This is a genomic window from Variovorax sp. YR752, from assembly GCF_943372545.1.
On record NZ_CALRZC010000015.1, the window covers coordinates 1 to 54,985 of the forward strand.

54 protein-coding genes (1 of these 54 cut by a window edge) are annotated in these 54,985 nt (G+C 70.1%); 29 read left to right on the forward strand and 25 right to left on the reverse strand.

The genetic code is table 11. The features are described 5' to 3' along the window. From AAG801_RS05485 to AAG801_RS05505, 5 genes are all read right to left on the reverse strand, one after another. On the reverse strand, window positions 1–657 hold a 657-nt coding region (locus AAG801_RS05485; protein ID WP_341887500.1), incomplete at its 3' end, for a penicillin-binding protein activator. 20 nt (window positions 658–677) lie between these two features. Beyond that, window positions 678–1,481 carry an alpha/beta hydrolase gene (locus AAG801_RS05490; protein WP_341887501.1) on the reverse strand — a complete coding sequence of 268 codons (804 nt, stop codon included), beginning with the start codon at window positions 1,479–1,481 and terminating at the stop codon, window positions 678–680. Next, entirely contained in the window at window positions 1,478–3,067 is a 1,590-nt protein-coding gene (locus tag AAG801_RS05495) for a benzoate-CoA ligase family protein (protein WP_341887502.1), read from the reverse strand. Before AAG801_RS05495 ends, AAG801_RS05490 begins: the two co-directional genes overlap by 4 nt. 10 nt (window positions 3,068–3,077) lie before the next feature. After that, entirely contained in the window at window positions 3,078–4,634 is a 1,557-nt protein-coding gene (locus AAG801_RS05500) for a 3,4-dehydroadipyl-CoA semialdehyde dehydrogenase (protein WP_341887503.1), read from the reverse strand. 8 nt (window positions 4,635–4,642) lie between these two features. Beyond that, window positions 4,643–5,107 (reverse strand): DUF4863 family protein, encoded by a 465-nt coding sequence (locus AAG801_RS05505; RefSeq protein WP_341887504.1) that lies wholly within the window; start codon window positions 5,105–5,107, stop codon window positions 4,643–4,645. 89 nt (window positions 5,108–5,196) lie between these two features. Between AAG801_RS05505 and AAG801_RS05510 the strand changes: the two genes are divergently transcribed. The 11 genes from AAG801_RS05510 to AAG801_RS05560 all read left to right on the forward strand — a co-directional run bounded on the left by AAG801_RS05510 (window position 5,197) and on the right by AAG801_RS05560 (window position 19,615). After that, window positions 5,197–6,147, forward strand: a complete 951-nt coding sequence (locus AAG801_RS05510) for a helix-turn-helix transcriptional regulator (protein WP_341887505.1) — start codon at window positions 5,197–5,199, stop codon at window positions 6,145–6,147. A 140-nt stretch (window positions 6,148–6,287) separates the two neighbouring features. Then, on the forward strand, window positions 6,288–7,946 hold the full coding sequence (gene boxC, locus AAG801_RS05515; RefSeq protein WP_341887506.1) for a 2,3-epoxybenzoyl-CoA dihydrolase: 1,659 nt from the start codon (window positions 6,288–6,290) through the stop codon (window positions 7,944–7,946). 28 nt (window positions 7,947–7,974) lie between these two features. Next, complete coding sequence (gene boxB / locus AAG801_RS05520; RefSeq protein WP_341887507.1) at window positions 7,975–9,402, forward strand: benzoyl-CoA 2,3-epoxidase subunit BoxB; 1,428 nt, start codon at window positions 7,975–7,977, stop codon at window positions 9,400–9,402. Between the two features lie 66 nt (window positions 9,403–9,468). Next, window positions 9,469–10,764 carry a benzoyl-CoA 2,3-epoxidase subunit BoxA gene (gene boxA, locus AAG801_RS05525; RefSeq protein ID WP_341887508.1) on the forward strand — a complete coding sequence of 432 codons (1,296 nt, stop codon included), beginning with the start codon at window positions 9,469–9,471 and terminating at the stop codon, window positions 10,762–10,764. 14 nt (window positions 10,765–10,778) lie between these two features. Continuing rightward, a complete protein-coding gene (locus AAG801_RS05530; RefSeq protein ID WP_341887509.1) occupies window positions 10,779–12,308 on the forward strand; it encodes a 3-hydroxyacyl-CoA dehydrogenase in 1,530 nt (509 codons plus the stop codon). Beyond that, a complete protein-coding gene (locus AAG801_RS05535; protein WP_341887510.1) occupies window positions 12,305–12,754 on the forward strand; it encodes a MaoC family dehydratase in 450 nt (149 codons plus the stop codon). The genes AAG801_RS05530 and AAG801_RS05535 overlap by 4 nt, the downstream gene beginning before the upstream one ends. 117 nt (window positions 12,755–12,871) lie before the next feature. Next, window positions 12,872–14,098, forward strand: coding sequence for a hypothetical protein (locus AAG801_RS05540; protein ID WP_341887511.1), 1,227 nt, complete (start codon window positions 12,872–12,874; stop codon window positions 14,096–14,098). 74 nt (window positions 14,099–14,172) lie between these two features. Next, on the forward strand, window positions 14,173–14,763 hold the full coding sequence (locus tag AAG801_RS05545; RefSeq protein WP_341887512.1) for a sigma-70 family RNA polymerase sigma factor: 591 nt from the start codon (window positions 14,173–14,175) through the stop codon (window positions 14,761–14,763). A 64-nt stretch (window positions 14,764–14,827) separates the two neighbouring features. Then, window positions 14,828–15,340, forward strand: a complete 513-nt coding sequence (locus tag AAG801_RS05550) for a hypothetical protein (RefSeq protein ID WP_341887513.1) — start codon at window positions 14,828–14,830, stop codon at window positions 15,338–15,340. A 4-nt stretch (window positions 15,341–15,344) separates the two neighbouring features. Continuing rightward, window positions 15,345–18,140: a CHAT domain-containing protein gene (locus AAG801_RS05555; protein ID WP_341887514.1), complete on the forward strand. Its 2,796-nt coding sequence runs from the start codon at window positions 15,345–15,347 to the stop codon at window positions 18,138–18,140. 92 nt (window positions 18,141–18,232) lie between these two features. Then, window positions 18,233–19,615 (forward strand): S8 family serine peptidase, encoded by a 1,383-nt coding sequence (locus AAG801_RS05560; protein WP_341887515.1) that lies wholly within the window; start codon window positions 18,233–18,235, stop codon window positions 19,613–19,615. 9 nt (window positions 19,616–19,624) lie between these two features. On the opposite strand, the gene AAG801_RS05565 is transcribed toward AAG801_RS05560, so the two are convergent. Beyond that, complete coding sequence (locus AAG801_RS05565) at window positions 19,625–20,929, reverse strand: Hsp70 family protein (RefSeq protein WP_341887516.1); 1,305 nt, start codon at window positions 20,927–20,929, stop codon at window positions 19,625–19,627. Between the two features lie 67 nt (window positions 20,930–20,996). Between AAG801_RS05565 and AAG801_RS05570 the strand changes: the two genes are divergently transcribed. Together AAG801_RS05570 and AAG801_RS05575 are read left to right on the forward strand one after the other, a co-directional pair. After that, a complete protein-coding gene (locus AAG801_RS05570) occupies window positions 20,997–22,571 on the forward strand; it encodes an alkaline phosphatase D family protein (RefSeq protein ID WP_341887517.1) in 1,575 nt (524 codons plus the stop codon). Between the two features lie 153 nt (window positions 22,572–22,724). Then, the gene (locus AAG801_RS05575; protein ID WP_341887518.1) at window positions 22,725–22,940 is read left to right on the forward strand and encodes a hypothetical protein; all 216 of its coding nucleotides are present in this window, start codon (window positions 22,725–22,727) and stop codon (window positions 22,938–22,940) included. A 16-nt stretch (window positions 22,941–22,956) separates the two neighbouring features. On the opposite strand, the gene AAG801_RS05580 is transcribed toward AAG801_RS05575, so the two are convergent. Next, window positions 22,957–23,409, reverse strand: a complete 453-nt coding sequence (locus tag AAG801_RS05580; protein ID WP_341887519.1) for a fasciclin domain-containing protein — start codon at window positions 23,407–23,409, stop codon at window positions 22,957–22,959. Window positions 23,410–23,477: 68 nt separating this feature from the next. Continuing rightward, window positions 23,478–24,407 carry a fasciclin domain-containing protein gene (locus tag AAG801_RS05585; RefSeq protein WP_341887520.1) on the reverse strand — a complete coding sequence of 310 codons (930 nt, stop codon included), beginning with the start codon at window positions 24,405–24,407 and terminating at the stop codon, window positions 23,478–23,480. A 201-nt stretch (window positions 24,408–24,608) separates the two neighbouring features. Between AAG801_RS05585 and AAG801_RS05590 the strand changes: the two genes are divergently transcribed. After that, a complete protein-coding gene (locus AAG801_RS05590; RefSeq protein ID WP_341887521.1) occupies window positions 24,609–25,217 on the forward strand; it encodes a TetR/AcrR family transcriptional regulator in 609 nt (202 codons plus the stop codon). A gap of 91 nt (window positions 25,218–25,308) precedes the next feature. Here AAG801_RS05590 and AAG801_RS05595 read toward each other — a convergent pair whose 3' ends face one another. After that, complete coding sequence (locus AAG801_RS05595) at window positions 25,309–25,734, reverse strand: universal stress protein (protein ID WP_341887522.1); 426 nt, start codon at window positions 25,732–25,734, stop codon at window positions 25,309–25,311. Between the two features lie 106 nt (window positions 25,735–25,840). Between AAG801_RS05595 and AAG801_RS05600 the strand changes: the two genes are divergently transcribed. Beyond that, window positions 25,841–26,986 carry a c-type cytochrome biogenesis protein CcmI gene (locus AAG801_RS05600; RefSeq protein ID WP_341887523.1) on the forward strand — a complete coding sequence of 382 codons (1,146 nt, stop codon included), beginning with the start codon at window positions 25,841–25,843 and terminating at the stop codon, window positions 26,984–26,986. 1 nt (window position 26,987) lies between these two features. Here AAG801_RS05600 and AAG801_RS05605 read toward each other — a convergent pair whose 3' ends face one another. The 3 genes from AAG801_RS05605 to hutC form a co-directional block, all read right to left on the reverse strand. Beyond that, window positions 26,988–27,755, reverse strand: coding sequence for a metallophosphoesterase (locus tag AAG801_RS05605; RefSeq protein WP_341887524.1), 768 nt, complete (start codon window positions 27,753–27,755; stop codon window positions 26,988–26,990). A 19-nt stretch (window positions 27,756–27,774) separates the two neighbouring features. Continuing rightward, complete coding sequence (locus AAG801_RS05610; protein WP_341887525.1) at window positions 27,775–28,497, reverse strand: UPF0149 family protein; 723 nt, start codon at window positions 28,495–28,497, stop codon at window positions 27,775–27,777. A gap of 83 nt (window positions 28,498–28,580) precedes the next feature. Then, complete coding sequence (gene hutC / locus AAG801_RS05615) at window positions 28,581–29,309, reverse strand: histidine utilization repressor (RefSeq protein ID WP_341887526.1); 729 nt, start codon at window positions 29,307–29,309, stop codon at window positions 28,581–28,583. Between the two features lie 59 nt (window positions 29,310–29,368). Here hutC and hutH point away from each other — a divergent pair, with 59 nt between their 5' ends. Then, window positions 29,369–30,883 carry a histidine ammonia-lyase gene (gene hutH, locus AAG801_RS05620; RefSeq protein WP_341887527.1) on the forward strand — a complete coding sequence of 505 codons (1,515 nt, stop codon included), beginning with the start codon at window positions 29,369–29,371 and terminating at the stop codon, window positions 30,881–30,883. Between the two features lie 3 nt (window positions 30,884–30,886). Here the strand turns inward: hutH and AAG801_RS05625 are convergent, their stop codons facing one another. From AAG801_RS05625 to AAG801_RS05635, 3 genes are read right to left on the reverse strand one after another with little or no spacing between them, the layout of a single operon-like run. Continuing rightward, window positions 30,887–31,675 (reverse strand): ABC transporter ATP-binding protein, encoded by a 789-nt coding sequence (locus AAG801_RS05625; RefSeq protein ID WP_341887528.1) that lies wholly within the window; start codon window positions 31,673–31,675, stop codon window positions 30,887–30,889. Beyond that, window positions 31,672–32,445 carry an ABC transporter permease gene (locus tag AAG801_RS05630; protein WP_341887529.1) on the reverse strand — a complete coding sequence of 258 codons (774 nt, stop codon included), beginning with the start codon at window positions 32,443–32,445 and terminating at the stop codon, window positions 31,672–31,674. Before AAG801_RS05630 ends, AAG801_RS05625 begins: the two co-directional genes overlap by 4 nt. A 4-nt stretch (window positions 32,446–32,449) precedes the next feature. Beyond that, complete coding sequence (locus tag AAG801_RS05635; protein WP_341887530.1) at window positions 32,450–33,412, reverse strand: ABC transporter substrate-binding protein; 963 nt, start codon at window positions 33,410–33,412, stop codon at window positions 32,450–32,452. Window positions 33,413–33,516: 104 nt separating this feature from the next. Here AAG801_RS05635 and hutG point away from each other — a divergent pair, with 104 nt between their 5' ends. Then, window positions 33,517–34,311, forward strand: a complete 795-nt coding sequence (hutG, locus tag AAG801_RS05640) for an N-formylglutamate deformylase (protein ID WP_341887531.1) — start codon at window positions 33,517–33,519, stop codon at window positions 34,309–34,311. Here the strand turns inward: hutG and hutI are convergent. From hutI to AAG801_RS05665, 5 genes are all read right to left on the reverse strand, one after another. After that, window positions 34,267–35,490, reverse strand: a complete 1,224-nt coding sequence (gene hutI, locus AAG801_RS05645; RefSeq protein WP_341887532.1) for an imidazolonepropionase — start codon at window positions 35,488–35,490, stop codon at window positions 34,267–34,269. The genes hutG and hutI overlap by 45 nt on opposite strands. Further along, window positions 35,487–36,845, reverse strand: coding sequence for a formimidoylglutamate deiminase (locus AAG801_RS05650; protein WP_341887533.1), 1,359 nt, complete (start codon window positions 36,843–36,845; stop codon window positions 35,487–35,489). Before AAG801_RS05650 ends, hutI begins: the two co-directional genes overlap by 4 nt. After that, entirely contained in the window at window positions 36,842–37,441 is a 600-nt protein-coding gene (locus tag AAG801_RS05655) for a HutD family protein (RefSeq protein WP_341887534.1), read from the reverse strand. The genes AAG801_RS05650 and AAG801_RS05655 overlap by 4 nt, the downstream gene beginning before the upstream one ends. Then, entirely contained in the window at window positions 37,438–39,171 is a 1,734-nt protein-coding gene (hutU, locus tag AAG801_RS05660) for a urocanate hydratase (RefSeq protein ID WP_341887535.1), read from the reverse strand. The genes AAG801_RS05655 and hutU overlap by 4 nt, the downstream gene beginning before the upstream one ends. Before the next feature lie 78 nt (window positions 39,172–39,249). Further along, window positions 39,250–40,200 carry a LysR family transcriptional regulator gene (locus tag AAG801_RS05665; protein ID WP_341887536.1) on the reverse strand — a complete coding sequence of 317 codons (951 nt, stop codon included), beginning with the start codon at window positions 40,198–40,200 and terminating at the stop codon, window positions 39,250–39,252. 116 nt (window positions 40,201–40,316) lie between these two features. On the opposite strand from AAG801_RS05665, the gene AAG801_RS05670 reads away from it, so the two are divergent. Together AAG801_RS05670 and AAG801_RS05675 are read left to right on the forward strand one after the other, a co-directional pair. Continuing rightward, window positions 40,317–40,595: a hypothetical protein gene (locus AAG801_RS05670; RefSeq protein WP_341887537.1), complete on the forward strand. Its 279-nt coding sequence runs from the start codon at window positions 40,317–40,319 to the stop codon at window positions 40,593–40,595. A 29-nt stretch (window positions 40,596–40,624) separates the two neighbouring features. Next, window positions 40,625–40,891, forward strand: a complete 267-nt coding sequence (locus tag AAG801_RS05675; RefSeq protein WP_341887538.1) for a hypothetical protein — start codon at window positions 40,625–40,627, stop codon at window positions 40,889–40,891. Window positions 40,892–40,957: 66 nt separating this feature from the next. Here AAG801_RS05675 and AAG801_RS05680 read toward each other — a convergent pair whose 3' ends face one another. Further along, window positions 40,958–42,823 (reverse strand): phosphoenolpyruvate carboxykinase (GTP), encoded by a 1,866-nt coding sequence (locus AAG801_RS05680; protein WP_341887539.1) that lies wholly within the window; start codon window positions 42,821–42,823, stop codon window positions 40,958–40,960. 274 nt (window positions 42,824–43,097) lie between these two features. Between AAG801_RS05680 and AAG801_RS05685 the strand changes: the two genes are divergently transcribed. Genes AAG801_RS05685 through lysM form a run of 3 tightly spaced genes read left to right on the forward strand, consistent with a single transcriptional unit; the run spans window position 43,098 to window position 45,047 of the window. After that, window positions 43,098–43,910: a substrate-binding domain-containing protein gene (locus tag AAG801_RS05685; protein ID WP_341887540.1), complete on the forward strand. Its 813-nt coding sequence runs from the start codon at window positions 43,098–43,100 to the stop codon at window positions 43,908–43,910. Between the two features lie 11 nt (window positions 43,911–43,921). Then, complete coding sequence (locus AAG801_RS05690; RefSeq protein WP_341887541.1) at window positions 43,922–44,503, forward strand: MOSC domain-containing protein; 582 nt, start codon at window positions 43,922–43,924, stop codon at window positions 44,501–44,503. A gap of 31 nt (window positions 44,504–44,534) precedes the next feature. After that, a complete protein-coding gene (gene lysM, locus AAG801_RS05695; RefSeq protein WP_341887542.1) occupies window positions 44,535–45,047 on the forward strand; it encodes a peptidoglycan-binding protein LysM in 513 nt (170 codons plus the stop codon). Between the two features lie 10 nt (window positions 45,048–45,057). On the opposite strand, the gene AAG801_RS05700 is transcribed toward lysM, so the two are convergent. Continuing rightward, window positions 45,058–46,161, reverse strand: a complete 1,104-nt coding sequence (locus AAG801_RS05700; RefSeq protein ID WP_341887543.1) for an alkene reductase — start codon at window positions 46,159–46,161, stop codon at window positions 45,058–45,060. Between the two features lie 130 nt (window positions 46,162–46,291). On the opposite strand from AAG801_RS05700, the gene rlmJ reads away from it, so the two are divergent. Then, window positions 46,292–47,134, forward strand: coding sequence for a 23S rRNA (adenine(2030)-N(6))-methyltransferase RlmJ (rlmJ, locus tag AAG801_RS05705; RefSeq protein ID WP_341887544.1), 843 nt, complete (start codon window positions 46,292–46,294; stop codon window positions 47,132–47,134). On the opposite strand, the gene AAG801_RS05710 is transcribed toward rlmJ, so the two are convergent. Then, entirely contained in the window at window positions 47,119–47,676 is a 558-nt protein-coding gene (locus AAG801_RS05710; RefSeq protein ID WP_341887545.1) for an SRPBCC domain-containing protein, read from the reverse strand. The genes rlmJ and AAG801_RS05710 overlap by 16 nt on opposite strands. Window positions 47,677–47,863: 187 nt before the next feature. On the opposite strand from AAG801_RS05710, the gene AAG801_RS05715 reads away from it, so the two are divergent. Next, window positions 47,864–48,907: a hypothetical protein gene (locus tag AAG801_RS05715; RefSeq protein ID WP_341887546.1), complete on the forward strand. Its 1,044-nt coding sequence runs from the start codon at window positions 47,864–47,866 to the stop codon at window positions 48,905–48,907. A gap of 19 nt (window positions 48,908–48,926) precedes the next feature. On the opposite strand, the gene AAG801_RS05720 is transcribed toward AAG801_RS05715, so the two are convergent. Beyond that, window positions 48,927–49,667: a helix-turn-helix transcriptional regulator gene (locus tag AAG801_RS05720; protein ID WP_341887547.1), complete on the reverse strand. Its 741-nt coding sequence runs from the start codon at window positions 49,665–49,667 to the stop codon at window positions 48,927–48,929. Window positions 49,668–49,802: 135 nt separating this feature from the next. Between AAG801_RS05720 and AAG801_RS05725 the strand changes: the two genes are divergently transcribed. From AAG801_RS05725 to AAG801_RS05745, 5 genes are read left to right on the forward strand one after another with little or no spacing between them, the layout of a single operon-like run. After that, window positions 49,803–50,249 (forward strand): YiaA/YiaB family inner membrane protein, encoded by a 447-nt coding sequence (locus AAG801_RS05725; protein WP_341887548.1) that lies wholly within the window; start codon window positions 49,803–49,805, stop codon window positions 50,247–50,249. Between the two features lie 8 nt (window positions 50,250–50,257). Further along, complete coding sequence (locus AAG801_RS05730) at window positions 50,258–50,677, forward strand: hypothetical protein (protein WP_341887549.1); 420 nt, start codon at window positions 50,258–50,260, stop codon at window positions 50,675–50,677. Next, the gene (locus AAG801_RS05735) at window positions 50,674–51,453 is read left to right on the forward strand and encodes a DUF2145 domain-containing protein (RefSeq protein WP_341887550.1); all 780 of its coding nucleotides are present in this window, start codon (window positions 50,674–50,676) and stop codon (window positions 51,451–51,453) included. The genes AAG801_RS05730 and AAG801_RS05735 overlap by 4 nt, the downstream gene beginning before the upstream one ends. Before the next feature lie 35 nt (window positions 51,454–51,488). Further along, a complete protein-coding gene (locus AAG801_RS05740; RefSeq protein WP_341887551.1) occupies window positions 51,489–53,387 on the forward strand; it encodes an MFS transporter in 1,899 nt (632 codons plus the stop codon). Next, window positions 53,384–54,061: a CAAX prenyl protease-related protein gene (locus tag AAG801_RS05745; RefSeq protein ID WP_341887552.1), complete on the forward strand. Its 678-nt coding sequence runs from the start codon at window positions 53,384–53,386 to the stop codon at window positions 54,059–54,061. Before AAG801_RS05740 ends, AAG801_RS05745 begins: the two co-directional genes overlap by 4 nt. 4 nt (window positions 54,062–54,065) lie before the next feature. Here the strand turns inward: AAG801_RS05745 and ubiM are convergent, their stop codons facing one another. Continuing rightward, on the reverse strand, window positions 54,066–54,985 hold the 3' portion of the coding sequence (gene ubiM / locus AAG801_RS05750) for a 5-demethoxyubiquinol-8 5-hydroxylase UbiM (protein WP_341887553.1). 370 nt of this gene lie beyond the right edge of the window; only the last 920 of its 1,290 coding nucleotides appear in the window; the start codon falls outside the window, past its right edge; its stop codon occupies window positions 54,066–54,068.

Sequence of the window (54,985 nt, forward strand, 5' to 3'; positions counted from 1 at the left end):
GTAGACCGCATCGGGCTTGCTCGCCGCGATCTCGGTCAGTAGCGCCTGGAACTCGACGTTGGGGAAGGGCAGCGACAGCTCCTTGACCACCTTGCCGCCGGACTTCTCGAAGGCCTCCTTGAAGCCCTTGACCGACTCGTCGCCGGCGGCGTACTTCCAGGTGATGGTGACGACGTTCTTGTGGCCCTTCTTGGCCACCACCTCGCCCATCGCGTAGCCCGGCTGCCAGTTGCTGAAGCTGGAGCGGAAGATGTTCGGCGCGCACATCGGGCCGGTCACCGCGTCGGCGCCGGCGTTGGGCACCAGCAGCAGCGTGCCGGTGTCCTTGGCGACCTTGGCCATCGCCATCGCCACGCCCGAGTGCACCGTGCCGACCAGCACGTCGACGTTGTCGCGCTTGATCAGCTTGTTGACGTTGTCGGTGGCCTTGGCCGGATCGCTCTCGTCGTCGATCTTGACGAACTCGATCTCGCGGCCGCCGAGCTTGCCGCCCTGTTCCGCCACGTGCAGGCGGAAGCCGTTCTCGATGGCGGTGCCGAGTGCGGCGAAGGTGCCGGTGGCCGGCAGCATCAGGCCGACCTTGAGCTTGGCCTGTTGCGCCTGGGCAGCGGAAGCGGCAACGAGTGCGGCGGCGAGGGTGATGAGCTTGAGCTTCATGGGTGTTTGTCTCCGGTGAGTCACGAACGTACTTGCGAACGAATGAATCGGGTGGCGGCGGCGATCACTGCCTGGGGCTGGTCCTTGTGTGGCGAGTGGCCGCAATCCGGCAGTTCCAGCAGTTCGGTCTGCGGCACACGCCGTGCGATGCCGCGGATCTGCTCCAGCGTGCCGTACTCGTCGTCCAGTCCTTGAACGGCGAGCAGCGGGCAGGTGATGGCGGCGATCTCCTGCTCGATCGACCACTGGCGGAACGGCGGATGCAGCCAGATGCGGTTCCATCCGTAGAAGGCCGAGTCGGGGTCGTCGTGGTACTTCGCCAGGCGCTGCTTCAGGTCGGTGGTCTCGTAGGCGGTCTTCGCCTTGGCGATGCTCGCCACCGACAAGTCCTCGACCAGGATGTGCGGCGCCAGCACGATGGCGCCCGCTACGCTTTCGCGCAGCTTCGCGGCGTAGAGCAGCGTGATCGAGGCGCCATCGCTATGGCCGAACAGCCAGGGCTTGTCGTGCGTCGCGTCGATGTCGAGTGCGGTCAGCAACGCCGGCAGCACCTCGTGTGCCTGGCGGTGCATGAAGTCCAGGTCCCAGGCCTCCTCGGGTGCACGCGGCGTCGAGCGGCCGTAGCCGGGGCGCGAGTAGACGAGGCCGCGCACGCCGGCGGCGTCGCAGAAAGCTGTCGGGAAGTCGCGCCACATCGCCAGCGAGCCCAGGCCTTCGTGCAGGAAGACGACCAGCGGCGCCGCCTTGCGCTCCGGCGCAATGAAGGCGTGCTCGATGCGGACCCTGCGGCCGCGCCAGTCGATCTCGACGAACGACGAGCTCACTGCGCACCCTTCTCCATGTCACGCAGCTTGAAGCGCTGGATCTTGCCGGTGGCCGTCTTCGGCAGGTCGCTGACGAAGACGATCTGGCGCGGGTACTTGTAGGGTGCGAGCTTGTCCTTGACGAAGGCCTTCAGTTCGGCGTCGGTCGCGCTGGCGCCTTGCTTGAGCACGACGAAGGCCTTGGTCTTGGTCAGGCCCTCCGCATCGGGCACACCGATCACCGCCGCTTCCAGCACCGCCGGGTGCTGCACCAGCGTCGCCTCGACCTCGAAGGGCGAGACGTAGATGCCGCTGACCTTGAGCATGTCGTCGCTGCGCCCGCCGTAGGTGTAGCTGCCGTCGGCGTTGCGGATGGACTTGTCGCCGCTCTTGGTCCAGCCACCCTGGAAGGTGTCGCGCGTCTTCTGGCGGTTGCCCCAGTACATCATCGCCGCCGAGGGGCCGTGGATGTAGAGGTCGCCCGGCTCGCCGTCGGGCACGGCACCGCCGTCGTCGCCGCGCAGTTCGATCTGGTAGCCCGGCACCGGCCAGCCGGTGGTGCCGTAGCGCACCTTGTCGGGCCGGTTGGAGATGAAGATATGCAGCATCTCGGTGGAGCCGATGCCGTCGACGATGTCGGTTCCGAAATGCGCCTTGAAGCGCTCGCCGAGTTCGGCGGGAAGTGCCTCGCCGGCCGAGGAAACGAGGCGCAGCGCCACGTCGCCCTTCTTCGGCAGGTTCGGAGACGCCAGCATGCCGGCGAAGCCGGTCGGCGCGCCGTAGAACACGGTCGGCTTGGTGTTCGCGATGCCGCCGGTCCAGCGCTTGAAGGTGGCGTCGGGTGTCGGCCGTTCGGCCATCAGGATCGTCGTCGCGCCGACGCTCATCGGGAAGCTCAGCGCGTTGCCCAGGCCATAGGCGAAGAACAGCTTGGCGGCGGAGAAGCAGACGTCGCGCTCGGTCAAGCCGAGCACGCCCTTGCCGTACAGCTCGCAGGTCCAGTAGGGGTTGGCGTGGGAGTGCACCGTTCCCTTGGGGCGGCCGGTGGAGCCCGACGAGTAGAGCCAGAAGCCCGGGTCGTCCGGGCCGGTGCCGGCCGGCTTGGCCTGCGGCGACTGCGCGGCGAGGAAGGCCTCGAACTCCACCTCGGCCGGGTGCAAGGGTGCGACGGGCCGCGAGACGATGACCTTCTGCACCTCGTGGTCCGACTTGATCAGCGCGCTGGTCAGCGCCGGCAGCAGCGCGCCCGACACCAGCACCGCCTGCGCGCGGCTGTGCTCGAGCATGTAGGCGTAGTCGTCGGCGGTCAGCAGGGTGTTGACGGCCACCGGCACCACGCCGGCATACATCGCGCCGAGGAAGCTGACCGGCCAGTCGTTGCCGTCCTGCATCAGCAGCAGCACGCGTTCTTCTCGCTTGAGGCCGAGCCCGCGCAGGCCAGCGGCGAGGCGCTTCACACGTTCGGCGAGATCGCCGTAGCTGAGCGTGCCGGCGTCGTCGATGAAGGCGGCCTTGGCCGCTCGCTCGGCGTTGACCGCCAGCAGGTGCTGCGCGAAGTTGAAGCGCTCAGGGGGGGCGGCAACGTCGGCGATGTCGGTCTGGGTCATCTTTGTCTCCTCAGGCCAGATGGGCCAGGGTGTCGGTGCTCGCCTGGACGGCGGCGCGCCGGTGATAGAAGCTCAACGCACGCAGTCCGCCGAGCTCTTCGCCGCCGCCCGCGCGGCCGGGGCCGCCGTGCAGCGACTGCGGCATCACGTTGCCGTGGCCGGTGTGCAGTGCAGCGACGTCCGGGCTGATCACGTGCACTCGGCCGTGCAGCGGTGCGAGCTCGATTGCGGCGTCAGCCAGTGCCTTGGAATCGCTGCCGTACAGCGACGCGACCAGCGAACCCTGACCGCGTGCGATCAGCTGCAGCGCATGGTTGCGGTCGCGATAGGGCACGAGCGTGGCCACGGGGCCGAACACCTCGGTGTCGTGGATGCGGTCGCTGGCATCGCTGCCGGCGGCGTGGCGGGTGCCCAGCAGCGTCGGGCCGACGCAGCAGGCCACGGCCGGGTCGACATCGACCAGCGCGTGCTTGGCTCCGTCGTGCAGCGTCTCGGCCTGGGCCTGCAGATGGACCAGGCCCTCGCGCACCGCGTTCAGCTGCGCGTGGCTCACCAGCGCGCCCATGCGCACGCTCTCGTTGCGCGGGTTGCCGACCGTGGTCTTGGCCAGGCGCGCCGAGATCGCCTCGGCAGCTTGCGCGTACAGCACTTCGGGCACGAAGACACGCCGGATCGCGGTGCACTTCTGGCCCGACTTCTGCGTCATCTCGCGCGCCACTTCCTTGGCCAGCAGCTCGAAGGCCTCGCTGCCCGGCGCCTCGCCTTCGAGCAGCAGCGCGCTGTTGACGCTGTCGGCCTCGATGTTCACGCGCACCGAGCGCTGCGTGACCGCGGTATGCGAGCGGATCAGCGCGGCCGTCTCGGCCGAGCCGGTGAAGGAGACCACGTCGAAGGGCTCGAGCGCATCCATCAGCCCGGCCGAGCTGCCGCAGACCACCGACAGCGCGCCCGCCGGCAGCACACCGGCATTGACCACGTCCTGCACCATGCGCTGCGTCAGCCAGGCGGTGGCGGTGGCCGGCTTGATGACCACCGGCACACCCGACAGCAGGGCCGGCGCGGCCTTCTCCCACAGGCCCCAGCTCGGGAAGTTGAAGGCGTTGATGAAGAGGGCCAGGCCGCGCGAGGGCACCAGCACATGCTGGCTCTGGAACAGCGGGTCCTTGGCCAGGCGCGCAGGTTCGCCGTCGAGCAGGAAGCGGCGGTCGCCCAGGCCGTCGCCCAGCTTGGCGTAGGTCGAGAGTGTGTAGATGCCGCCGTCGATGTCCACCGCCGAGTCGTTCTTCACCGTGCCGCTGTTGGCGGTGGCGATGGCGTAGTAGTCATCGCGCTTCGCTTGCAGCACCTTCACTGCAGCAGCCAGCATCGCGGCGCGTTCGCGGTAAGTCATCGCGCGCAGCGCGGCCCCGCCGGTCTGGCGCGCGAAGGCGAAGCCGGCGCGCAGATCCATGCCAGTGGCATCCACACGCGCGACCTCGGTGCCGAGCACCGGATCGAACAGCGCCGTGCCGGCGCCGCTGCCGGAAGTCCAGCGGCCGCCGAGGTAGTTCTGCAGAAGTTCGCTCATGGGGAGGGTCACTTGGTGAATTCGATCGCGCCTTGCGGCAGCAGATAGAGCACCAGGGCGCGGCCCTGGCGCACGGTCGGGCGATGCGCGCTGCCCGGCGGCATGACCACCCAGCCGGCGGGGCGGCCGTCGAAGGTGGCGTCGCCCTCCAGCGGCATGTGCAGGTCGATCTCGCCGTTCGGATGAACATGGTGCGGGCCGGCGATGTCGGTCATGTCGACCACGTCGACCGAGAAGCCGTGCAAGTCCTCGGCCGGCTTGAAGATGCGGCCGTACTTGATGCCGCCGCCTTCACGGTTGCATAGCCAGCCTTCGGCCGCGCCAGCTTCACAACTGGCTTTGAGCGACTGGAACGTGGCGCTGCCGGCGCCGTGCTCGCGGTTCAGCCAGGCGTCGAGATCGGCGTCGATGGCGCGGCCGGCGAGTTGCGCGGTCAACGCGGCGATCTGTGCGCGGAACTTGTCGGGGGTCATGGTCCAGTCTCCAGGGGCCGCATCCGCCTTGCCTTGGCGAAGGGGATGCAGTATTGTGCTTGCAGGCACTCTAGAGCGCGAAGAACACCATGTCAAGCACTATATTGCAGGCCCCGGGGAATCCCCAGGGCGAGATCGCGCCCGGCGAGGAGGGCGAGGAGGCGAAGAACCCGTTCCTGGTGGCACTCGGTGAGCGCACCCGGGCCCTGCGCTCCCGCCGCGGGATGACGCGCAAGGCGCTGGCCGTGGCGGCGGACGTCTCCGAACGCCACCTGGCCAACCTGGAGTACGGTGTCGGCAACGCCTCCATCCTCGTGCTGCTCGACGTCGCCCGTGCGCTGCAATGCTCATTGGCAGAGCTTCTTGGCGATGTGAGCACAAGCACACCTGAGTGGCTGATGCTGCGCGAACTGCTCGAGGGCCGTGACGAGGAGACGCTGCACCGGGTGCGCGTGGCCGTCGGCGAAATGCTCGGCACCGGTGGCGCCAACGCCAGCCACGGGCGCAAGCGCAGTCCGCAGGTGGCGTTGATCGGCCTGCGCGGCGCCGGCAAGTCGACGCTCGGCGCCATGCTGGCCGAAGACCTGGGCTTCCCGTTCGTCGAACTCAGCCGCGAGATCGAGAAGTTCGCCGGCTGCAGCATCAGCGAGATCCAGGCGCTCTACGGCCAGAACGCCTACCGGCGCTACGAGCGCCGCGCGCTGGAGGAATCGATCCAGATCTATCCCGAAGCGGTGATCGCCACACCCGGCGGCATCGTCTCCGATCCGGCCAACTTCAATCTGCTGCTGCAGCACTGCACCACGGTCTGGCTGCAGGCCGATGCTGAAGACCACATGAAGCGGGTACTCGCTCAAGGCGACACACGCCCGATGGCCGCCAGCCGCGAGGCGATGGAGGACCTGAAGTCCATCCTGGCCGGCCGCGCCGCCTTCTATTCGAAGGCGGAGTTCCAGCTCGACACCAGCACGCAAGCGCTGGAACCGACCTTCGTGGCGCTGCGCGCCCTGGTGCGGGAGGCACTCGAACTGCCGGCCTGACGCGGTGCAGATCGGGTCAAACCCGAGACATGCATAAAAATGCATTCAAGTGCTTGATCTTCGAAAGCTGATGCACTATGCTGCTCATCATTCGCTGACCAAACACCTGCAGCCCTTTGCATCCTGACCGGGAGACACCCATGACCCAAGACCTGCGCGTCGACTACCAGACCTCGCCCGAGCAATACCGCCACTGGAAGCTCAAGTTCGAAGGCCCGGTGGCCACGCTGGCCGCCGACTTCGACGAGAACGGCGGCCTGCGCCCTGGCTACAAGCTCAAGCTGAACAGCTACGACCTCGGCGTCGACATCGAGCTGAACGATGCGATGAACCGCATCCGCTTCGAGCACCCCGAGGTGCGCACGGTGGTGCTGACCAGCGCCAAGGAGAAGGTGTTCTGCTCCGGCGCCAACATCTTCATGCTCGGCGTCAGCAGCCATGCCTGGAAGGTGAACTTCTGCAAGTTCACCAACGAGACGCGCAACGGCCTGGAAGACACCTCCAGGCACAGCGGCCTGAAGTTCCTGGCAGCGGTCAATGGCGCCTGCGCCGGCGGCGGCTACGAGCTGGCCCTGGCCTGCGACGAGATCATCCTGGTCGACGACCGCAGCAGCGCGGTCAGCCTGCCGGAAGTGCCGCTGCTCGGCGTGCTGCCCGGCACCGGCGGCCTGACCCGCGTGACCGACAAGCGCAAGGTGCGCCACGACCTGGCCGACATCTTCTGCACCACCACCGAAGGCGTGCGCGGCCAGAAGGCGAAGGACTGGCGCCTGGTCGACGACATCGCCAAGCCGGCGGTGTTCGCCGCCAAGGTGCAGGAGCGTGCGCTCGAACTGGCGAAGCAGAGCGACCGCCCGGCGAATGGCAAGGGCGTCAAGCTCGCCCCGCTGACCCGCACGATCGAGCCGAACGCGCTGCGCTACCCGAACGTGACGGTCGAGATCGACCGTGCGAAGCGCACCGCCGTCTTCACCGTCAAGGCCCCGACCGGCGCGCAGCCGAACGACGCGGCCGGCATCGAGGCCGCCGGCGCGAACTGGTACCCGCTGGCGATGGCCCGCGAGTTGGAAGACGCCATCCTGAACATGCGCACCAACGAGCTCGACATCGGCCTGTGGCTGATCAAGACCGAAGGCGACGCCGCCGCCGTGCTGGCGATGGACGCCACGCTGCTGGCCAACCAGAACCACTGGCTGGTGCGCGAGACCATCGGCCTGCTGCGCCGCACCTTCAGCCGCATCGACGTGTCCTCGCGCAGCCTCTTCGCGCTGATCGAGCCGGGCTCCTGCTTCGCCGGCAGCTTCCTCGAGCTGGCGCTGGCCTGCGACCGCAGCTACCACCTGGCGCTGCCCGACGACGAGGCCAAGGCGCCGAAGATCACCGTCGCCGACGCCAACTTCGGCCTCTTCCCGATGGTCACCGGCCAGAGCCGCCTGGAGCGCCGCTTCTATGCGGAACAGGCCGCGCTCGACGCGGTGCGCGCCCAGGCCGGCAAGCCGCTGGACGCCGACGCCGCCTTCGCGCTGGGCCTGGTGACCAGCAACCCGGACGACATCGACTGGCCGGACGAGACGCGCATCGCCATCGAGGAGCGTGTGGCCATGAGCCCCGACGCGCTGACCGGCATGGAAGCCAACCTGCGCTTCAACGGCCCGGAGAACATGTTCACCCGCGTCTTCGGCCGGCTGACCGCCTGGCAGAACTGGATCTTCCAGCGCCCCAACGCCGTCGGCGAGAAGGGTGCGCTGAAGGTCTACGGCAAGGGCGACAAGGCCGCCTTCGACTGGAATCGCGTCTAAGCAGCAATCGGAACACGGAGCAGACAGCATGAGCACGATCAACTACAGCGACAAGATCCCCAACAACGTCAACCTCAGCGAGGACCGCACGCTGCAGCGCGCGCTCGAGCAGTGGCAGCCGAACTACCTGCAGTGGTGGGGCGACATGGGCCCGGACGGCTCGCAGGACTTCGACGTCTATCTGCGCACCGCCGTCAGCGTCGACCCGCAGGGCTGGGCGCAGTTCGGCCACGTGAAGATGCCCGACTACCGCTGGGGCATCTTCCTGAATCCGGCCGAGAAGGATCGCAAGATCCATTTCGGCGACCACAAGGGCGAGGACGCCTGGCAGGACATCCCCGGCGAGTACCGCGCCAACCTGCGCCGCATCATCGTCACCCAGGGTGACACCGAGCCGGCCTCGGTCGAGCAGCAGCGCCACCTCGGCCTGACCTGCCCGAGCCAGTACGACCTGCGCAACCTGTTCCAGGTCAACGTCGAGGAAGGCCGCCACCTGTGGGCGATGGTCTACCTGCTGCACAAGTACTTCGGCCGCGACGGCCGCGAGGAAGGCGAAGCGCTGCTCGAGCGCCGCAGCGGCCAGGAGGACAACCCGCGCATCCTGCAGGCCTTCAACGAAGAGACGCCGGACTGGCTGTCGTTCTTCATGTTCACCTACTTCACCGACCGCGACGGCAAGTTCCAGCTGTGCGCGCTGGCGGAAAGTTCCTTCGACCCGCTGGCCCGCACGACCAAGTTCATGCTGACCGAGGAAGCGCACCACATGTTCGTCGGCGAGTCGGGCATCAGCCGCGTCATCCAGCGCACCTGCGCGGCGATGAACGAGATGAAGACCGACGACCCGAAGAAGCTGCGCGAGGCCGGCGTGATCGACCTGCCGACGCTGCAGCGCTACCTGAACTTCCACTTCTCGGTGACCATCGACCTGTTCGGCGCCGATGAGTCGAGCAACGCCGCGACCTTCTACTCGACCGGCCTGAAGGGCCGCTACGAAGAGGGCAAGCGTGTCGACGACCACATCCTCAAGGGCCAGACCTACCGCGTGCTGAATGTGGTGGGCGGCCAACTGGTCGAGCGCGAGGTGCCGATGCTCAACGCGCTCAACGAAGTGCTGCGCGACGACTACATCAAGGACTCGATCGCCGGCGTGGAGCGCTGGAACAAGGTGATCGAGAAGGCCGGCATCCCGTTCCGCCTGAAGACGCCGCACAAGGCCTTCCACCGCAACATCGGCGCGCTCGCCGGCGTGAAGGTGAGTCCGGACGGTCGCGTGGTCAGCGAAGCCGAGTGGGCCGCCAAGGTCGACGAGTGGCTGCCCTCCGGCGGCGACCGTGCCTTCGTCGCCAGCCTGATGGGCCGCGTCGTCGAGCCGGGCAAGTTCGCCAACTGGATCGCGCCGCCGGTCATGGGCATCAACCGCCAGCCGGTGGATTTCGAGTACGTGCGCTTCAACTGATCTCGCGCATCATCGAGGCTGTCGCAAGGGGCCCGCGGGCCCCTTGCCTTTCCAGGAGACAAGGCGATGGACATGGCTGTCACCGTCATCAAACAGCACCTGATCGACCCCGAGATCTGCATCCGCTGCAACACCTGCGAAGCGATCTGCCCGGTGCAGGCGATCACGCACGACTCGCGCAACTACGTGGTCGACGCGGAGAAGTGCAACCTGTGCATGGACTGCGTCTCGCCCTGCCCGACCGGCAGCATCGACAACTGGCGCAGCGTGCCGCGGGTGCGCGCCTACGGCATCGCCGAGCAGTTCGGCTGGGATGAACTGCCCGCCGAGCTGACGCCGGAGCAACTGGCCGAGGCCGGCGTCGGCGCCGAGGCACTGGCCGCGCCCGAGCCCGCAACGGCCGGCAGCGCCGCGAGCGCCACGCCGGGCGCCGAGGCGGCGTTCAACAGCGCGCAGTACAACGCGACGCTGCCGCCCTGGTCGGCCGCGCACGCCTACACCAACCTCTACGGCCCGAAGGCGGCGGAGAAGAGCGTCACGGCCACGGTGGTCGGCAACGTGCGCGTCACCGAAGTCGGCAAGCTGGCGGGTCACGATTACGACACGCACCACATCGTGCTCGACTTCGGCACCATGCCCTTCCCGGTGCTGGAAGGCCAGAGCATCGGCGTCGTGCCGCCGGGCACGGACGCCAGCGGCCGCGCCCACCACGCACGCCAGTACTCGATCGCCAGCCCGCGCAACGGCGAACGGCCGGGCTACAACAACGTCTCGCTGACCATCAAGCGCGTGCTCGAGGACCATCAGGGCCAGCCGGTGCGCGGCGTGGCGAGCAACTACATGTGCGACCTGAAGGTCGGCGACACGGTGCAGGTGATCGGCCCGTTCGGCAGCACCTTCCTGATGCCCAACCACCCGAAGAGCCACATCGTGATGATCTGCACCGGCACCGGCTCGGCGCCGATGCGCGCGATGACCGAATGGCGCCGTCGGCTGCGCCAGAGCGGCAAGTTCGAGGGCGGCAAGCTGATGCTGTTCTTCGGCGCGCGCACCAAGGAGGAACTGCCTTACTTCGGCCCGCTGCAGAACCTGCCGAAGGATTTCATCGACATCAACTTCGCCTTCAGCCGCACGCCGGGGCAGCCCAAGCGCTACGTGCAGCATGCGATGGCCGAACGCGCGGCGGACCTGGCCGCGCTGCTGGCCGACCCGAACGCCTGCTTCTACGTCTGCGGCCTGAAGGCGATGGAAGAGGGCGTGGTCGCCACGCTGCGCGACATCGCGCGCGGCGCCGGCATGGACTGGGACACCGTCGGCGCGGCGCTCAAGCGCGAAGGGCGCCTGCACCTCGAGACGTACTGAAGAACTGACGAATCATGAGCATCGATCTTCGCGGCACGCCGGTGCTGGTGGTGGGCGCCGGCATCATGGGTGCCGGCATCGTGCAGGTGGCGGCATTGGCCGGCCACCACGTGCAGCTGTTCGACATGCGCGAAGGCGCGGCCGTGCAGGCGCTGGACAAGCTGGCGGCCACGCTCAAGGGCCTGGTCGACAAGGGCAAGCTCGGCGCCGAGGCGGTGCAGGCGGCAATGGCTCGCATCGCACCGATCACCTCGCTGGCCGAGGCGCGCGACGCCGGCCTCGTCGTCGAAGCGATCGTCGAGAACCTCGACGCCAAGCGTTCGCTGTTCCGCGAGCTCGAAGCCATCGTGGCGACGGGCACCGTGCTCGCCACCAACACCTCGTCGATCAGCGTCACCGCCATCGCCAACGGGCTGAAGCATCCGGCGCGCCTGGTCGGCATGCACTTCTTCAATCCGGTGCCGCTGATGAAGCTGGTCGAGGTGGTGCACGGGCTGCAGACCTTGCCCATGGTGGCCGAGGCGATCTTCGAACTGAGCACGGCCTGGGGCAAGGTGCCGGTGCATGCGAAGAGCACGCCGGGGTTCATCGTCAACCGGATTGCGCGGCCCTACTACGCCGAGACGCTGGCGCTGCTGCAGGAGCAGGCCACCACGCCGCAGGTGCTCGACGCCTGCCTGAAAGCCGCAGGCTTCCGCATGGGGCCGTGCGAGCTGATGGACCTGATCGGGCACGACACCAACTTCGCCGTCACCAACTCCGTCTACGAAGCGAACTTCTTCGACAAGCGCTACGTGCCCTCGCTGGTGCAGCGCGAGATGGTCGCCGGCGGCTTGTTCGGTCGCAAGAGCGGCCGCGGTTTCTACGCCTATGGCGACGGCGCCGGCATCCCGCCGCTGCCAGTCGCGGTGCACGAGGCGCCGGCCACGGCGCGCGAGGTCACGGTACACGGCATCGGCCCGATCGCCGACCACCTCGAGCATGCCGCCATCGCCGCGCTCGCGCCGCAGGGCTGGGGGCCGGCGCGTGATCTGTCGAGCGCCTGGGTCGGCCTGTCGATCGACGGCGCCCGCCTGGTGCTGACCGACGGCCGCAGCGCGCAGCAACTCTCGAGGGACCTGCATTGCGCCGACGTCGCGGTGTTCGACCGCCCGGTCGTGATGCCGATCGCCGCCGGCACCGCGCTCGCCTACGCTGTCGCCCCCGGCGCGAGCGAAGCCTGGCGCACCCAGGCCGGCGCCTGGCTGGCCGCACTGGGCTTCACGCCGCTGCCGCTGGCCGACGCGCCGGGCCTGGTGGTGGCGCGCACGATCGCCATGCTGATCAACGAGGGCGCCGACGCCGTGCTGCAGGGCGTCTGCGACGAGGCCGGCGCCGACGCCGCGATGAAGCTCGGCGTCAACTATCCGGCCGGGCCGTTCGAGTGGCTGTCGCGCTGGAGCGTCGACGGCGTGGCCGGTGTGGTGAGGGCGCTCGATGCCGAGTACCGCGGCGAGCGCTACCGCCTCAGCCCGTGGCTGCGTCGTCGCGCTCACCATTCATGAAGTTCGCCGAGTTCGAAATTGGTCAGGTCATCGAGGCCGGCCCCTATGAAGTGAGCGAAGAGGAAATCGTCCGCTTCGCCACCCAGTACGACCCGCAGTGGTTCCACACCGATGCGCGGGCGGCCTCGAAAGGCCGCTTCGAGGGCCTGATCGCCAGCGGCTGGCACACCTGCGGCATCGCGATGCGGCTGGTGGCCGACGCGGCGCTGGCCGGCAGCGAGTCCTTCGCGTCGCCGGGCCTGGCCTACGTGAAGTGGCCGCACCCGGTGCGACCGGGCGACGCCTTGCGTGTGCGCGCCACCGTGGTCGAGACGCGCCGCTCCAAAGGCAAGAGCTCGCTGGGCATCCTGCGCTGGCGCTGGCAACTCTTCAACCAGCACGGCACCGAGGTACTCGACCTGGAAGCGACCAGCCTGTTCGACCTGGCGGCCACGCCACCTGCCTGAACGGGGCAGCGCACTTTGTCTGGCCGGCGTGTATTTCCGCGCCGGCCGGGTCCTCTGTCCGACCGGAAGGCCGGCTGCAGCCCGCAGCGGTCGCCATCGAACCGAAAGGACCCGACGATGAACACGAAGCTCCTGTTTCGCCCGGCCGCGATTGCCGCCGCCTGTGCCCTGCTGGTCGCCTGCGGCGGTGGCGGCGGCGGTGATTCCGCACCGACCGGTGGCAGCACGCCGCCGCAGTCCGACGCCGCCGCGCAGGCCCTGGCCGCCGGCCCGGCGCTGGCGCCGGCACCGGCCGGCCTGTCCGGCAACGTGACCTGCCGCAACATGGCGATCGGCGCGCTCCGCCTCGATTCGATCGACGTGCCGGCCGACGCCGTCTGCCAGCTCGACGGCACGGTGCTGATCGGCAACATCACCGTCGGCCGCGGCGCGATGCTCGATGCCGACGGCATCGCCATGAACGGCAGCGTGCAGGCCGAAGGCGCAGCTCACGTCGCGCTGGTCGACGCCTCGGTGGGCGGCTCGGTGCAGGTCAAGCAGGGCGGCTCGGCGCAGGTCGAGATGCTGCGCATCACCGGCGACCTGCAGATCGATGCGATGCGCAGCGCCGTCACGGCGCACGACAACCAGATCGGCGGCAGCCTGCAGGCGGTCGGCAACCTCGGCGGGCTGACCATCACCGACAACCGCATCAACGGCAACCTGCAGTGCAAGGAGAACAACCCGGCGCCCTACGCCGCGGGCAACACTGCCGCCTCGATCGAGGACCAGTGCGTGGAGACCGGCACCGGGGGTGGTGGCGGCAGCGGCGGTGGGGGCAGCGGCGGCGGCGTCACGCCGGCACCCGGCCCGCTGTCGGGCAACGTCACCTGCGACGGCCTGCGCATCGGCGCCGACTCGCTCGACACGGTGATCGTGCCGGCCGGCGCCAGCTGCGTGCTCGAAGGCACGCGGCTGATCGGCTCGATCATCGTCAACACCGGCGCGACGCTGGTCGCCAGCGACGTGCGTGTCAACGGCAACCTGCAGGCCGACGGCGCGGCGAGCACGGCAGTCTCCGGCAGCTCCAGCTTCGGCGGCTCGGTGCAGATCAAGCAGGGTGGCGGCGCTTCCGTCACCGGTGCGAGCATCACCGGCGACCTGCAGATCGACGCGATGGGCGGCCCGGTCACTGCCTCGGCCAACGCGATCGGCGGCAACCTGCAGGCGGTGGGCAACCTCGGTGGCCTGTCGCTCAGCGCCAACCGCATGGGCGGCAACCTGCAGTGCAAGGAGAACCTGCCCGCACCGACCGGCAGCGGCAATGTCGCCGACAGCAAGGAGGACCAGTGCGCCGCGCTGTGACGAGACCCGGGCGTCGTTGAGGGAAGGCCGGCGTGGCATCATCGCGCCGGCCTTTCACTCATTGATGACGCCCCTTGCTCGACGCGCTCGACGACCTGACCGACGCCGACCTGGTGGCGAAGTGCCGCGAGGGCCGGCAGGCCGCCTGGAGCACGCTGGTGCGCCGCTTCCAGCGCCTCGTCTACACCGTGCCGCGCCGCGCCGGCCTGTCCGACGAGCAGGCCGCCGATGTCTTCCAGTTCACCTTCTCGCGGCTGTTCGAGCACATCGACAAGCTGGACGACGGCGCGCGGGTGCATGCCTGGCTGGTCACCACCGCGAAGCGCGAGACGCTGCGGCTGCTCGAGCAGTCGCGCCGCATCGTCGACCTCGCCGGACCGGCGGGCAGCGAGGATGGCGACACCGAGGACCCGCTCGAGCGAATTGCCGACCCGGCGCCGCTGCCGGAAGCGATGCTCGGTGAACTGCAGGAGCAGGACCGCGTGCGCCGCGCGCTCGAGCGGCTCGAGCCACGCCACCGGCAGTTGCTCGAGCTGCTGTTCCTGCAGGACGAGCCGCCACCCTATGCCGAGATCGCCGCGCGGCTGGGCATCGCCGAGGGCAGCATCGGCCCGACGCGGGCACGGGCGCTGGACAAATTGCGCCAACTGCTGGCTTCGATGTGATGCCTCGGTATTTCCGCCCGCCCCGCTGGCTCTGTCACGGCATGACACTTTCGGACCCGCTGCCATGAACGACGCGTCTCTTCCCGACGACGACACCCTGCAACGCCGGCTGCGCGACAGCCGGCAGCTGGAAGACGCGCCGGAGCACCTGATCCAGCGTGCCATCGACCTGTGGCAGCCGCGCACCGCGACGGCCACGGCCGGCGGTGCGCTGCGCCGCTGGATCGCCACGCTGCGCTTCGACAGTGCGGACGGCGGCAACCTGGCGCTCGGCCTGCGCGCCAGCGGTGCCTCGGCGACACGGCAGATGCTGTTCTCCGCAGAGGGACGCGACATCGACCTGCGCCTCGAACCGCTGGCCGACCGGACCTGGCGCATCAGCGGTCAGGTGCTCGGCCCGGACGCCGCTGGTATCGCCGAGCTGCGCTGCGGCGATGCGGCGCCGCAGCAGGTGGCCTGGAACGAACTGTCCGAGTTCGAGTTCGAGCCGGTGGCCACCGGCGTCTGCGCCCTGACGCTGCGCGCCGACGGCTGGGAGATCGGCTTCCCGTCCTTCGACCTCGCACGCGGGCCCTGAGCGCATGGCCGCCTCGGCAAGCGAGACGGTCAGGCGCTGGATCGACGAGGAAGCGGGCGACCTGCCCGCGCTGTTGCCGGCACCGGCTGCTGCATTGGCGCAGGCGCTGAAGGACGAGGCGATGGCCGCCTGGGGCACGACGCCGGCGCTGGCGCTGCGCTGTGCCACGCTGCTCGGGCAACTGCGCACGCGCGACGATGCAGCCGAGGTCGGCGCGATGGCCGACTGGGCCGCCGGCCTCGCCTCGCTGACGCAAGGGCGGCTCGCCGACGCCGCACAGCAGTTCGATGCCGCGCACGACAGCCTGCTCGCGCTCGACCGCGCCCACGAGGCGGCGCAGACCCGTGTGCCCAAGCTGATCGTGCTGTCCATGCTCGGCCGCCACGACGAAGCGCTGGCCTGCGGCGAAGCGGCGCTGGCGGCCTTCATCGCCGCCGGCGACGAAGGTTCCGCCGGCAAGATCGAGCTCAACCTCGGCACCATGCACTCGCGCTGCGACCGCCATGCCGAGGCGGTGGCGCTGTACCGCCGCGCCTCGGTGCGCGCCGCACGCGCCGGCGACCGCGAGCTGTCGATCCGTGCCGACATCTCGCTGGCCAACGGCCTGAGCTGGCAGTATCAGTTCGACGAGGCGCTGCGTGTCTTCGAGCGGGCGCTGATGCGTGCCCGCACCCACGGCCACGCGGTGCTGGCCGCGCAGGCGCGCGGTGGCATCGGCCGCATCGAGCTGCTGCGCGGCGGCTATGCCCGCGCACTGCGTGAGCTGGCGGCGGCACGGGCCGGGCTGGCCGAGGTGGGTGCGTCGCCGCAGCAGTGCATCGACGCAGAACTGTCGCTGGCCGATGCCTACCAGGCAGTGAACCTGCTTCCCGAGGCACAGCAGCTCTACGCCGCGGTGATCCGCGACGCCGCGGCCATCGAGGCCAGCACCGAACAGGCGACGGCGCTGCTGGAGGCTGCGCGGGTGGCGCACAAGCTCGGCGATGCGGCCACTGCGCTGGCCGGCTTCGAGCAGGCGCGCGAGTTGTTCGAGGCCGAGGGCAATACGACCTCGGTGGCCTGGGCCGACCTGTCCGTGGCCGCGCTGCAGCTCGAGCGCGGCGAGACCGAGGCGGCACGGGTGCGTGCCGCCGACGCTGCGCAGCGCCTGGCCGAGGCCGGCATTCGGGGCTGGGCGCTGGAGGGCCGCGCGCTGGCGGCCGAGGCGGCTGCCGTCACGGGGGCACATGACACGGCGCGGACGCAGTTCACGCAGACGCTGGCCGAGGCCGACGGCCTGGGCCCGGTGCAATGGGCTTGCCATCGCGGTCTCGGCGAACTGGCCTGGCAGGCGGGGGACACGCTCACCGCCCGGCACCACGCCGACCTCGCGCTGCAGGGCCTGGACGAAACCCGCGCCGCGCTGCCCGGCGACGGTTTCCGCACCGCCTTCGGCGCCGACGCGGAAGCGCTGCACGACCGCCTCGTGCGCGTTGCCTGGGCACGGCGCGAGCCGGCCATCGAACTGCTGGAGACGATCGAGCGCGGCCGCGCGCAGGCGCTGGCGCTGGCCGTCGGCGAAGTGCATGGCGGCGGCGCGGCCTCGGCCGAGGCGACCGCACTGCAATGGGTGCGCGAGCGACGCCGCGAAGCGCTGGCCGACGGCGATGCGGAGGCGGTGGCTGCGCTCGGCGTGCAGGAGGCGCAGCGCGAGCAGGCCTTGCTGGAAGCGGCACGCCGAGCGCAGCTCGCGCAGGGCGCCAACGAGACACCGGGCGCCACGGCGACAGCCTCAGCCTGGCGCGCCTCGGCACTGGCCGAATCGCTGGGCCCCTCGCAGGCGGTGGTCGCCTTCCACGCCAGCGGCACACACTGGCTGGCCTGCGTGGCCAGCGACGACGGCGTGCAGGCGGTCGAGCTCGACGCCACCGGCGTCGACGCCCGCCTGCGCAGCCTGCGCCTGCAGCTCGATGCCTTGCGCCTGGGCGGCATGCAGCGGCTGCAGGGCGAGCACGGCGAGCGGCTGCTGCAGCGGGTGCGCAGCCACCTGCAGGCGCTGCACACGATGCTGTGGGCGCCGCTGGCCGGCGCGCTGGGCGGGCGGCGCCGCGTGGTCGTCGTCCCGCACGGGCCGCTGCACTACCTGCCCTTCGCCGCGCTGCACGACGGCGCGCAGTGGCTGGTCGAGGCGCACGACCTCAGCCTGGCGCCCAGCGTGGCCTGGGCGGCGCAGGCGCTGGCCGCACCGCACGCCTCACCGCAGCGCGTGCTGGCGCTGGCCTTCGGCGGTGGCGGGCTGGCCCATGTGGACGACGAAGCCGCTGCCGTCGGCGGGGCCTTCGGTGCGGGCGCGCGCGTGCTGGTCGGCGCGCAGGCGACGCGCGAGGCCTTGCGCTCGGCCGTCGGCGATGCCGACGTCGTGCACCTCGCCTGCCACGCACAATTCCGCGCCGACAGCCCGATGTTCTCGGCCCTCGAGCTGGCCGACGGGGCGCTGGCGCTGCACGAGGCGCCGCAGCTCGGCCTGCGTGCGCAGCTGGTCACGCTGTCGGCCTGCGAGACGGGCCTGAGCCGCATCGCGCCCGGCAACGAGGCGATCGGGCTGGTGCGCGGCTTCCTGATGTCGGGCGTGCGCACCGTGGTGGCCTCGTCCTGGGCCGTCGACGACGCGGCCACCGCGATGCTGATGCGCGGCTTCTACCGCCGCCTGGTCGGCGGCGAGGCCTGCGCCGAGGCGCTGGCCGGCGCCCAGCGCGAGTCGGCGCGCAGCGGTGCGCACCCGTTCCACTGGGCCGCCTTTGCCCCACACGGGCGCGGTTGATCGGCGGCACCGATCATCGCGGCTGCGCGGCGGCTGTATTTCCGCGCCGGCTCGCCGCTCTGTCCCTGCACGCCCACTTCCGCACCACTGCCATGCCGTACAAGCTGCACACACTTGCTGCCTGCCTGCTTCTCGCTGCCTGCGGGGGCGGTGGTTCCGGTGGCGGCACGACACCGCCCGACAACGGAGGGGGTGGAAGTGGAGGCGGCGGCAGCGTCGACCCGCTGCTCGCCGACGTGATCGTGCAGCTCAACACCGGCGCAGATGTCGACGCGCTGGCGGCACGCTACGGCCTGACGGTGGTCGACCGCTTCGGCAAGCGGCCGATCTGGCGGCTGCGCGTGGCCACCGGTGCCAGCGCCGACGACGCCGTCGATACGCTGCGCGCCGACCCGGCGGTGCGCTTCGCCGAGCGCAACGAGGACACCGAAACCCCCGAGGGCCGGCGCCGCAACCCGGTCTGGGCGGTCGGCGGCGACGAGGGCGTCTACGCCACGCAGTGGGCACCGCAGGCGATCAGGCTGAGCACCGCACACACCACCAGCACCGGCAGCGGCGTGCGCGTGGCCATCCTCGACACCGGCATCGATCTCGGCCATCCGGTGCTGGCGTCGCGCCTGTCGCGCCGCAGCGGCGGTGCGCTGCTCGGCCGCGATTTCGTCGACGACGACGCCGATCCGTCCGAGACCGGCGACCGCGACGACGCTGGCTACGGCCACGGTACCCACGTCGCCGGGCTGGTGGCGCTGGCCGCACCGTCGGCCACGCTGATGCCAGTGCGAGTGCTCGACGCCAGCGGTCGCGGCAACACCTGGGTGCTGGCCGAGGCGCTGGCCTGGGCGGTCGACCCCGACGGCAACCCGGCCACCGACGACGGTGCCCACGTCATCAACCTGAGCCTGTCGACGGTGCAGCGCACGGATCTGCTGAAGACGGTGTCGTCGCTGGTGGCCTGCAGCTTCGACGATGACGACGACGACTTCGCCGACCCCGGCTTCGACGACGACCGTGCCCGCTGCGCGCTGCGCCATGCCGCCGTGGTGACCGCCGCCGCCGGCAACGGCGCCAGCGCCATCGTCGAGGAGTTCCCGGCCGCCGAGCAGGTGCCGGGCCTGCTCTCGGTGGCGGCCAGCAGCGAGTCGAAGGAAGTCGCCGGCTTCTCCAACCGCGGCAGCTGGATCCGCGTCGCCGCGCCGGGCGAGTCCATCGTCAGCACGGTCCCCGGCGGTGGCTGGGGCACCTGGAGCGGCACCTCGATGGCCACACCGCTGGCCGCCGGTGGCGTCGCGCTGCTGCTGGCCACCTTGCCGCCGAGCGGCGACCCGTCGCGCCCCGCGCCGCGCCAGTGGGACACCGAACTGGCCGCCAAGCGCCTGGCCGATCGCTCCTCGGCGCTGTGCGGCAGCTCGCTGCGCCAGCTCGACCTGGCCGCCGCGCTGGCCGACGTCTCGGCCACCGACCCGGCCTGCCCCTGAGGCGGCCCCTCAGGCTCGCCCGTACCAGCGCTGCGCGAACACCGCGAGACCGCTGGCCACGCTGGCGAAACGGTCGCCGCGCACGATGCGCGCGTCCGGGAAGGCCGCGGCGATGCGCTGCGCAAGCAGGCGCAGGCCGGTCGAGCCGCCGGTGAAGTAGAGCGCGCCGATCGCCTGCGGCGCGAGGCCGGCCTGGCGGGCCGTCTCGCGCGCGGCGTCGACGATGCGTTCGATGTCGGCGTCCAGCGCCGCCACCGCCTGCGCCTCGCCGAGTTCCACCGCCAGCCGGTATTCGACGTGCGACAGGTCGATGCGCGTGTGGCCGCCCTCGGCCACCGCGATCTTGCCGCCCTCGGCGCGCGCCGCCAGCTCGTGGCCGAGCCGCTCGGTGACCACCGTCATCAGGCGGTCGTGGTGGCGCGGGTCGGCGTAGAAGCCGCGCATGCTGCGCAGCTCGGCCACGCGCGCCGGGTTGTAGACGGTGTTGATCAGGTGCCAGGTGGCGAGGTCGAAGTACACGCCGCTGGGCACCTCGCGCGGCGTCGAGCCGGCGATGCTCGGGCCGTAGGCGCCGTAGCCGAACTCGGGCAGGATCGCCGCCAGCTCGATGCGGCGGTCGAAGTCGGTGCCGGCGATGTGCACGCCGTGGTTGGCGAGGATGTCGTCCTTGCGCTCCAGCTTCGCCGCATGCTGCGGGCCGACACGCACGATCGAGAAGTCGCTCGTGCCGCCGCCGATGTCGGCCACCAGCACCACTTCTTCATGGTCGATGCTGCGCTCGTGGTCGAAGGCGGCGGCAATCGGCTCGTACTGGAAGTGGATGTCGGCAAAGCCGACCTGGCGCGCCGCCGCTTCCAGCGCCGCCTGCGCCTGCACGTCGCGCACCGGGTCGTCGTCGACGAAGAACACCGGGCGGCCGAGCACGGCGCGGTCGATGGGCGCGCCGGCCGCGGCCTCGGCGCGGCGCTTCAGGTGGCGCAGGTAGCCGGCCACGACGTCGAGGTACTTCACGCCGCGGCCGCCGCCGACGTCGGTGGTCTGCTCGATCAGGCTGCTGCCGAGGATGCTCTTCATCGAGCGCATCAGCCGGCCGTCCAGCCCGTCGACGTAGGCGGCCACTGCGGCGCGGCCGAAGGCACGCGGCGGGCCGTCGTTCTCGGGGCCTTCGACGAAGTAGAAGACGGCGGTCGGCATCGTCGTCTGGCCGGGCTCGAGCTCGACCAGGCGCATGCCGGCGGATGCGCCGTGCGCATCGGGACCCTCGGGTATGGCGACGGCGGAGTTAGAGGTGCCGAAGTCGATGGCGCAGTACATGGGCGGGTGTCTCGCGAAGGGGCGCGATTGTAGGGGTGTCATCGGCCGCCGCCACAATGGCGGCGCCATGCAGCGTCGCCAACTCCTCCAGCAGCTCGGCCGCCAGGCGGCTGCCATGGCGCTGGCCAGCCTGTTCGGCAGCGCGGTGCGCGGGCAATCGCCGGCGGTGCGCTGGCCGGCCAACCTGGGCGACCCGTTCACGCTCGGCGTGGCCAGCGGCATGCCGCAGCCCGGCTCGGTGGTGATCTGGACGCGCCTCGCGCCAAGCCCGCACGAGCCCGGCGGCGGGCTGCCCGGGGTGCCGCTGGCGGTGCGCTGGGAGCTGGCGGAGGACGAGCACTTCTCGGTCGGCGTGCGCCGCGGCGAGTTCGTCGCCCGGCCGGCGCAGGCGCACAGCGTGCACGTCGAGGTCGATGGCCTGGCCAGCGCTCGCACCTGGTACTACCGGTTCATCGCCGGCGACGCGATCAGCCCGATCGGCCGCACCCGCACCGCGCCCGCCGAGGATGAGCCGGTGCCGCGGCTGCGCATCGCGCTGGCCTCCTGCCAGCACTACGAGCAGGGCTGGTATGCGGCGCATCGCGAGATCGCCGCGCGCGATCTCGACCTGGTGCTGTTCGTCGGCGACTATATCTACGAGTCGAGCAATCCGCGCTTCCGGCTGCGCGCGCACGAAGGGCCGGTGCCGCGCACGCTGGACGCCTACCGCGCGCGCCACGCCACCTACAAGCTCGACGCCGACCTGCGCGCCGCACACGCCGCCCACCCCTGGCTGCTGACCTGGGACGACCACGAGGTCGAGAACGACTACGCCGGCGAGGCCAACGTGCGTGGGCTCGACGCTGCGGCCTTCCTGCGCCAGCGTGCGGCGGCCTACCAGGCCTACTTCGAACACCTGCCGCTGTCGCCCACGATGGCGCCGACCGGTGCGGCCATGCCGCTGCACCAGCAGTTCCGCTGGGGCCGGCTGGCCGAGTTGTGGATGCTCGACAACCGGCAGTACCGCGACCGCCAGGCCTGCAGCACCGACGGCCGCGCGGGCGGGCGGGTGCTGGCACCGTGCGACGAAATGGCCGACCCGGCACGCAGCGTGTTCGGCGCGGCGCAGGAGCGCTGGCTCGGCCAGGGCCTAGCCAGCAGCCGGCGCGCCTGGAAGCTGATCGGGCAGGCCTCGCAGCTCAGCCCCAGCGGCGTCGCCACGCCGTTCGGCCAGCGCCTGTACAGCGACGGCTGGGACGGCTACCCGCGGGCGCGCGAGCGGCTGCTCGACGCCATCGCCGCCTCGACGGCCGCCGGCGGCGATGCGCTGGTGCTCGGCGGCGACGTGCATCGCCATGTGGCCGCCAATCTTCGCCAGCGCCCCGACGATCCGCGCTCGCCGGTGGTGGCCGGCGAGTTCGTCACCACCTCGGTGACCAGCCGCGGGCTGTCCGAGGCGTTGACGGCGGCGATGCGCGCCAGCAACCCCGACCTGCTGCACGCCCGCAGCGACGAGCGTGGCTACGCACTGCTCGACATCACCCCCGCGGCGGCGACGTGCGAATTCCGCGCCACGCCGTTCCCGGCCCGGCGCGAAGCCAGGTTGCACTCGCAGGCGCGCTTCGTGGTCGAAGCCGGCCAGCCGGGTGTGGTGAGCGGCTGACGCCGGCTGCGCCCGTTTGTCACGCTCCGACGCATCTCGTAGCGAAATGCACGTGGGCGGTGCACTTGTTCTCGGCTTCGCCCCGCAGCGCGGTTCATCACACTGGGATCATTCCGATATCGGGGTGATCAACAGCGGGTGGGGGGTGGTGACATGAGCAGCAAGTCTTCTTCGGCGCCATGGTGGTCAGCGCTGGGTTTCGGCAGCAAGGCCGCCCCCGCGCCGGACACGGACTACGCCGACATGGGCACCGCCTTCGGGCTGGACGCCAGCATGGGCGCGCATCCCGCGCCCGAGGAGCGCAGCGCCCCGGCCAAGGAAAAGGGCCGGCCCCCCTCTGCAGGCGCCGGCCCCTTCAGGAAGCGCTGAACGCTTCGGCGTCAGATCACTTCGGCAGCACCACGCTGTCGATCACGTGGATCACGCCGTTCGAGGCGACCACGTCAGCCTGAACGACTTTCGCCGCGTCGACGGTCACGCCGCCGGTGGTGCCGAGGGTCAGCTCGCTGCCCTGCACGGTCTTCACCTTGCCGGCCTTGACGTCCTTGGCCATCACCTTGCCCGGCACGACGTGGTAGGTCAGCACGGCGGTCAGCTTGGCCTTGTCCTTCAGCAGCGCGTCGAGGTCCGCCTTCGGGATCTTGGCGAAGGCCGCGTCGGTCGGCGCGAAGACGGTGAACGGGCCAGCGCCCTTGAGCGTGTCGACCAGCCCGGCAGCCTGCAGCGCCGCAGCCAGCGTGTTGAACTGGCCGGCGCCGACGGCCGTTTCGACGATGTCCTTGGCCTGGGCCGACAGCGCCGCGAACGACAGGGTGGCGAGCGCGATGAACTTCTTCATGGTGGGTACTCCTGGGTGAACGTGGGAAACGCAGGTGACTTGCGGGTCTTGCTCTGGGTGCCGCGCGCTCAGGGCGCCGGCAGGATCACGGTGTCGATCACGTGGATGACGCCGTTGCTGGCGAGCACGTCGGTCGCGGTGATGTTGGCGGTCCGGTCGCGCTGGTCGGTGATGGCCAGCGAGGCGTCGACCGTGAAGGTCTCGCCCTGCACCGTGGTGATGGCGGCGCCGATCGGCACCTCGGCCTTCAGCACGCGGCCCGGCACGACGTGGTAGGTCAGCACCTGCGTCAGCAGCGCGGTGTCGGCCAGCAGTTCGTCGCGGGTCACGCCCAGTTCGGCGAGCAGCGCGGCGAAGGCGTCGTCGGTCGGCGCGAACACCGTGAACGGGCCGGGGCCGCTGAGCGTGTCGGCCAGGCCGGCCGCCACCACCGCGTCGACGAGGATGCTGAACGCCGGCGTCGCGATCGCGGTCTCGACGATGTTCTTGTCGGCCGGCAGGATCACCGTGTCGATCGCATGGATCACGCCGTTGGCCGCCGGAATGTCGGTCAGCACGATCGTCGAGTTGCGGTTGCGACCGTCGGTGATGACCAGATCGCTGCCGACGCTGTCGATCTTGAAGATCCCGCCGGCCAGCGGCGAGATCGCCTCGCCCAGCGCAACGTCGGCCTTGCGCACCGCGCCGGCGAGCACGTGGTACTGCAGCACGGCGGTCAGCAGCGGCTTGTCGGCCAGCAGTTCGTCCTTGGTCACGCCCAGCTCGGTCAGCAGCGCCGCGAAGGCGTCATTGGTCGGCGCGAACACCGTGAGCGGGCCGGGGGCCGACAGCGCGTCGGCCAGGTCGGCGGCGGCGACGGCCTCCGCGAGGATGCTGAAACGCGCATCGGACTGCGCGATCTGCACGATGTTGCCGGGGTGGTCGTCGTCGCCGCCACCACAGGCGGCCACCAGGGCCAGGGCGGACACGGCCGCCAGTCTCTTGAGCCAATCGAACATGTGTACTGCTCCAGTCCAGGTTGCAAGGAGGCCGGCGACAGGGCCGACCGGCGCCAGTTCGTGAACCAAGTCACGAGACCGAACGGACGCATCCTAAACTGTTTGGTATTCCATGAAGACTGTCCAGTTAATCCAGTGCACTTCATGGTCACGACAAGACCTGCGCGTCCCTTCGCAGCCCATCGCGACTAGAATCTGCTCATGGCCAAGCTGTCATTTCGTGAGCAGGTATTGCGCGCCCGGGAGGACGCGATCGTGTCCTCGGTGAACCGCCTGCTGGCGGAGAAGGGCTTCGACCTGATGACGGTCGACGAGGTGGCGGCCGATGTCGGCATCGCCAAGGCGAGCCTGTACAAGCACTTCACCTCGAAGGAAGAGCTGGCCGCGGCAGCGATGATCCGCATCCTCGACCGCGCGCTCGCCTTCATCGACGAACTGGCCGGCAAGGAGCCGGCCCGGGCGGTCGATCAGCTGATGGCCGTGGCGCGCTGGACCATGCAGGTGCAGCTGGCCGGCGAGATGCCCTCGCTGCCGGCGCAGAACTCCAGCCTGCGCGCCACGCTGACCACCAACAAGGCCTATCTCGACCGGCTGATGGAGGTCAGCGACCGGCTCGGCGCCTGGATCACCGCCGCACAGGCGGCCGGCGACCTGAACCCCAAGCTGCCACCGGAAGTGATCCTCTACACGCTGTTCGCGCGCGCCTGCGACCCGGTGCTCGGCCTGCTGAAGTTGACCGGCCAGTACAGCGACGAGCAGATCATCGAGCTGCTGCTGTCGACCTGCTTCGACGGCTTGTCGCGGAGATAGACACGATCCCGGCCGAGCGCCGGGCCGCCCCAAGCCGGCCGGGCGCCCCCTCGGGGGGCCGCTCACGCAGTGAGCGCGGGGGCTCCAGGCTTCAGCGGATCAGCAGCACCGGCGTCTTGCACGCCGCCAGCACCTTGGTGGCGACGGAACCCATCACCAGGTTGCCCAGGCTGCCGTGGCCGTGCGAGCCCATCAGCAGCAGGTCGAAGTCGCCCGAGTCGGCCATCTTGGCGATCACCTCGGGCGCATGACCGACCTTGCCGACATAGTCGGCATCGATGCCCTGCTTCTTGAAGAAGGCGCGGATCGGCTTGAAGACGGCTTCGCTGGCGTCGGCGTAGTAGCCCTTGAGCGTGTCGCGCTCGATCACCGCGGCCGCACGCGGCGGCACCGGCATCACCGTGTTGAGCACCGTGTACTGATGGCGTCCGCCGCCGAGCCATTCGTCATGGGCGGCAAGGTAGGCCAGCATGCGCTTGGTGAACGGGCTGCCGTCGGCGGCGATCAGGATCTTCATGAGGCGTCGTCTCCAGGGACATCTTTGAAACGACGTGAGTCTCGCACAGGCCCCAGTGGGTTTCTTGACATCCCGCAAGCGTGCCGGGCCTTACCATCCACGCCCCATGAACCCTCGCATCGAAGAACTCAAGCGCCAGATCCGCCAGCTCGATGAACTGGCGGCGGCCGGCACCTTGCCGGCAGAGCAGGCTGCGGCGTCGCGCGGCAAGCTGGAGCAGGAACTGCTCTCGCTGGTCATGCAGTCCGGCGACTCGCCACGCGTGGCAGCAGCGCGCGCCGCGGCGCGGCCGTCGCGGCGGCTGCTGGGCGGCTCGCTGGCTTTCGTGCTGGTGCTGGCAGTGGCCGGCTATGCGGTCTACGGCACCCCGTCGGCGTGGCGCGGCGTGCCGGCGGCCAAGAGCGAAGGCGAGGCCGGACATGCCAGCGGCGCCGGGCAGATCGAGGCGATGGTCGGCCAGCTCGAGCAGCGCCTGAAGGACAAGCCCGACGACGCCGAGGGCTGGTCCATGCTCGGCCGCAGCTACAGCGCGCTGGGCCGCTACGCCGATTCGATGAGTGCCTTCAAGCGCGTGACCACGCTGCGCCCGCAGGACGCGCAGGCCTACGCCGATCTCGCCGATGCCACCGCGATGGCCGCCGGACGCACGCTCGCCGGCGAGCCGGCGGCGCTGATCGCCAAGGCGCTCGAACTCGACCCGAAGAACCTCAAGGCGCTGGCGCTGGCCGGCACGATCGCCTTCGACGCCGGCGACTACGCCAAGGCCGCGATGCTGTGGGAGGCGGCGATCGCTTCGTCCGAGCCCGGCAGCGAGCTTGCCCGCAACCTGCAGGGCGGCGTGGCCGAAGCACGCGCGCGCGCCGGCCTGCCGGCGGCGAGTGCCTCCGCGCCGGCCGCTGCCGCCACCAATGCCAGCGTGGCCGGCCAGGTGCGGCTCGGCACCGCGCTGAAGGGCCGCGTCGCGCCGGAGGACACCGTGTTCGTGTTCGCCCGTGCCGTCGACGGCCCACGCGCGCCGCTGGCCATCCTGCGCAAGCAGGTGAAGGACCTGCCGATCACCTTCACGCTCGACGACTCGATGGCGATGAGCCCGGCGACGCGCCTGTCAGGTGCGAAGCAGGTGATCGTCGGCGCACGCATCAGCAAGAGCGGCAATGCGATGCCGCAACCGGGCGATCTGCAGGGCTTCTCGCAACCGGTGGCGGTCGGCGCCACCGGCCTGGCGATCGAGATCGCCGAAGAGGTGAAGTGAGTCAGACCTCGTAGAGCCGCAGCGGGTCGTGGCCCTCGGCCTCGCCCTTGCGGCCGTGGCCACGCGCATTGCAGATCACACGCGTGCGGCCGCCGGCATGTTCGACAAGGTAGTCGTGCCGGCAGTGCAGGTGGCCGTGGATCCAGGTCGTGGCGAACGGAAGCAACGCATCGTCGGCATTGCAGAAGCTCGCCGTGCCGGGCTGCGCGCCATAGCGCGGGTCGGCGCTTCGCAGCGACGGCGCGAAGTGGGTCAGCGCCACCGTGCGGTCCCAGTCGCCGGTCTTCGCCAGTTCGGCGGCAAGCCAGTCGCGGCAGGCCAGCGCCTCCTCGCGCACGCCCTCCGGATCGAAGGCCACGCCGCGCCGCGTGCTGCGCATGATGCGCATGTAGTAGGCGGCCGCGCGCATCGCCGTGGCGCGGCCGGTGTCGCCGAACAGATCGAAGTCGCACCAGCGCACGGTGGCCACGAAGCGGATGCGCGCACCGTCGGCATCGGCGCGAACGAGGCTCTCGCGCTCGAGCAGCGTGATGCCGAGCTGACCGCAGCGCGCGCGCAGCGCCAGCCAGGCGTCGTCGAGCTCGCGGCCGTCGAACTCATGGTTGCCGGCCACCATCAGCACCGGCACCGGCCAGCCACGGAAACGCTGCAGCGCCGCCCAGCGGCTGTCGATGTCGCCGCCGAGCACCAGCAGTTCGGCGGCCGGGTTCGGTTCGGGCTCGAAAGACTCGGTCTCGAGGTGCAGGTCGGACAGGAGCTGGATCCTCATCCGGCCCCTCGCCGATCGGTCAGGCCTTGCCGTGGCACTGCTTGTACTTCTTGCCGCTGCCGCAGGGGCAGGGGTCGTTGCGGCCGACCTTGGGCGCCTCGCGCTTGACCGTCTCGACCTTGTAGCGGCGGTCGCGCGTCAGGTCTTCCAGGTCGGCGACGATGACGATCAGGTCCTCGATCGCCTCGTCGAGCGTGGCCAGCGGATGTTCCTTCTCCAGCGTGGCGACGACCTCGCGCTCCTCGTCGCTCTGCGCCGGCAGGTGGCGGTACAGGCGCGCGAGGGCGACGTCGATCGCCGGGTCGGGCAGCTCGAGCAGGTCGGGGAAGCTCTCCATCGCATGCTGGAAGCCGGCCACCCAGGGGAACAGCGCCTGCGACACCGGGTTCAGGCTCGCCGCCGGCTCGTCGCTGCGCGGCGGGTTGAAGTCGTCGAGTTCGAGGATCAGCGGGTCGAACCAGCCGTCCTCCGCGATCGCGCGGTTCAGCGCGGCGTGGCGGCGCAGGATCAGCGCGGTCACGCGCTCGCGCCAGGCCGGGTCGGCATCATCGGGCAGCGGCTGCCCGTCGAAGTCGAACACGTGCGGCAGCCAGGCCTCGGTCTCGAGCAGCACCGGCAGCACGATCACGCCACAGAGGAAGCCGTCGAGCATCACCGCATCGAGCGGCTCGAAGGGCTCGGGCGTCTGGGCAAGCAATCCGTCGAGTTCCTCGAACTCGGCATCAGTCAGGTCGGCGGTCATTCAGGTCTTTCGTCAAGCGGCCGCCGCGGAACCGGCTCTGCCGGGCCGCTGGCGGCGCCCCCTGAGGGGGAGCGCCGCAGGCGCTACGGGGGGGTCACACGAAACTGTCCGATCAGTCGGTAGCGGGTGCCGGGATGGTACAGGCGCGCCACCGACGCCACCGCACCCTGCGACACCGTGCGGCGCGACACCATCAGCAGCGCGCTGCCCTCGGGCACGTCCAGCGCCTTCGCCTGCTCGGCGTCGGCGAGCACCGCCTCGACCACCTGCTCGGCCTCGGTCAGCGGCGCGTGCTGGAACAGCACGTGCGAGGGCGTGACCTGGGTGAAGTCGATCGCCACGAAGTCCGGCGCCAGCGCCGGGTTGACGTGGCGGTCTTCGAGCTGGATGGCGACGCCCTGCTCGAGATGAACCAGGCGGACGTGGAAGACCGTCGCGCCCTTGCGCAGGCGCATCGCCGCGGCGATGTCGGCGTTCGCCCTCTCGCGCTCGACCCCCAGCACGCGGGTGACGTGCACGTGGCCGCGCTCGGCGATCTCGTCGTGGATGTCGCGCACCTGCAGCACGTTGGAGATCGGGTGCAGCTGGGCGACGTAGGAGCCCGAACCCTGGCGGCGCTCGATCAGGCCTTCGTCCTCCAGCTCGCGCAGGGCGTGGTGCACCGTCATGCGGGCGCAGCCGAACTGCTGCACCAGCTCGCGCTCGGACGGCAACCGCATGCCGGCCTGCCAGCCGCCTTCGGCAATGCGCTGCCGGATCGAGGCCTTGACTTCCTCGGACGGCAGGCGGCGGGGCGCAGCGGTTGGCGTCATGGTTTCATTCTATCCTTCGCCATGCTAAAGTTGTCTAGACCACTTTGCGGAGCGCGACGATGACAGCCACCCCCCGTGCCACGACCATCACCCCGGGCAGTCTCGACAAGGCCCTGCTGGCCCGCGTGGCCACCGGCCCGGTGACGCTGGCCATCGCCGAATCGGCCCGCGCCGGCATCGAGGCCAGCGTCGCGGCAGTGCGCACGCTGGTGTCGCGGCACGAGCCGGTGTACGGCATCAACACGGGTTTCGGCAAGCTGGCGCAGACGCGTATCGCCGACGACCAGCTGACGCAGCTGCAGAAGAACCTGGTGCTGTCGCACAGCGCAGGCGTCGGGCAGCCGCTGGCCGCGCCCGTGGTGCGGCTGATGCTGCTGCTCAAGGCAGCGAGCCTGGCGCATGGCGTGTCGGGCGTGCGCATGGACGTGATCGAAGCGCTGCTCGCGCTGCTGGCGAACGACGTGCTGCCGGTGGTGCCCGAGAAGGGCTCGGTCGGCGCCTCGGGCGACCTGGCGCCGCTGTCGCACATGGCCGGCGTGCTGATCGGCGTCGGCGAGGCCTTCGTCGGCGGGAAGCGGATGAGCGCGCTCGAGGCGCTGCCCCATGCCGGGCTGAAGCCGCTCACCCTCGGCCCCAAGGAAGGCCTGGCGCTGCTCAACGGCACGCAGGCCTCGACGGCGCTGGCGATCCACGCCGCACTGCGCCTGGAGAACGTGTTCGACGCCGCTCTGGCGGTGGGCGCGATGACGGTGGACGCCGCCAAGGGTTCCGACACACCCTTCGACGACCGCATCCACGCGGTGCGCGGCCAGCGTGGCCAACGCCTGGTGGCGGCGCGCTACCGCGCCTGGCTGGCCGGCAGCGCGCTGCGCGCCTCGCACATCGATTGCGAGAAGGTGCAGGACCCGTACTGCCTGCGCTGCCAGCCGCAGGTGATGGGCGCCTGCCTCGACCAGATGGCCCATGCCTGGGGCATCCTGCTGACCGAGGCGAACGGCGTGTCGGACAACCCGCTGGTCTTCGCCGACACGATGGAAGCGCTGTCCGGCGGCAACTTCCACGCCGAGCCGGTGGCCTTCGCGGCCGACAACCTGGCGCTGGCGATCGCCGAGATCGGCGCGCTGTCCGAGCGCCGCACGGCCATGCTGATGGACCCGGTGCTGTCCAACCTGCCGGCCTTCCTGGTCGACAACGGCGGGCTCAACTCCGGCTTCATGATCGCGCAGGTGACCTCGGCGGCGCTGGCCTCGGAGAACAAGTCGCTCGCCCACCCGGCGAGCGTCGATTCGCTGCCCACCTCGGCGAACCAGGAAGACCATGTCTCGATGGCCACCTATGCGGCGCGGCGACTGCACCAGATGCTCGACAACACCGCCGGCATCGTCGGCATCGAGTGGCTGGCCGCGGCGCAGGCGCTGGACTTTCACCGGCCGATGCAGTCCTCGCCGGCGATCGAGACCTTCCATGCCCGGCTGCGCGCCAAGGTGCCGCGCCTGGCGGAAGACCGGCTGATGGCGCCGGACATCGCGACCGCGACGGCGCTGGTCGAACAAGGCGCCTCGTTGCCGGTTTGAACCTCAGTGTTCCATCTGGGCGGTCTTCAGAGACTCCGCCCGGATGTCTTCGGTCACCACCGCCTTCAGCTCCGAGAAGCGCGGCGTGGTCTTCACCGTGTAGTGGCGCGGGTAGGGCAGGTCGATCGCCAGCTCGTTCTTGATGCGCCCCGGCCGAGCGCTGAACACCACGCAGCGGTTGGCCATGAAGATCGCCTCGTCGACGTCGTGGGTCACGAACAGCACGGTCTTGCGGTGTAGCTCCCAGATCGACAGCAGCAGCTCCTGCATCAGCGCGCGGGTCTGGTTGTCGAGCGCGCCGAAGGGCTCGTCGAGCAGCAGGATCTTCGGGTCGTTGGCCAGCGCGCGGGCCAGGGCCACACGCTGCTGCATGCCGCCGGAGAGCTGCTTGGGGAAGTGGTTCTCGAAGCCGCGCAGGCCGACCTCGGCGATGAAACGCGCCGCGATCTCGGCCTGCTGCGCCGGCGTCATGCCCTTCTCGCGCAGGCCGAAGCAGATGTTCTGGTGCACGGTCAGCCAGGGGAACAGCGTGTAGCTCTGGAACACCATGCCGCGTTCGGCACCGGGGCCGCGCACCGCCTGCCCGTCGAGCAGCACCTCGCCCTGCGTCGGCGTGTCCAGGCCGGCGACGATGCGCAGCAGCGTCGACTTGCCGCAGCCCGAGGGGCCGAGCACGGTGATGAAGTCGTTGTGAGCGACTTCCAGGTCGGTGGGCTGCAGCGCCAGCGTCGGCGCGCCGCGATTGACGCCGGGGAAGGTGCGGCCGACGCCGCGGATGGAGAGGCGGCTCACAGCGAAGCCCAGCGGAACAGCGCGCGGTTGGCGCGCTTGAAAGCGAGGTCGGAGACGAGCCCGATCACGCCGATGGTGATGATGCCGAAGATGATCTGGTCGGTAGCCAGCAACGCCTGGCTGTCGGTGATCATGTGGCCGATGCCCTCCGAGGCGCCGATCAGCTCGGCGACGATCACGTAGGTCCAGGCCCAGCCGAGCACCAGACGCAGCGTCTCGGCCACCTGCGGCGCCGAGGCCGGGATCAGCACGCGCCGCACGATGCCCCAGTCGTTGGCGCCCAGCGTGTAGGCGGCTTCGACCAGGTCACGGCGTGTCGCGCCCACCGTCACCGCGATCATCAGCACCAGCTGGAAGAAGGAGCCGATGAAGATCACCGAGAGCTTCTGCGCCTCGCCGATGCCGGCCCACAGGATCAGCAGCGGGATGAAGGCCGAGGCCGGCAGGTAGCGCGCGAACGAGACGAAGGGCTCGAAGAAGGCCTCGATCGGCTTGTAGGCACCCATCAACACGCCCAGCGGCACGGCGATGATCGCCGCCAGCAGGAAGCCACCGACGACGCGCCACACCGTGAACCCGATGTCCTTCGCGAAATCCTGCTCGGCCAGCAGCGTCCAGCCCGATCGGACCATCGTTATCGGGTCGGCCAGGAAGGTCTTGGAGACGAAGCCACCCAGCGTGGCGAACGCCCACACGGCGAAGAACAGCACGAAGAAGCTGATGCCCAGGGCCAGTCTGGCCCCGGGCGAGACGTCGCGAAGCGGCTTCAAGGGACTACTTGATGAACTGCGTGTCGGCCAGCGCCTTCAGGTCGGGGATCTGCTTGATGATGCCGACCTCGAGCAGCAGGTCGGCCGCTTCCTTGCTGAACTGCGCATGCTCGCCGGCGAAGAACTTCTGGTTGGCCGCCTTGTCCTGCCAGCGCAGGTAGGCCTGGCTCTTCTCGAAGGCCTCGCCGCTCTGCTTGACGTCGGCGCCCATGATCTCGAAGCTCTTCTTCGGGTCGGCCTTGATCATCTCCAGCGCCGCGAAGTAGCCGTCGGCCAGTGCCTTGGCGGCCTTCGGGTTCTCCTTCAGGAACTTGGGCGTGCAGCCGAAGGTGTCCATCACCATCGGGTAGTCGAGCGTGGTGGCGATGATCTTGCCGGCCTCGGGCTTGGCGCGCACGGCCGACAGATACGGCTCGTAGGTCATCGCGGCGTCGATGCCGTCGGTGCCGGCGATCATCGCGTTGGCGGCCGGCTGCGGGCCCATGTTGACCACCTTGACGTCCTTCACCGACAGGCCGTTCTTCTTCAGGATCCAGGCCAGGCCGAAGTAGCCGGCTGTGCCCGGCGCGTCGGCGGCGACGGTCTTGCCCTTCAGGTCCGTGATCTTGCCGATGCCGGGCTTGACCACCATGCCGTCGGCGCCATAGCTCTTGTCGAGCTGGAAGATCTGCGTGGTGGCCACGCCGTTGGCATTCCACACCACCCAGGTCTCGACGGTGGTGGCGGCGCACTGGATGTCGCCCGAGGCGATGGCGAGGTGGCGGTCCTTCTGCGGAATCTTCTTGATCGACACGTCCAGGCCAAGCTTCTTGAACAGGCCGGCTTCCTTGGCCAGCGTCAAGGGCGCGAAACCGGTCCAGCCGGAAATGCCGATCGCTACCGGGGTTTCCTGGGCGGCGGCGGGCGCGGCGGCGGTCAGAATGGTGGCAGCGGTCGCCAGGGCGGTGAACGTGCGTTGGAGGATCATGGGGGCTCCTGCGTTGAGGTGGTTCCTTCGCCTTGCAAGGCGCGTGCCGCAGTCTACACTGCGGCCCTCACTTGTCTAGGCCACTTCAGCAAGGGTTGTCACGCATGGATCCGGACATCTTCGCACTGACCCGGGGCACGGCGCCGCTGCTGGTGTCGATCCCGCACGCGGGCACGCGCATCCCGCACGAGATCGAGCGGCGCATGACGCCCGCCGCGCTGCAGCGCGCCGACGTCGACTGGCACCTGCCGCAGCTGTATGCCTTCGCCCATGCGATGGGCGCGACGGTGCTGGCCGCCCACTACGCACGCCACGTGATCGACCTGAACCGCCCGCCGCAGGACGAGAGCCTCTACCCCGGCCAGGACGTCACCGGCCTGCTGCCGATGGACACCTTCCGCAAGGAGCCGCTGTACCTTGCCGGCCAGGAGCCCGACGCGGCCGAGCGCGATGAACGCCGCGAGCGGTTCTGGCGCCCGTACCACGATGCGCTGCGCGAGGAACTCGAGCGGCTGCGCGCCCTTCACGGCCAGGTGGTGCTGTGGGACGCGCACTCGATCTGCAGCGTGCTGCCACGCTTCTTCGAGGGCAAGCTGCCCGACCTGAACCTGGGCACCGCCGACGGCCGCGCCTGCGCGAGCGCCGTGCAGGCCGCGGCCGAGGCGCCGATGGCGGCGCAGACCGAGTTCAGCCACGTCAGCAACGGCCGCTTCAAGGGCGGCTGGATCACGCGTCACTACGGCGCGCCGGCGCAGGGCATCCATGCGCTGCAGCTCGAGATCTGCCACAGCACCTACATGGACGAGACCGCGCCCTTCGCCTACCGCACCGACCGGGCGGCGCGGGTGCAACCGCTACTGCAGCGGATGGTGGCGGCCGCCGTGCAGGCGCGTCCGTAGCGGGCTGGCGCCGATGGCGTAGGCCAGTTCGGCCGGGTGGTCGACGTTCCACAGGCACAGGTCGGCGGCCTTGCCGAGCTCGACGGTGCCGTGCGAATCGAGCAGGCCGAGCGCCTGCGCGGCGTGGCGCGTCACACCCAGCATCGCCTCGGCCGGTGTCATTCGGAACAGCGTGCAGGCCATGTTCATCATCAGCGGCAGGTGCGTGGTCGGGCTGCTGCCGGGGTTGCAGTCGGTCGCCACCGCCATCGGCACGCCGTGGCGGCGGAACAGGTCGATCGGCGGCACGTGCGTGTCGCGCAGGAAGTAGTAGGCGCCGGGCAGCATCACCGCCACCGTGCCGGACTGCGCCAGGGCCATCACGCCGGCCTCGTCGACATGCTCGAGGTGGTCGGCCGACAGCGCGCCGAACTCGGCGGCCAGTGCCGCACCGTGCATGTTCGAGAGCTGCTCGGCATGCAGCTTGACGGGCAGGGCGTGCTCGCGCGCCGCCTGGAAGACACGCCGCGTCTGCAGCAGGTCGAAGGCGATGGTCTCGCAGAAGGCGTCGACCGCATCGGCCAGGCGCAGCCGCGCCGCCTCGGGAATGATGTGCTCGACGACATGGCCGATGTAGTCGTCGGCCCGGCCCGCGTACTCCGGCGGCAAGGCGTGCGCGGCGAGCAGCGTGGTGCGCACGTTGACCGGCGCGCGCTGTGAGAGATCACGTGCCACCTTCAGGCACTTCAGCTCGTCCTTCAGCGACAGGCCGTAGCCGGACTTGATCTCGACCGTCGTGACGCCATGCGACATCAAGTCGTGCAGGCGGCGAGCCGACTGCGCGAAGAGGTCGGCGGGCACCGCCTCGCGGGTCTGCCTGACGGTGGAGACGATGCCGCCTCCGGCGCGCGCGATCTCCTCGTAACTCGCGCCCTGCAGGCGCAGCTCGAACTCGCGGGCGCGGTGGCCCGCGTGCACGAGGTGGGTGTGGCAGTCGATCAGACCGGGTGTGAGCAGCGCGCCCTCGGCGTCGATCTCCTCGCGCACCGGCGCATCCGGGTCGAGGTGGGTCATCGGCCCGAGGCCGGCGATCAGGCCGCCGAAGACCGCCACGAAGGCCGGCGGCGTGATGCTGCAGGCATCGTCGGTGCAGGTGACGATGCGCACATTGCGCAGCAGCAGGTCGATCGGCGGGGTCATTCCAGTTCGGCAAGCAGGCGGCCGCGGGCGGCGACGAAACGTCCGGCGGCCACTTCCGCATCGGCGTGGCGGCCATTCTGCACGCGCCGGGTGCCACCGACCCAGACGTCCTGGATGGTGGCGCGGCGATGGCTGGCGAAGACGTGGGTGGCGAGCTGCCGCGTCGGCGCGAGGCCGGTCAGCAGCGTGTCGCCGAGGAGCACGAAGTCGGCCTGCTGCCCGACCGAAAGGCCGCCGAGCGGCCGGCCCGAGGCCTGCGCGCCGCCGGCCACCGCCGACAGCCACAGCGCCTCGGCCACGCCGGGGCGCTGGCCGTCGGCGAGCACGTTGCGCTGGCGCTGCGCGAGGCGCTGGGTGTACTCGAGCAGGCGCAGTTCCTCGGCGGCATCGACGCTGGCGTGGCTGTCCGAGCCGATGCCCCAGGCGCCGCGCCAGGCGGTGGCGTCGAACACGCCGTCGCCGAGGTTGGCCTCGGTGGTCGGGCACAGGCCGATGACGGCACCGCGGCCGCGGGCGCCGGCGCGCTCGTGCTCGTCGAGGTGCGTGGCGTGAACCAGGCACCAGCGGGTGTCGACCGGCGCGTGGTCGAGCAGCCACTGCACCGGGCGCTGGCCGCTCCAGACTTCGCAGTCGAGCACTTCCTGGAGCTGCTCGGCGACGTGGATGTGCACCGGTGCGCTGGGGTCCAGCCGGGTCAGGCCGGCCAGCAGTTCGGTCAGCGCCGGTGGTGCCACTGCACGCAGCGAGTGCGGTGCGACGCCGGTGCGCACGCCCTGCTGGCGCAGCGTCTCGACGATGCGCAGCAGGTCGTCCACGCCCTGGACGAAGCGCCGCTGGTCGTCGCGCGGCGGCCTGGCGCCGAAGCCACTGTGCTGGTAGAGCACCGGCAACATCGTCAGGCCGATGCCGGCGCGCCGCGCTGCCGCCACCAGGCGCAGCGACATCTCCGCCGGGTTTGCGTACGACTGTCCGGCCGGGTCGTGGTGCACGTAGTGGAACTCGCAGACCGCCGTGTAGCCGGCACGCAGCATCTCGATGTAGAGATGCGTGGCGATGTCCTCGAGTTCGTCCGGCCCGAGCAGCGCCGCGAAGCGGTACATCAGGTCACGCCAGGTCCAGAAGCTGTCCTGCTCGGCGCCACGGTATTCGGTGAGGCCGGCGAAGGCACGCTGGAAGGCGTGTGAATGCAGGTTCGGCATGCCGGGCAGCAGCACGCCGGGGGCGCGCTCGACCCCGGCAGGCGGTGCCTGCGCGGCCTCGACGCGAGTCAAGGTGCCAGCCTCGTCCCACGACAGCAGCACGTCGCGAGCCCAGCCACTCGGCAGCAGGGCGTGGTCGGCGATCAGGGCGTTCATCGGAACGGATCGTGGCACAGGCGCACATGCAGCAGCGCGGCGGCGCTGCCATCGGCGTTCGGCGCCACGGTCATCGGCGACTCCAGGCCGCACCACAGCAGCGCCTGCATCGGCTGCAGCGTCTCGGCCCCGGCCTGCCAGCTGCCGGCCACCGACATCAGGAAGGTGACATGGCCGGAGGCGATCGCGCACGCGTCGTGCAATACGCGCACGTCGGCGCGCCAGCGGCCGCGGCGGGTCCTCACATTGAAGTCGCTGCAAGGCCCCGCGGTCAGCCGCGCCTCGATGGCGCGCTCGCCGGCGAAGGTCCAGGGCTGCAGCGGCCGCAGCGCATGCGCAGCCGTGCCGTCGTCCGGTTGCAGCGCCATGCCCGCGCCACTCAGCAACACGATGCATCGGTCCACGCCGGGGAAGGCCGAGAAGGGCGCGTCGTGATCGACCTCGGCCAGGCTGAGCCGCCAGTCGAAGTCGTCGGTGCCCGCGCCGGCCGGCTCAACGGCGATCTCGCGTGTCGTGCCGGCGCCGTTCTTCCAGCGCTGCGGCGGCAGCGTGCCCAGGTCGAGGCGCTGCGCGGCTGCGAGAGGGGCAGCGGTCATGCGCGCAGCATCGGCAGGTTCAGCCCCTGCTCGCGCGCCGTGCGGATGGCCAGTTCGTAGCCGGCGTCGGCATGGCGCATCACGCCACTGCCGCAGTCGTTGACGAGCACGCGGGCGAGGCGCTTCGCTGCAGCATCGGTTCCGTCGGCAACGATCACCATGCCCGAGTGCTGTGAGTAGCCCATGCCGACGCCGCCGCCGTGGTGCAGCGACACCCAGGTGGCGCCGCCCGAGGCGTTGAGCAGGGCATTGAGCAGCGGCCAGTCGGAGACGGCATCCGTGCCGTCCTTCATGGCTTCGGTCTCGCGGTTCGGGCTGGCCACCGAGCCGGTGTCGAGGTGGTCTCGGCCGATCACGATCGGCGCCTTCAGTTCGCCGGACTTCACCATCTCGTTGAAGGCCAGGCCGGCGACGTGCCGCTCGCCCAGCCCCAGCCAGCAGATGCGCGCCGGCAGGCCCTGGAACGCGATGCGCTGGCCGGCCATGTCGAGCCAGCGGTGCACGTGAGCGTTGTTCGGGAACAGTTCCTTGATCTTCGCGTCGGTCTTGCGGATGTCGTCCGGGTCACCCGACAGCGCCACCCAGCGGAACGGCCCTTTGCCCTCGCAGAACAGCGGCCGGATGTAGGCCGGCACGAAGCCGGGGAAGTCGAAGGCGTTCTTCACGCCCTGGTCGAAGGCGACCTGGCGGATGTTGTTGCCGTAGTCGACGGTCGGCACGCCCATGGCGTGGAAGTCGAGCATCGCGCGCACGTGCACCGCGCAGGACTCGGCGGCGGCCAGCTCGAGCGCCGCATGCTGCGCCGGGTCGGCCTGAGCGGCGCGCCATTGGGCCACCGTCCAACCCGCCGGCAGGTAGCCATTGATCAGGTCGTGCGCCGAGGTCTGGTCGGTCACCAGGTCGGGCTTGGTGCCGCCGGCCTTCGCGCGCTTGACCAGCTCCGGCAGGATCTCCGCGGCATTGCCGAGCAGGCCAATCGACACCGCCTCGCGCTTCGCGGTGTGCTCCTGGATCAGGCGCAGCGCGTCGTCGAGGTCCTTCGCCTGCTTGTCCAGATAGCGGGTGCGCAGCCGGAAGTCGATGCTGCTCTGCTGGCACTCGATGTTCAGCGACACCGCGCCGGCGAACGTGGCGGCCAGTGGCTGCGCGCCGCCCATGCCGCCCAGGCCGGCGGTGAGGATCCAGCGGCCTTCCATGCTGCCGCCGAAATGCTGGCGCCCCGCCTCGGCGAAGGTCTCGTAGGTGCCCTGCACGATGCCCTGGGTGCCGATGTAGATCCACGAGCCAGCCGTCATCTGGCCGTACATGAACAGACCCTGGCGGTCGAGCTCGTGGAAGTGTTCCCAGGTCGCCCACTTGGGAACGAGGTTCGAGTTGGCCAGCAGCACGCGCGGCGCGTCGGCATGGGTCTTGAACACGCCGACCGGCTTGCCCGACTGGATCAGCAGCGACTCGTCGTCGTTCAACTCCTTCAGGCACTCGAGGATGCGGTCGAAGCTGGCCCAGTCGCGCGCCGCGCGGCCGATGCCGCCGTAGACGACCAGTTCCTCGGGGCGTTCGGCCACCTCGGGGTCGAGGTTGTTCTGCAGCATGCGGAACGCCGCTTCGGCCAGCCAGGACTTGCACGAGATCGTGCTGCCGCGCGGCGCACGCACCACTCGGCCGGGGGCGCTGCGGGCGGCTTGGGCGGCGGCGTGGGCCACGCGGTTCTGGTCGGCGGGTGAGTTCATGGCGGCGGCTTCCAGTGGAGAGGTTTGGCAAAGTGGCCTAGACCACTTTGCGAAGGATCGGCGAAATCGATGCGTCCGTCAAGCGCCTGACGCGTCTTCCGGCAGCGCCTGGCCGATCTCGTCGAAACGCGCCAGCAGCCACTGGTGCGCGGCCGAGCGGTCGTGGCGCACGTGCCAGAGCGCGTCGGCGTACACCGTCCCGGGCTCCACGGGCAGTTCGCGCACCACCAGCCGCTCCTGCAGCCCGGTCAGCGGCAGAAAGCCGTCGGGCAGCACGGTCAGGTGGTCGCAGGCCGCCACCACATGCGCGGCGGTGAAGAACTGATTGACCGTCAGCGCGATGTGCCGCGTGCGGCCTTCGCTGGCCAGCGCCTGGTCGACGAACCCGTGCGCGCGGCCGCTGAAGCTGACCAGCACGTGGCTGGCAGCGCAGAAGGCGTCCAGCGTCAGCAGCGCGTCGGCCAGCGGGTGGCCGCTCCGCATCGCACACACATACCGGCCCTCGGCCAGCCGGCGGTGGCGCAGCGGCGCGACCCGCCCTTGGGCGACCAGCGATGCCACCGTCTCCGGGAAGTAGCCGATCGCGAAGTCGATGTCGCCCTGGCTGAACAGCCCGCGCGGGTCGCGGTCGAGCAGCGGCCGCACCTCGATCTGCGGCCGGGCCTCGAGCGCCTCGAAGCGCGCCATCAGTGCCGGCAGCATCAGGGCCGCGACAGCGTCCGCCATGGCCAGGCGGAAGACACGGGTGTCGGTGGTGGGGTCGAAGTCGCCGGGCTCCAGCGCCGAACGCAGCTGGCCCAGCGCCGCACGCACCTGCGGCCACAGCGCCTCGCCGAAGGCGGTGGGCTGGACGCCTCGCGCCGCTCTTGTCAGCAAGTCTTCACCTACTGAGTCTCGTAAGCGCTTCAAGGCATTGCTGACTGCCGGTTGCGTCATGGCCAGACGCTGGGCAGCGCGCGTGATGCTGCCTTCGGCCATCACCGTGTCAAATACACGCAGCAGGTTGAGGTCGAGCGTGCGGAAGTTCATGGTTCACAGCTCATCATTTCGGTGAATGTCGACTATTCATAACATTCACTGCAACGCATGAGTGTTTACCCTATACTGCACCGCAGCATCAATCCGATGCCAAGGAGAAAAACGCCATGACCAGCCATTCCCTGCCTTCGCAAGCATTCCGGTCGGCTCGCCCGCTGGGCGTCGGCCAGGCACTGAGCAATCTGGCTCTCGCCACGGCACGCCTGACCCAGGCACTGCTGTCCTCGCTGCGCCGACCCGTGCGCCACAACCGTCGCCTGAGCGTGATCGAAGAGGCCAACGAACTGCGCAACTTTGCGAGCGCCTACCTGCGCACCGACCCTGGCTTCGCGGCCGACCTGATGGCCGCCGCCGATCGTCACGAACTCACCGACGCGAAGGCCTGAGCGCCTTCCGACCACGAAAGGAGGTCTTCATGACCACCGTCACCATGAACATTCCCGCGCACCACGCCTTCACCATCGAAGGGCCGGCGCCGCGCCTGTCCGACTGGCTCGCCCGAGCCGTGCTGAAGCTGCAATCGGTCGGCGACCTGCTGCGCATGCCCGCCCCGGGCGTGCCGGAGGCCACCGCGCAGTTGCTGCGCATGGCCGAGGCCTACGAGTCGACGCAGCCGAGCTATGCGGCCGACCTGCGCGCCGCCGCCACGATGGCCGGTCAGGCTCACGCCGACCAGCGCTGAACCCGCCCATCTGAAACGACAAAGGCCGGCATTCGCCGGCCTTTTGTCATTCCGGGCCAAACCCGCTCAGGCGGCCAGGCGCGCCTCGATCTTCGCCTTGGTGGCCTTCAGCGCCTCGGGCAGGTGGTACGAGAGCTGGTTGAACAGTTCGGCGTGCAGCGTCATCTCGGCCCGCCACTCCGCCGCATCGATGCGGGTGACCTGGTCGAACTGGGCGCGGCTGAAGTCCAGGCCCTTCCAGTTCAGATGCTCGTAGTTCGGCGTCACGCCGAAGACATGCTCCTCGCCACCGCCCGTGCCCTCCAGGCGTTCGACCATCCACTCGAGCACGCGCATGTTCTCGCCATAACCCGGCCAGACGAACTTGCCGTCCGGCCCCTTGCGGAACCAGTTGACGCAATAGATCTTCGGCAGCGTCGAGCCCGCGGCCTGCAGCCTGGCGCCCAGGTCCAGCCAGTGCTGGAAGTAGTCGCTCATGTTGTAGCCCATGAAGGGCAGCATGGCGAACGGGTCGCGGCGCACCACGCCCTGCGCGCCGGCGGCGGCGGCGGTGGTCTCCGAGCCCATGGTGGCGGCCATGTAGACACCTTCGGTCCAGTCGCGCGCCTCGGTGACGAGCGGCACGGTGGTCGAGCGGCGGCCGCCGAAGATGAAGGCATCGATCGCCACACCGTTCGGGTTGTCCCACTCGGCGTCGAGCGCCGGGTTGTTGGTCGCGGCCACCGTGAAGCGCGCGTTCGGGTGTGCGGCCTTGGCGCCGGTCTCCTTGGCCAGTGCCGGCGTCCAGTCCTTGCCCTGCCAGTCGATCAGGTGCGCCGGCGGGGTGTCGGTCATGCCTTCCCACCAGACGTCGCCGTCGTCGGTCAGCGCGACGTTCGTGAAGATCACGTCACGCTCGAGACTGGCCATGCAGTTCTCGTTGGTCTTGTGGTTGGTGCCCGGCGCCACGCCGAAGTAGCCGGCCTCGGGGTTGATCGCGTACAGGCGGCCGTCGGCATGCGGCTTGATCCAGGCGATGTCGTCGCCGATGGTGGTGACCTTCCAGCCCTTCAGCTCCGCCGGCGGGATCAGCATCGAGAAGTTGGTCTTGCCGCAGGCGCTCGGGAAGGCGGCGGCCAGGTGGTACTTCCTGCCCTTCGGCGACGTCACGCCGAGAATCAGCATGTGCTCGGCCAGCCAGCCCTGGTCACGGCCCATGGTGGAGGCGATGCGCAGCGCGAAGCACTTCTTGCCCAGCAGCGCGTTGCCGCCGTAGCCCGAGCCGTAGCTCCAGATTTCCTGCGTCTCGGGGTAGTGGACGATGTACTTGGTCTTGTTGCAGGGCCACGCCGCATCCTTCTGGCCCGGCTCGAGGGGCGCGCCGACGGTGTGCAGGCAGGGCACGAAGAAGCCGTCGCTGCCGAGCACGTCGAGCACGGCGCGGCCCATGCGCGTCATGATCTTCATGTTGACGGCCACGTAGGGGCTGTCCGACAGCTCGACGCCGATGTGCGCGATCGGCGAACCGATCGGGCCCATGCTGAACGGCACCACGTACATCGTGCGGCCGCGCATGGCGCCGCGGAACAGTGCCTTGTCGCCGGTCTGCAGCAGTTCGCGCATCTCGGCCGGGGCCATCCAGTTGTTGGTCGGGCCGGCGTCCTCCTTGCGCTCGCAGCAGATGAAGGTGCGGTCCTCGACGCGCGCCACGTCGCTCGGATCGCTGCAGGCCAGGTAGCTGTTCGGGCGCAACTCGGGGTTGAGCCGCTTCATCGTGCCAGCGGCCACCAGCTGGCCGCACAGCCGGTCGTATTCATCCTGCGAGCCGTCGCACCAGTAGACGTCCTTCGCTTCGGTCAGCGCCGCCATCTCGGCGACCCAGGACAGCAGCCGGGCATGGCGGACATAGGCGGGCGCGTTCAAGCGCACCCCTTCGAGCACGGGACGGTTCATGTCGGATCCAATCGTCAAAGTCAGTAAGCGGGATTGGGGAAGCCGGCGGGGCCCGGTTCGCGGACCCGGAGGGCTTGCCCAATGCCGCTGCGCGCAGCGCCGCGAGAGTTACGGCGGGTTTCGTGGCGGCGCCGGATCTCGGCATGCGGGCCACTTGCGCGAGAGGCTGGAAGGATTGTCGATCCAGTGTAATTGCGCGGTAACCACCGGAGCCCGGGGGTCCATGCATTTCCGGAATAGTTTCATGCCGAGCGCCGCACCTATGATTCCGCCCATGAGTTCACGTCGCCTCTTGCTTGGCGCCGCGGTGGCGCTGGCCCTGCCCTCGCTGGCCCGCGCTCAGCAGCGCCAGTCGCTTGCCGACCCCTTGCGCCTGGGCGCCGACCAGGCCCTGGTCGACTCCGGGCTGGCCGCCGCGCTGCGGACCGGCTTCGGCCGCGACACCGGCGTGGCCGTGCAACTGGTACCCGGCCTCGCCCTGCCGTTGCTGGAAGCGCTCGAGCGCGGCGAACTCGACGCGGTGCTGAGCAACGCCCCGGACGCAGAGGAAAGGCTCGACCGGCAGGGGCTGGTTCACGATCGCCGGCGCGTTGCCGATGCGGCACTGGTGCTGGTCGGCCCGGCGCCGTCGAAGAAGAAGCCCGATCCGGCCGGCGTCGCGCGCATGACCGACATCACGCAGGCGCTCACGCAGTTGCGCGACGCAGCACTGGCCAGCCCCGGCACGATCAGCTTCCTGAGCGCCGGCGACGCCTCCGGCAGCCACGCCGCCGAACAGGCGCTGTGGCGCGCGGCGAAGATCGCCCCGGCCGCGCCGTGGTACATCAAGGCGCAGCAGGGCTCGCTGGCGTCCCAGGCGCGGCAGCTGGGTGCCTATGCGCTGGTCGAGCGCGGCGTGTGGCTGGGCCGCGGCGGCGCGCCGCTGGCGGTGCTGGTCGAGGGCGATCCGCTGATGACGGTGCCGGTGCACGTGATGCGCTCGTTCCGCGTCAACCACGCGGGCGGCAAGTTGTTCACCGGCTGGATCAGCGGCCCGAAGGGGCGCGCCATCGTCGCCGCACAGCGCGGCTACCGGACACCGGGCTGAGGTCACGGGCCATGGGGCGCATCGCCAGCCTGAACGTCGCCGCCGCGCAACCGGTCGAGATCCACGGGCGCCAGGTGATGACCGCGATCGGCAAGCGGCCGGTCGAAGGTGCGCGGCGTGTCGGCCCGCTGGGCATCGAGGGTGACGAGCAGGCCGACCTGTCGGTGCATGGCGGCCTGTCCAAGGCGGTCTATGCCTACCCGTCGGAGCACTACCCGTTCTGGCAGACGGTGCGCGGCCAGGCCCGCGCCGCGCTGTGGGACGACACGCTGCCGCCGGGTGCCCTCGGTGAGAACCTGACCCTCTCCGGCCTGCTGGAAAAGGACGTCTGCGTCGGCGACGTGCTGCGGTTCGCGGACTGCGAACTCGCCGTCAGCGAGCCGCGCTTCCCCTGCTTCAAGTTCAACGCCACGATGGGCTTCGACCAGGCCGCCAAGTTGATGTTCGCCAATGCCTGGTGTGGTTTCTACCTGGCGGTCCGCATCGCGGGTACCCTGCGTGCCGGCGAGTCGTTCGAGTTCATCGCCGGCCCGCGTGAAGTGGGTATCGTCGAGCTGTTCCGCGCCCGCGCTGCCGCTGCAAAGCAGCGCTGAAGCGGCCGTTCAACCAGGAAGGAGAACCAAGATGGGCATCGTGAGCTTTTTCAAGGAAGCCGGCGAGAAGCTGTTCGGCAGCAAAGACACCGAGGCCGCTGCGGCCGCCGCCGCTCAGGCGCCGAGCCAGGCCGAGTTGCAGGAGCGCGCGGCCAAGGCCAATGCCTTGGCCGCCAAGGCGATCGAGGACTACATCGCGACGCAGAAGCTCTCCGCCGACGGCCTGCAGGTGCAGTTCGACGGCGCCAGCAGCACGGTGACCGTCGCCGGCGTAGCCGCCGACCAGGCCACCAAGGAGAAGATCCTGCTGTGCTGCGGCAACGTCAGCGGCGTGGCGCAGGTGTCCGACCTGATGACCGTCGCACAGCCGGCCGACGAGTCGCAATACCACACGGTGGTGCGCGGCGACACGCTGTCGGCCATCGCCAAGAAGTTCTATGGCAACGCCAACGCGTACCCGAAGATCTTCGAGGCGAACAAGCCGATGCTGTCGCACCCGGACAAGATCTACCCGGGGCAACTGCTGCGCATCCCGCCGGCCTGACCGAGCGACCTCAGGCGGCCGCGGGCTCCAGCGCCGGATAGTCGGTGTAGCCCGCGGAGCCGCCGCCGTAGAAGGTCTCGCGCTTCGCTTCGTTCAGCGGCGCGTCCTCGCGCAGGCGCCGCACCAGGTCCGGATTGGCGATGAAGGGCTTGCCGAAGGCCACCAGGTCGGCCGCGCCGCGCGCGACCACGCCCAGCGCCATGGCGCGGTCGTAGCCGTTGTTGACCATCCACGCGCCGGCCGGGTGCTCGCGCTTGTAGATGCGGCGCAGCGCGTCGAAGTCGAACGGCACCGCGTCGCGCGGGCCGCCGGTGGCGCCCTCGATCAGGTGCAGGTAGGCCAGCTTCAGCGGGGCGAGGCGCTCCACCACGTGGCCGTACAACGCCTGCGCGTCGCTGTCCTGCCCCAGGTCGTTGGCCGGCGTCACCGGCGACAGGCGCAGGCCCGTGCGGCCGGCGCCGATCTCGGCGACAACGGCATCCATCACCTCGAGCAGCAAGCGCGCGCGGTTGGCCACCGAGCCGCCATAGGCATCCGTGCGGTCGTTCAGGCTGTCGCGCAGGAACTGCTCGAGCAGGTAGCCGTTGGCGCCGTGGACCTCGACGCCGTCGAAGCCGGCCTCGATCGCGTTGCGCGCCGCGGCGCGGTACTCGGCGATCAGGCGCGGCAGTTCATCGGTGCGCAGCGCACGCGGCGCCGACACGGCCTCGAAGCCCTTCGCGGTGTAGGTCTTGGTGTTCGCCGCGCGGGCACTGGACGACACCGGCACCATGCCCTCGGGCAGCAGCGACACGTGCGAGATGCGCCCGACATGCCAGAGCTGGATGACGATGCGCCCGCCGGCCGCATGCACGGCGTCGGTGACACGGCGCCAGCCGGCGACCTGCTCGCGGCTGTAGATGCCCGGGGTGTCGAGGTAGCCCTGGCCCTCGGGTGAGATCTGCGAGGCCTCGGTGACGATCAGCCCGGCGCTGGCGCGCTGGCGGTAGTACTCGACCTGCAGGTCGCCGGGCACCCGACCGGGCAGCGCCCGGTTGCGCGTCAGCGGCGCCATGACGATGCGGTTGGCCAGCGTGATGTCGCCAGCCCGGAAGGGGGTGAAGAGGGTGTGCATGGGGCGAGTGAACCAGAAAGCTTCGCGAACCGCCTCGCCACGGGCATTTCCAGATCCGATATAAGCATGCGCGCGACGCCGCTCGGCGGCAGGCGATACTGTCGCCGCCGACCCTGCCGACCGACCGCCCATGCTCGCCTACCGACACGCCTTCCACGCGGGCAACCACGCCGACGTCCTCAAGCACATCGTGCTGGTGCAGGTGCTGCGCTACATGAACGCCAAGGACAAGCCGTACCGGTTCGTCGACACCCACGCCGGCGCCGGCGGCTACTCGCTCGAAGGCCGCTACGCGCAGAAGAAGGGCGAGTACGAGCGCGGCATCGGCACGCTGTGGGGCCGCGACGACCTGCCCGAGGCGGTGGCCGACTACGTCGAGCGCGTGCGCGAGTTCAACCCCAGCGGCGCGCTCGAGCAGTACCCCGGCTCGCCGGCGATCGCACGCATGCTGCTGCGGCCCGGCGACCAGATGCGCCTGTTCGAGCTGCACCCGACCGAGCACCGCATCCTGGAGTCCTACCTCGGCAGCGAGCGCAACGTGGAGGTCAAGCATGCCGACGGCTTCGACAGCCTGAAGGGCCAGTTGCCGCCGTCGACGCGCCGCGGCGTGGTGCTGATCGACCCGAGCTACGAGGGCCATGGCGACTACGGCCGCGTGATCGCCACGCTGCGCGACGCCGTGCAGCGTTTCGCCGAGGGCGTCTACCTGGTCTGGTACCCGCAGGTGCAGAAGGTCGAGGCGGCCGAACTGCCGCGCCGGCTGCAGGCACTCGCGCCCAAGGGCTGGCTGCACGCACGCCTGAGCGTGGCGCGTGCCGATTTGCAGGGTTTCGGCCTGGCCGGCAGCGGCATGTTCGTGATCAACCCGCCCTACACGCTGCACGACACGCTGGCCGGCGTGCTGCCCTGGCTGGTGGAAACGCTCGGCCAGTACGAAGGCGCGAGCTACGTGCTGGATCAGCGCGCTGGCTGAGACGCAATCGCCGCCGGCTGCGCATGCATCTTGCGCAGTTGCTCCAGCCAGGCGGACCAGTCGATTGGGCCGGACTCGAAGCGCTTCTTCAGGTTGGCGAGCACGGCGCCCCAGGCCCGGTCGAAGTAGGCGTGGGCCTGGTCCCACTCGGCGCCTTCACCCCAGCCGACGTGGTGCAGGCTCACCCGCGTGGACGTCCCTTCCAGCTCCTTCAGCCGCACGATCACGAAGCTGCGTTGCTGCCGCACCTGCGGCAGGTGCGGCGGCGCATTCCAGTCGAAGCTGAGCATGGTGGGCGCCTGCAGCGCCATGTAACGCATGTCGTCCGCGCCCTTCGCGCCGGGCGCCGCGAACGGGTCGAAGTGGACATGAAATGCGCCTCCGACGCGGGCCTCGATCTCGGCGCCGGGCGCGAAGAAGGAGGTGACGCCCTCGCGCGTCGTCCAGGCCCGCCAGACCTCGGCGATCGGCGCGGCCACCACCACTTCCTTGTGCAACGCCCGCTCCTGTGCGCCGGCAAACGAAGCAAGCACCAACAACATGACTGCCATCAGGCGGCGCATCGGCAACTCCCACGGTGTGCGATCGGTCCAGCGTAGTCCTGCCATTGACCGGCGGCAAGCCGCTGGCGCAACAAGCGCTTACCGGCGAGCGACAAGCCGTGTCAGTCGCAACCAGGGCACGCTTCTTGATGCGTTGCCCTGCCGCCTGTAACCGACACCCCGCCCGATGACCCCCTTGCACCGACTCCTGGCCCTCGCCGCACTGGCGCTTGCCACGCTCGGGCTCGGTGGCTGCACCACCACGCTGGTGGTGATGCACGTCTACGACAAGCTCACCGACGGCGACCCGACCTCGTGCTTCCGCCTGAACACGGTGGAACGTGCCCTGCAGCCGCGCTGCGGCCGCTACGTCGAAGGCAGCCTGGCGCAGCGCGACATCGCCAGCCCGCAGCTGCCGGTCTGCCCGCTGACGCTGGCGGCACGCGACCCCGCCCTGTGGCCGGTGCTGCCCGAGCTGGTTGCCAAGGGCGCGACGCCCGAGGCCTGCACCGCCGCGCCCTGGGTGGCGCTGGCCCAGGCCCAGCCCTGCCCGGACTTCGCAAGCGCCTCGCCGCAGCAGCTGCAGGCGTTGCGCTGGCTCGCCGAGGCCGATTCGCGCGCCATCCACCATGACGTGGTGCGCACCCTGAGCTGCCCGAACGCCCGCGTCGCCGGCCTCGACGGCGTGCTCGAACAGTGGCTCGAACAGGACCAGCTGCGCGCCGATGCGCTGCCCTTCGGCATGCTCGGTGCGCTGCACCCCTCGCACCTGCGCTCGCCACTGGCGCGCCAGCTGGAGTCGCGCGGTCACACCGCCGTGGCCGGGCTCGGCGCCTACGGCGGCAAGCTCGCGCCGGGCTTCGAGGAGGCGCTGCGCACGGCCGACTACGACGCGCTCGACTGGTGGATCCAGCGCGTGCCGACCCTCGTCAACCGCGCACCGCCGTCCAGCGGCAACCAGCTGCCCTGGGCGCCGCTGGCCCGCGTGCTGGCACCGGCCTTCGTGCCCGACCCGGTCAAGCAGCGCGAAGTGGTGTCCTACCTGCTCGCCCACGGCGCCGAGCCGTGGCGTGCGCTGCCGCACGACCCGCAGCAGACGCCGGCCTCGCTGGCGATGAAGATGAACAGCCCGCTGGCCGAGACGCTCGCCGGGCCGCGCGTCGCGACGTCGCGCGGCGCCGCTCCGGTGGCCGCGACCGCCGCCACGGCAGCGATCTTGCCGCGCCGCTGAGCGTACGAGCGCACGGCGCTCAGTCGGCGTCGCGCTTGAGGTCGCGGAAGGCCGCGAACAGCCACGAGCGCATGCCCACCACCAGCGTATAGGGCCGCTTCTGCTCAGGCGCCAGCTTCTGGTCGGCCAGGTGCTGCTGCGCGAAGTCCTGGCCGACGCGCTGCAGCCGCTCGACGAAGCTCGCCGCGAGGCTGCGGCCGATCTGACCGTGCACCAGCATCAGCATCTCGCCCTCGCCGTCGAAGCCGCCGCTGAAATAGTCGTCGGCGACATGCTCGCGGAAGTAGGCCATCACCGGGCCGTTCGGCCGCCAGCGGAAGCCCTTGGCCACCTTGAGCCGGTAGCGGTTCAGCGGGCGCAGTTCGATGATGCCGAGCCGGTCGAGCTGCACCAGGTACTTCACGCACTCGGCGTCGGTGAAGGTGTAGGTGGCGACCATCTGCTCGAAGGTCCACTGGCTGAAGGCGCAGATCGCCACCAGCAGCAGCTTGCGATCGGCGATCACCGCCGACTCCTGATCGTGCGTCAGCTCGCGACGCAGCGGCTGCGCGTCGGCCACTTTCCTGGCCAGATCGGCGAAGTCCATCTTCAGCACGCGCAGCACCTCGTCGATGCGCGACAGCGGCATGTCCGCCTTGGCGAAGATGCGCTTGATGCTCGACTCGGCCATGCCGAGTTCGCGCGCCAGGTCGGCGTAGGTCAGGCCGGCCGCCTTCAGCTCGGCTTTCAGCGCGGTGATCAGGTCGTGTGTCGTGCTCATACTCAGAACCCCCGAAAAGTACCGCTATGAGATACCTGAGGCCTGCTTCTGTGCAACCCTCCTAGGGGGGATGGATACCCGCCCTGAGGTTCGAGAGGATGCGCCCACCTTCAACAACCCGACAGGGATTTCGACATGAACAGCGCCACGATCCATCAAGACACCAAGGCCTGGAAGGCCCAGGTCTGGATCTCCTTCGGCCTGGCCGCCAGCCTGTGCGCCATCGGCCTGGCCTACCTGCCCGGCCAGGACCTGGACCGCGCCTTCATGTTCATGGGCTACGGCTTCTGCCTGTCGGCGGCCTTCATGGTCGCCAAGTACGTGCGCGACAACCAGCACAAGCGTGTCGACACGCCGATGTGGGGCATGGTGGTCTGGGGCGGCTTCGCGCTGGCCATGTCCTTGACCGGCTGGGGCCTGTGGCGCATGGACGTCAACCCGACCTACAAGGCCTTCCTCGGCGTGTGCTGGATGTTCCTGATCTCCAGCGTGTTCACCCTGGCCAAGACGCTGCGCGACGCTCACGAAGCACGTGTCGCCGAGATCCGCCACGAAGCCCGCCGCATGGCCAACGAGCAGTGAGCCCCGTCATGAACATGAACCTGATTCGATCGATCGCCGCGGCCGCCGCACTGGCTGCTGCCCTGCACGGCCCGGCGCGGGCCCATGTGAACGCCTCGGACGCCAGCGCGCTCTCGGCCCTGCCGATCGCGGTGTCGGTCGCGGCGCCGGCGATGCTGCTGTCCGGCGGTGTGATGCTGACGGTGGTCGCCGTCGAGGCCTCCGCCGAGGGCACGGTGTGGGTGCTGGAGCGCGCCTCGGATGGCGCGCGTGCCAGCGTCACGCTGTCGGCCGCAGCCGTTGGCGGGGTGTCGGTGGTCGCCGGCACCGCCGTGGTGGTCACCGCCTTCAGCGCCGGCTGGGTGCTGTCGACGGCGGGCAAGGCGCTGGCCTACATCCCGAACGAGATCGGTGCCGCGCTGCTGCACAACGAACGGTTGACGCGATGAAGACCGCACGGGTTCTCGCGTTCGCCGTCGTGCTGGCCGCCACCGCCGGCGCAGCCCAGGCCGGCCGCAGCTGCGAGCAGATGCCGCCGCAGGCCGCCAACGTGCAGCGCGCGATGGTGCTGGCCGAGCGCACCGCGCGTGCGCTCGACGCGACCGGCGCGCAGGTGGTGGTGCTGGCACGCGACGGGCAGGACCTGTCGAAGTACGACCTGGCCTGGTCGCACCTCGGCCTGGCCTACAGGGACGGCGCGCGCTGGCGCGTCGTGCACAAGCTCAACAGCTGCGGCAGTGCGCAGGCATCGGTGTACCGCCAGGGCCTGGGCGAGTTCTTCCTCGACGACCTGCACGACTACAAGGCCGGCCTCGTGGTGCCCAACCCCGCGGTGCAGGCGCGGCTGCTCGCCACGCTGCGTGACAACACGCAGGCCACGCGCATGCACACCGGCGCCTACAGCATGGTCGCCTACCCCTGGTCGCAGCGCTACCAGCAGTCCAACCAGTGGGCGCTGGAGACGCTGGCGATGAGCCAGGAGCCCGCAGCCACCAGCCGCGAGCGCGCGCAGGCCTGGCTGCGCCTGCAGGGCTACGAGCCGACCACCCTGCGCCTGGGCGCGCTGACCCGCCTGGGCGCCCGCACCACCGCGGCCAACATCGCCTTCGACGACCACCCGAACGAGAAACGCTTCTCGGATCGCATCGAGACCGTCACCGTCGACTCCGTCTTCGCGTGGTTGAATCGCAGCGGTCTCGGCGGGCCCGTGCAGGTGATCCGCTGACGCTGCAACAGAAGAACATCCAGGAGGACGACGACTTGAGCGCACCGCACGACCCGCATCCCAACCAGTTCGCGCTGCTCGGCCAGCGCCGCTTCGCGCCCTTCTTCTGGGCGCAGTTCCTCGGCGCCGGCAACGACAACCTGTTCAAGTTCGCCTTCACCGTGATGGTGACCTTCGGCACGGCCAGCGCCAGCGGCCTGGCGCCGGCGCTGGTGGTGCAGCTGATCGCCGCGCTGTTCATCCTGCCCTACGTGCTGTTTTCCGCCACCAGCGGGCAGCTGGCCGACAAGTACGACAAGGCCACGCTGATCCGCTTCGTCAAGAGCCTGGAGATCGCGCTGATGGCGCTGGCGGTCTGGGGCTTCACCTCGAAGAACGTGACCGTGCTGCTGGCCGTCACCTTCGGCCTGGGCCTGCACTCGACGCTGTTCGGCCCGGTCAAGTACGCCTACCTGCCGCAGCACCTGAACGAGCGCGAGCTGACCGGCGGCAACGGCATGGTGGAGATGGGCACCTTCGTCGCCATCCTGCTCGGCAACGTGGTCGGCGGCCTGCTGATCGCGATTCCGGAGGTCGGCCCGAGCTACGTGGCCTGGAGCTGCCTCGGCCTGGCCGTGCTCGGCCGCGCCGCGGCGCAGTTCGTGCCCAGCGCACCGGCCACCGACGCCAGCCTGAGCATCAACTGGAACCCGTTCACCGAGACCGTGCGCAACCTGAAGCTGGCGCACCAGGACATCGCCGTGTTCCGCTCGCTGCTGGGCATCTCGTGGATGTGGTTCTTCGGAGCGGTGTTCCTGACCCAGTTCCCCTCCTTCGCGAAGGACGTGCTGGGCGGCAACGAGCAGGTCGCCTCGCTGCTGCTGGTGGTGTTCTCGATCGGCATCGCGATCGGCTCGCTGCTGTGCGAGACGCTGTCGCGCCGCCACGTCGAGATCGGCCTGGTGCCTTTCGGCGCCTTCGGCATGAGCGTGTTCGCGATCGACCTGTACTTCGCCTCGCGCGGCATCGTGCATCCGGACGCGCCGCTGACGCTGTCGCAGTTCGTCGCGCTGGGCGCCAACTGGCGCGTGATGGCCGACCTCGGGCTGCTGGCCCTCTTCGCCGGCCTGTACAGCGTGCCGATGTACGCGCTGATCCAGATGCGCGCGCAGCCCAGCCACCGCTCGCGCATCATCGCCGCCAACAACATCCTCAACGCCCTGTTCATGATCGGCAGCGCGGCGATGGCGGCGCTGTTGCTGAAGGCCGGCGTGACGGTGCCGCAGCTGTTCCTGATCACCGGGCTGCTCAACCTGCTGGTCGCCGGCTACATCTTCCTGCTCGTGCCCGAGTACCTGCTGCGCTTCATCGCCTGGGTGGCGACGCGCTTCATCTACCGCTTCAAGGTCAGTGGCGACGAGCACATCCCGGTCACGGGTGCGGCCATCCTGGTGAGCAACCACGTCAGCTTCGTCGACGCGATCCTGCTGATGGCGGCCAGCCCGCGGCCGATCGTCTTCATCATGGACCACCGCATCTTCAAGCTGCCGGTGCTCGGCACGCTGTTCCGCCTGGCCAAGGCGATCCCGATCGCGCCGCAGAAGGAAGACCCGGTGGCCTACGAGCAGGCCTTCGCGCGGGCGAAGCAGGTGCTCGACGGCGGCGACCTGCTGTGCATCTTCCCCGAAGGCGCGATCACCCGCGACGGCACGCTGGGCGAGTTCAAGGGCGGCGTGATGAAGCTGCTGGAAGCCAACCCGGTGCCGGTGGTGCCGCTGGCGCTGCGCAACCTGTGGGGCTCGTTCTTCTCGCGCATCGAAGGCAGTGCGATGACCAAGCCGTTCCGCCGCGGCTTCTTCTCGCCGGTCGGCCTGGTCGCCGGCGAGCCGGTGCCGGCCGCACAGGTCAGCCCGGCGGGCCTGCGCGAGCGCGTCGGCGCGCTGCTGGCGACGTGATCGCCAGCCTGGGGCGCGACGCGCTGCTGCGCATCGCGCCGTTCGCCCTCTTCATGCTGCTGCTGGCGTTGCGCGGCTTTGCGGCCGACGGCGCCTGGGGCTTCGACGAACGCTGGCTGTATGCGCTGTCGACCGTCGCGGTGTCGGCCCTGCTGGTGGTCTTCTGGCACGAGTACGGCGAACTGTCACGACCGCTGGCGCCGACGCTGCGCGAGGTCCTGGTCGCCGTGTTCGCCGGGCTGCTGGTCTTCGTGCTGTGGATCCAGCTCGACGAACCGTGGATGCGCGTCGGTGAAGCCACCGCCGGCTTCCGGCCGGTCGACGAACAGGGCAACCCGATCTGGCCGCTGATCGCCGTGCGCTGGATCGGCGCGGCGCTGGTCGTGCCGCTGATGGAGGAGCTGTTCTGGCGCTCCTTCCTGATGCGCTGGATCGACAGCCCGCGCTTCGCAGCCGTGCCGCCGCAACGGGTCACGTTGCGTGCGCTCGGCCTCTCGACCTTCGTCTTCATGCTCGCCCACACGCTGTGGCTGGCAGCCCTGCTGGCCGGCGCGATCTACGCCTGGCTGTACATGCGCAGCGGCAAGCTGTGGCTGGCGGTGATCGCCCACGCGGTGACCAACGGCGCGCTCGGCGCCTGGGTAGTGTTCACCGGCAATTGGGGTTACTGGTAGGGGGCTACTGGTAGCGGCGGCCGGGCAAGGGCAGCGTCGGCAAGGTCGGGAGCTTGGGCAGCGACGGCCAGGTGAAGCCGCTGCGCCGCGTCAACTTCTGCGTGATCGCCAACTTCAGCACCGGCAAGCGGTCGGCGACGCGGATCACCGCCTCGCGCATCCAGCGCGCCGTCTCGCTGTCGTCGGTGAACAGGCCGACCACCGCATTGGTGCCGTGGTAGACCGGCCAGGTCTCGCGGCGGTGGCGCGTCTCGTAGGGCTGCAGCACGCCGAGGCTGCCGAGGTCGCGCCCGGCGCGGCGCGCGCCGGCCAGCAGCGCACCCAGCACCTCGACGCCATAGAGGCCGAAGTTGTAGCCGTGCGCGGTGACCGGGTGCATGCCCACCGCCGCATCGCCGATCAGCGCGAAGCGCGGCGCGACGAAGCGCTGCGCATACACCGCCACCAGCGGGTAGAGGTGGCGCGCGCCGCGCAGCGTCATCGTGCCGAGGCGGCTGCCGAGCTGCTGCTGCACCCAGGCGGCGAAGGTCTCGTCGTCCCAGCGATGCATCGCAGCGGCCACGTCGGACGACACGGTGACGACGATCGAACTCTCGCCGCCGTTCATCGGCAGCACGGCCAGCGTGTGGCCGGTGTGGAAGCATTCCTGCGCGACCGCCTGGTTCGGCTCGGTGTGCGCCATGCGGCAGACGATCACGCTGCGCCCGAAGTCGCGCATCTGCGCGCCGATGCCGGCGTGGCGCCGGGCCTCGGAGAAGCGGCTGTCGGCGGCCACCATCAGCGGCGCGCGCAGCGTGACCTCGCCGCCGTCGGCACCGCGGCAGCGCACGCTCGCGGTTTCGGCATCGATGCTCAGCCCGAGCACCCGCGTCGCCGGGCGGACATCGATGAACTCGCAGCCCTGCACCGCCTGCCAGCTCGCAC

What these genes read in the sequence shown, in the direction of transcription:
- AAG801_RS05600 (WP_341887523.1), top strand. Translation starts at nt 25,841, where the DNA reads ATGAACCCTCGCATCGAAGAACTCAAGCGCCAGATCCGCCAGCTCGAT.
- AAG801_RS05685 (WP_341887540.1), top strand. Translation starts at nt 43,098, where the DNA reads ATGAGTTCACGTCGCCTCTTGCTTGGCGCCGCGGTGGCGCTGGCCCTG.
- AAG801_RS05500 (WP_341887503.1), bottom strand. Translation starts at nt 4,634, where the DNA reads ATGAGCGAACTTCTGCAGAACTACCTCGGCGGCCGCTGGACTTCCGGC.
- AAG801_RS05720 (WP_341887547.1), bottom strand. Translation starts at nt 49,667, where the DNA reads ATGAGCACGACACACGACCTGATCACCGCGCTGAAAGCCGAGCTGAAG.
- AAG801_RS05690 (WP_341887541.1), top strand. Translation starts at nt 43,922, where the DNA reads ATGGGGCGCATCGCCAGCCTGAACGTCGCCGCCGCGCAACCGGTCGAG.
- AAG801_RS05700 (WP_341887543.1), bottom strand. Translation starts at nt 46,161, where the DNA reads ATGCACACCCTCTTCACCCCCTTCCGGGCTGGCGACATCACGCTGGCC.
- hutG (WP_341887531.1), top strand. Translation starts at nt 33,517, where the DNA reads ATGGATCCGGACATCTTCGCACTGACCCGGGGCACGGCGCCGCTGCTG.
- AAG801_RS05565 (WP_341887516.1), bottom strand. Translation starts at nt 20,929, where the DNA reads ATGTACTGCGCCATCGACTTCGGCACCTCTAACTCCGCCGTCGCCATA.
- AAG801_RS05580 (WP_341887519.1), bottom strand. Translation starts at nt 23,409, where the DNA reads ATGAAGAAGTTCATCGCGCTCGCCACCCTGTCGTTCGCGGCGCTGTCG.
- AAG801_RS05725 (WP_341887548.1), top strand. Translation starts at nt 49,803, where the DNA reads ATGAACAGCGCCACGATCCATCAAGACACCAAGGCCTGGAAGGCCCAG.
- AAG801_RS05665 (WP_341887536.1), bottom strand. Translation starts at nt 40,200, where the DNA reads ATGAACTTCCGCACGCTCGACCTCAACCTGCTGCGTGTATTTGACACG.
- AAG801_RS05635 (WP_341887530.1), bottom strand. Translation starts at nt 33,412, where the DNA reads ATGATCCTCCAACGCACGTTCACCGCCCTGGCGACCGCTGCCACCATT.
- hutI (WP_341887532.1), bottom strand. Translation starts at nt 35,490, where the DNA reads ATGACCCCGCCGATCGACCTGCTGCTGCGCAATGTGCGCATCGTCACC.
- AAG801_RS05590 (WP_341887521.1), top strand. Translation starts at nt 24,609, where the DNA reads ATGGCCAAGCTGTCATTTCGTGAGCAGGTATTGCGCGCCCGGGAGGAC.
- AAG801_RS05715 (WP_341887546.1), top strand. Translation starts at nt 47,864, where the DNA reads ATGACCCCCTTGCACCGACTCCTGGCCCTCGCCGCACTGGCGCTTGCC.
- boxC (WP_341887506.1), top strand. Translation starts at nt 6,288, where the DNA reads ATGACCCAAGACCTGCGCGTCGACTACCAGACCTCGCCCGAGCAATAC.
- AAG801_RS05680 (WP_341887539.1), bottom strand. Translation starts at nt 42,823, where the DNA reads ATGAACCGTCCCGTGCTCGAAGGGGTGCGCTTGAACGCGCCCGCCTAT.
- AAG801_RS05650 (WP_341887533.1), bottom strand. Translation starts at nt 36,845, where the DNA reads ATGAACGCCCTGATCGCCGACCACGCCCTGCTGCCGAGTGGCTGGGCT.
- AAG801_RS05710 (WP_341887545.1), bottom strand. Translation starts at nt 47,676, where the DNA reads ATGTTGTTGGTGCTTGCTTCGTTTGCCGGCGCACAGGAGCGGGCGTTG.
- AAG801_RS05510 (WP_341887505.1), top strand. Translation starts at nt 5,197, where the DNA reads ATGTCAAGCACTATATTGCAGGCCCCGGGGAATCCCCAGGGCGAGATC.
- AAG801_RS05530 (WP_341887509.1), top strand. Translation starts at nt 10,779, where the DNA reads ATGAGCATCGATCTTCGCGGCACGCCGGTGCTGGTGGTGGGCGCCGGC.
- AAG801_RS05730 (WP_341887549.1), top strand. Translation starts at nt 50,258, where the DNA reads ATGAACATGAACCTGATTCGATCGATCGCCGCGGCCGCCGCACTGGCT.
- hutU (WP_341887535.1), bottom strand. Translation starts at nt 39,171, where the DNA reads ATGAACTCACCCGCCGACCAGAACCGCGTGGCCCACGCCGCCGCCCAA.
- AAG801_RS05570 (WP_341887517.1), top strand. Translation starts at nt 20,997, where the DNA reads ATGCAGCGTCGCCAACTCCTCCAGCAGCTCGGCCGCCAGGCGGCTGCC.
- AAG801_RS05540 (WP_341887511.1), top strand. Translation starts at nt 12,872, where the DNA reads ATGAACACGAAGCTCCTGTTTCGCCCGGCCGCGATTGCCGCCGCCTGT.
- AAG801_RS05505 (WP_341887504.1), bottom strand. Translation starts at nt 5,107, where the DNA reads ATGACCCCCGACAAGTTCCGCGCACAGATCGCCGCGTTGACCGCGCAA.
- boxB (WP_341887507.1), top strand. Translation starts at nt 7,975, where the DNA reads ATGAGCACGATCAACTACAGCGACAAGATCCCCAACAACGTCAACCTC.
- AAG801_RS05735 (WP_341887550.1), top strand. Translation starts at nt 50,674, where the DNA reads ATGAAGACCGCACGGGTTCTCGCGTTCGCCGTCGTGCTGGCCGCCACC.
- AAG801_RS05555 (WP_341887514.1), top strand. Translation starts at nt 15,345, where the DNA reads ATGGCCGCCTCGGCAAGCGAGACGGTCAGGCGCTGGATCGACGAGGAA.
- AAG801_RS05670 (WP_341887537.1), top strand. Translation starts at nt 40,317, where the DNA reads ATGACCAGCCATTCCCTGCCTTCGCAAGCATTCCGGTCGGCTCGCCCG.
- AAG801_RS05535 (WP_341887510.1), top strand. Translation starts at nt 12,305, where the DNA reads ATGAAGTTCGCCGAGTTCGAAATTGGTCAGGTCATCGAGGCCGGCCCC.
- hutH (WP_341887527.1), top strand. Translation starts at nt 29,369, where the DNA reads ATGACAGCCACCCCCCGTGCCACGACCATCACCCCGGGCAGTCTCGAC.
- hutC (WP_341887526.1), bottom strand. Translation starts at nt 29,309, where the DNA reads ATGACGCCAACCGCTGCGCCCCGCCGCCTGCCGTCCGAGGAAGTCAAG.
- lysM (WP_341887542.1), top strand. Translation starts at nt 44,535, where the DNA reads ATGGGCATCGTGAGCTTTTTCAAGGAAGCCGGCGAGAAGCTGTTCGGC.
- rlmJ (WP_341887544.1), top strand. Translation starts at nt 46,292, where the DNA reads ATGCTCGCCTACCGACACGCCTTCCACGCGGGCAACCACGCCGACGTC.
- AAG801_RS05495 (WP_341887502.1), bottom strand. Translation starts at nt 3,067, where the DNA reads ATGACCCAGACCGACATCGCCGACGTTGCCGCCCCCCCTGAGCGCTTC.
- AAG801_RS05560 (WP_341887515.1), top strand. Translation starts at nt 18,233, where the DNA reads ATGCCGTACAAGCTGCACACACTTGCTGCCTGCCTGCTTCTCGCTGCC.
- AAG801_RS05610 (WP_341887525.1), bottom strand. Translation starts at nt 28,497, where the DNA reads ATGACCGCCGACCTGACTGATGCCGAGTTCGAGGAACTCGACGGATTG.
- AAG801_RS05550 (WP_341887513.1), top strand. Translation starts at nt 14,828, where the DNA reads ATGAACGACGCGTCTCTTCCCGACGACGACACCCTGCAACGCCGGCTG.
- AAG801_RS05655 (WP_341887534.1), bottom strand. Translation starts at nt 37,441, where the DNA reads ATGACCGCTGCCCCTCTCGCAGCCGCGCAGCGCCTCGACCTGGGCACG.
- boxA (WP_341887508.1), top strand. Translation starts at nt 9,469, where the DNA reads ATGGACATGGCTGTCACCGTCATCAAACAGCACCTGATCGACCCCGAG.
- AAG801_RS05675 (WP_341887538.1), top strand. Translation starts at nt 40,625, where the DNA reads ATGACCACCGTCACCATGAACATTCCCGCGCACCACGCCTTCACCATC.
- AAG801_RS05595 (WP_341887522.1), bottom strand. Translation starts at nt 25,734, where the DNA reads ATGAAGATCCTGATCGCCGCCGACGGCAGCCCGTTCACCAAGCGCATG.
- AAG801_RS05605 (WP_341887524.1), bottom strand. Translation starts at nt 27,755, where the DNA reads ATGAGGATCCAGCTCCTGTCCGACCTGCACCTCGAGACCGAGTCTTTC.
- AAG801_RS05585 (WP_341887520.1), bottom strand. Translation starts at nt 24,407, where the DNA reads ATGTTCGATTGGCTCAAGAGACTGGCGGCCGTGTCCGCCCTGGCCCTG.
- AAG801_RS05575 (WP_341887518.1), top strand. Translation starts at nt 22,725, where the DNA reads ATGAGCAGCAAGTCTTCTTCGGCGCCATGGTGGTCAGCGCTGGGTTTC.